A 57,383-nucleotide genomic window follows, 5' to 3' on the forward strand; every position below is an offset into this window, starting at 1 on the left:
TACTTAGTTTATCGGTTTATTCTCCGCCCTTCTCAGACAAAAGGTCAAGATAGAGGCTATGTGCGCGCAGTAAAGCAATCGAAACTGCGTCAAAAAGAAAAAGAGCGAGGAAGCAACAAAGTTGATATGCATACGTACCGAAGCTCAAATAAGCGCCCGGTATCCAAATCAACGAAACCGCTAAAGAAAAAGAAAAACAACTCACACTTGACCGTCATCGAAGGTAAAAAAGGAAAAAAGAAAAATAGAGCATTCTTTTAAAAAAACAAGGAGAAAAGCCTCCTTGTTTTTTTAATAGCACCATTTTTTCAAAAATGCCCTTGTACGCTTTTTGCCAAACGCAATCAGCTCTTCCTTCCGCTCTTCTGTGAGGGTAAATTCTGTAGCAAAAACTTGATTAACAGGTAAAAAGATAATATTTTTTTCGTGACGTTTTGAAATATGTCTCGCATCGTGCGCATCTTTCATCGTCTCAAAAAGCGCACTGAATAAACCAACGGCATTCTTAATTTTATTCCTTTCTCTCTCTTCGTCCTTCGGGCTCAGCTTCACACCAATTACCGGTCGTTTCTTAAGACTTTTATCGTCATCAAATAGAAAAATTGGAAAGTTGCTTAACACGCCCCCGTCGACTATTAAACTGCTTGGGGTAGATTTTAATTTAACCGGCTCAAAAAAATATGGAATGCTGCAGCTCATTCGAACGGCTCTTGCTACAGAAAAACGATTCGGGTCGATTTGATATTTAGGCAAATCATCTGGAAGAACAAGCATCGTACTATTGGTCAAATCTGAAGCAATGATACGCAGCGACTGATCAGGCAAATCAGCGAATGTACGAATTCCTCTGCTCCGCAATTTCTCAGCAATCCACTTTTCAAGCCTTTCTCCTTTATATAATCCCATTTTCCAATATAAAAACAGCCACTTTGTCAAGCTTGATGGTAAAAAAGACATTCTTTGATCTAAAAAAGACGATAACTCAATTTCATTCATCATTTCAACAATTTCTTCACTTGTATAACCGGCTGCTACAAATGCACAAATAATGGAACCCGCACTCGTTCCGGCTAACCGCCGAAAGATCAACCCTTTTTCTTCTAGAGCTTGTAACGCGCCAATCAGTGCAAGCCCTTTAATACCGCCACCTGAAAACACTCCGTCGACGTACACAGCCTCTCCTCCAAACTACCCACTCTACATTTGTAGTCGACTCAGCAACAAGTTATGATAAAAAGAAAAAAAGCAGTGACGCTATTGGCCGCTGCTTTTTTATTATAATTTTTGCTCTTCTTCATTTCGTTTTTGTACGTTGCGAAGATCTTGAATACGATTATGATTTTCTTCAAAGTATTGAACTAAATCCCCAATTCGATCAATGGAATTCCAGCTTAAATGATGTTCAATTCCTTCTACGTCATCATAAATATTTTTCTCATCCACGCCAATGATTCGCAATAGCTGCTCTAAAAGCTCGTGGCGATAAACAAGACGTTTTCCAATCTTCTGTCCCTTAGCTGTTAAAACAAGGCCTCGATATTTTTCATAAATTAAGTACTCATCTTTGTCTAGTTTTTGAACCATCTTTGTTACAGATGAGGGGTGAACCGCCAATGCATCAGCAATATCAGACACTCGAGCGTATCCTTTATCTTCAATTAGCATATATATTTGTTCAATATAATCTTCCATACTCGGTGTAGGCATGAAATCTCCCCCAATTAATATTATGTATTACTAATAATAAATCATAAATGTCTGTTTCTTATAGTGATATCGTGTTCATGTTTGATAATCTATGTGAAAAAAACGTGTAAATAAAGCGATGTCATAAGATAAAACTGGATAAAAGACATTCAATTAAAATCATACTACAATGCTTATTCAAATACAAGAACCGTTCGTTCCCGCTTCTTATTTATGCCCCATTTTCATACATAATAAAAGCCGACTCACTTGAGTCAGCTTTTACTAGTCAATCATGATTAAAAATTAAAGGCCGCATTTCAGCTGTGCACCACAGTTTGTACATGTGTTGCATCCGCCCATTTCCTCTACCGTTCCTTGACGGCAAACCGGACAAGTATTGCCTACTTCAGAACCGATTGTTACATCAGTTGAACGAATTTCGTTAATTGTATCAACTAACACCACGTGCGGTTTTGTTTCTTCTTTTGGCGCTTCAATTTCTTCATCAAATGTATTTTCTTCTGCTTTTAGCGTTAAGACTTGTGCATCACGGCTTCCGTCTACGTACACTGTACCGCCTTTTGCTCCGCCTTTATACAGACGCTCGTACACTTTTTGAACTTGCTCTACCGTGTAACCACGAGGAGCGTTTACTGTTTTACTAATTGAACTGTCAATCCAGCGCTGAATCACACATTGCACGTCCGCGTGAGCTTGTGGTGCAAGTTCCATAGCTGAAATGAACCATTCAGGAAGGTTGTTTGGATCTGCTTCTGGATGCTGATCTAAATACTCTTGAACGATATCAGCTTTTACTTCAATAAATTTACCTAAACGGCCGCTTCGGAAGTATGAGAATGAGAAATAAGGTTCAAGACCCGTTGATACTCCAACCATTGTTCCAGTACTGCCTGTTGGCGCTACTGTTAATAAATGAGAGTTTCGGATACCGTGCTCTTTAATGTTTTCACGAATATCTTCAGGCATTTTTTTCATGAAGCCTGTATTTGTAAATGCTTCACGTAAAGAAGCCGTTTCAGCATCTGTTTCGCCCACTAAGAACGGGAAGCTTCCTTTTTCTTTTCCAAGCTCTACAGACGCGCGGTAAGCCGTCGTGGCAATTGTTTCAAACACTTTATCTACTAACTCATTGCCTTTGTCAGAGCCGTATTCTGTTTCACAATAAATAAGAAGATCGTGAAGACCCATTACACCAAGACCAACGCGGCGTTCGCCAAGCGCTTGCTTTTGGTTCTCTTCTAAGAAATAAGGAGTTGCATCAATAACGTTATCTTGCATTCTAACGCCAGTTTCAACCGTTTGACGTAGCTTTTCAAAGTTAACAGTTTTTGTTTCTTTATCTGCCATTTGCGCTAAGTTAACAGCAGCTAAGTTACAAACAGAGAATGGTGCAAGTGGTTGTTCCAAATTTGTTATCGTAAAGGCTTTTTATCCTCTACCTCTTACGCTTCATATTTACGTAAGTTCAGCATACGTTTTCGTTACAATTATTCAGCCATTTCTTTCAAGTACTTTTTCGGAGCTTTAAAATTGTAACGTTGCGGCCTCTTGGAAGCATTATAGTCTGTTATACAGGATCAGCTTCTATGCGTTGCCCCTGACTAAACCTTTACGTTTAGCCTTCGGTTCAGATTCCCATCTCAGGGTTCCTGCTTTATTCCGCAATGTTTTACATGAGGCAAACTATTCACCACATGGATTCGTTGCAACAACGTGCTGACCATATGCTTGAGCATTTGTCATGTCATTAGCATTGTCAAAGAAGAAAATGCCTGGTTCAGCTGAGTACGTTGCACAAATATTAATTAAGTTCCATAGCTCTTTTGCACGAATAGTACGGTACGTACGAACTTTGTTTCCTTGTTTTGCCCACTCGCGCACATCGCCTACTTCGTGCCAGTTTTCATTGTAGTTAGCCATTTCTTCTTTTGAATAGCTTTCTACGTCTGGGAAGCGAAGTTCGTATTCACCGTCGTTTTCAACAGCATCCATAAAATCTTTTGTTAAGCATACAGAAATGTTTGCTCCTGTTAAAAACTCTGAGTTATGAACGCTGTACGTTCCGCCTGTTTGCAGCTTTTCTTCTGCATCTTTAATGATTTTTTCACTGAACCCACCAAGACCAGGAATTTGTTTATAGTTAATGATTCCTTGGTACATCGCTTCTTCAGACTCTGTTAGCGGCGTGAACTTCAATTTATCTTGAGCGTGCTTTTTAATCATTTCGTCATTTGTGTTTTCAATTAAGAAACGTAAAATGCGAGGGTTTTGCATTTTAGAAATAATAAACTCTACAATGTCAGGATGCCAGTCGGCAAGCATGATCATTTGGGCCCCCAATTTGTTACTCTTCGTTAAGAAGGGTACGGTCATTTCTGCCGTACTCTTACACTTTCATGTAAGATCAGACTATATCATCAAAGAAGAAAATCCCTTTGTCTCGTGCCCCATAGCGACGTTGCCGTTTGCTATGGTTTACTCCTTCCTTTGCTTCCATCATAACACCTACTTTATTCACTAAAGTTTTATTGCATTAGAACTTTTAGGAAGTTTCAATAGTCGTTGAACCTTTATCTTCGTTTCCAAAGACACTTGGCTGCTGATTGCCCAATCTTTCCTCTTTTCTAACCATCACGCTCATCGTTGCCGATCACGTTGTGGTGAAGAAAGCTCTAAGGGTGTTCCAGCAATTCACGAGATTACGTCGCCGGTTTGTTAACGACGCGACCCACCTTGCTCAACAAGATGCGTCAGTTTAGCAATATCATCCAACCATGAAACCGAACCAGATGATTTGCCGTTTACACCGCGAGCCAGCGTGTTGCGCGGGCGAAGAGTTGAACCATTCGTTCCAACACCGCCTCCACGGCTCATGATTTCCATTACTTGTTTGCGGTGTTCTGAAATACCTTCACGTGAATCTTTTACATAAGGCATTACGTAACAGTTGAAGTACGTTACGTCCGTGTCAGCACCTGCACCGTAAAGAACGCGGCCAGCTGGTACAAAGTTTAGCTGAACAAGCTCTTGATAGAACTTTTCAAACCACTCTTTGCGCTTTTCTTCTGTTTTTTCCACAGAAGCTAAGCCTGTTGCATTACGTTTTGCAATTTGCTCGTAGAAGACCTCTAGAGGCTTTTCAATGACATCTAAAGAACGAGTAATTAACCCATTTTCTGCTTCTTCAGGTGATAAAGCTCCTCTAAACTCATCTTCTACCTTGACAACAGCGGTTTTTTGCTCAAAATTAATGCTTTCCACATAGCCAAGTCCTCGTGCTGGAAATTTTGGATCTTCCTTTACAGTTAGAACAACAAAATCTCCTTCTGATAACGTTAATTTTTCCGTATCTTTAAACGCATAGCGGTCTAACATTACCAATCTTGAAACACCTTTATGAGTTAACTTCATATCCGGTGTAATCGGATGTACTTGCGGAAAGCGTTCAATATCTGAATTGAGCTTTTCAACATTCATATTCACTTTTTGATTTAACAAAACAGTCATTCTCACAACTCCTTACCTATCGAACATCTATAAATTTATTAACTCTATTTCCTTTTAAAGGAAATAGAGTTTTTCAATCAACTATCAATAACTTACCACACGGCTTGGACGAATTCAATATATAGTATTTGACACTTCTCCAAACATCTACATATAGAAGGGTGTCAAGTGAAATATTTTTTTTTTCGTAAAAAAAGTGTTTGACTTTTCTTCCCTATGTATTCTATTAGCCAAGCATTGTTTCTAAAAATTCCAATAAAAAGTGCAACTTATAAGAAGTTGCACTTTTATCTATTTACCATCCGCATTCGTTTAGCGCTTAAAGTTCCATTCATCCGATCCGTACTTTGTGCGCGCTAGTTCTTCTACATATGCTTCCTCTTCTTCAGACAGTGTATACGGTTCTAAATCGATATCAAGAGCAGAAGCAAATCCTTTATAAAACGCTTCTTTTGCTTCTTCAATAGAGATTTTGCGGCCCGCAATTGCATTGATCGCTACCGCTTTAGAACGAAATGCGCGCTGCATTCTTTCTTTCACGCGGTCATTTGGGTAATTAAACACGCTGAATAATTTATCTTCATCAATCTCTAATAGGATAGAACCGTGCTGGAGGATAACTCCTTTTTGTCTAGTTTGAGCACTTCCAGCAATTTTGCGGCCCTCTACAACTAGTTCATACCAAGAAGGAGCGTCAAAACATACAGATGAACGAGGGTTTTTTAAGCTATTTTTTTCTTCTTCTGAACGAGGAATAGCAAAATAAGCCTCGAGCCCTAACGAACGAAAACCTTCCAGTAAACCTTCTGAAATCACGCGGTATGCTTCTGTAACTGTCTTAGGCATGTTAGGATACTCTTCAGATACGATGACGCTGTAAGTAAGCTCTTCGTCATGAAGCACGCCCCTGCCGCCCGTTGGACGTCTTACAAAGCCTAATCCTAATTCTTTTACTTTATCAAAGTTAATTTCTTTTTCAGCTTTTTGAAAATAACCGATCGACAGCGTTGGAGGGTTCCATCCGTAAAAACGAATCGTAGGTGGAATTTCCCCTTTACTATGCCATTCTAATAACGCTTCATCTAACGCCATATTGTAATAAGGCGAACGGTTGTTGGAATCAATAAATCTCCACTTTGCTTTCATATACCTCATCCTCAGCTATATGTAATATAAAAAATAAATCCGTTTTTTAGTCTACCAAAAGATTGAGCTAAGGAAAAGCAAAGAGCAACACAAAACTGTGAATTCAAATGTGGTAGTTTTTTCATTTTCGGGAAGAAATCCGCTAGATTCAAGGCAAAATCGCTTTACTTCTAATTTCATTCACTTATATAATAAGAGTATGGATTTTGTCGAAGAAAGGAAGAATCAGCATGTCAGCAATTACAGCAGTACTCATTTTACTTGGAGTAATCATCATATACTCTGTCGTTATGTTCTTTGTCCAACGTCGCATTATGAAAACGTTAACTGAAGAAGAATTCCGCAGCGGCTACCGCAAGGCACAGCTAGTTGATATTCGTGAACCGAATGAATTCGAAAACGGACATATTTTAGGCGCACGAAATATTCCTCTGTCACAGTTCCGTATGCGCATTAAAGAATTTCGTTCAGATCAGCCTGTCTACATCTATTGTCAAAGCGGAATGCGCACAGGACGCGCAGCACAAATGCTTCGTCGCCACGGTGTTAAAGAAATCTATGATTTAAAAGGCGGCTTCAAAATGTGGAACGGTAAAGTGAAAAAGAAAAAATAATGGTATGTATATAGAAAAACCTCGCCTTTGGGCGAGGTTTTTTGTTAGACGTTTTGAACAGCCTGTTCTTTCTGATAGCGAAGCACTGGCTTTCTAGCTGCCAGCGTTTCGTCAAGGCGCTTCACAACCGTTGTATGAGGAGCTTCCTGTACGACTTCAGGCGTTTCTTCTGCTTCTTTTGCAATTTGAATCATCGCATCGATAAACGCATCTAGCGTTTCTTTCGACTCTGTTTCCGTTGGTTCGATCATCATGCACTCTTCTACGATAAGCGGGAAGTAGATCGTCGGCGGATGATAGCCAAAATCAAGCAGTCGTTTCGCGATATCCAATGTGCGTACGCCAAGCTTTTTCTGACGTTTTCCTGATAAAACAAATTCGTGCTTACAGTGACGGTCAAACGGCAGCTCATAGTGTTCTGCTAAACGACGCATCATATAGTTGGCATTTAGCACAGCGTTTTCCGTCACGGCTTTTAAGCCGTCTGGCCCCATTGAACGAATATACGTATAAGCGCGAACGTTGATACCGAAGTTGCCGTAAAACGGCTTTACGCGTCCAATTGACTGAGGACGGTTATAGTCAAAGTGATAGCCTTTTTCTGTTTTCACAAGCACTGGTTTAGGCAAATAAGGAATTAGATCTGCTTTTACCCCTACCGGACCAGAACCAGGACCGCCCCCTCCATGAGGACCTGTAAACGTTTTATGAAGGTTTAAATGAACCACGTCAAATCCCATATCTCCAGGGCGAGCTTTACTTAATACTGCGTTTAAATTTGCACCATCATAATAAAGTTTCCCACCTGCTGCGTGAACAATTTCAGCCATTTCTAAAATATCTTCTTCAAATAACCCTAGCGTATTTGGGTTTGTTAACATTAAAGCAGCTGTATCTTCTCCCACTACGCGGCGTAAATCCTCTAAGTCCACTAAACCATGTTCGTTTGATTTTACCGTTACCGTTTCAAATCCCGCAACTGTTGCCGAAGCCGGGTTCGTTCCGTGAGCTGAGTCTGGAACAATGACTTTTGTTCGCTGCGTCTCACCATTTGCTTCGTGATAGGCACGAATCATCATAAGCCCGGTCCACTCGCCATGAGCACCTGCTGCTGGCTGAAGTGTTACTTCATCCATTCCCGTAATTTCTGTTAAATGCTCTTGTAAATCATATAAAAGTTCGAGAGCACCTTGAACCGTTTGCTCATCTTGAAGAGGATGAATATGCGCAAACCCAGCAATGCGTGCTGCTTGTTCATTCACTTTTGGATTATATTTCATCGTACATGAACCAAGCGGATAAAACCCTGAGTCCACTCCGTGATTTCGTTTTGAAAGCGCGGTGTAATGACGCATAATATCGAGTTCTGATACTTCAGGAAGCTCAGGCGCTTCGGTACGGACATACGCTTTTCCAAGCAGTTCTTCAGCATTTACTTGCGGCACATCTAACTCCGGCAATGAATAGCCGATTCGCCCTTCTTTACTGCTTTCAAAAATAAGTGATTGATTTTGATTAAGCATGAAGATCCCCCAATTCATTTACAAGTTGGTCAATTTCCTCTTTTGTACGGAGCTCTGTAAAAGCAAGCAGCATGTGATTTTCAAGCGCTTGGTTATCACGGCTAAGATCATAACCGCCAATTATTTTTGATGCTAATAAACGATTGTTGGCTTCTGTTACCGAAACAGGAAGCTTCACGACTAATTCGTTAAAAAACGGTCCTTCATATGCTACATTTACCCCTTTTGCCTTTAACGCTTCATATGCATAATGCGTTTTTGATAAGTTTTGCAGCGCCATTTCTTTTACACCTTGCTTGCCTAAAGCTGTCATGGCAACTGATGCCGCTAAAGCATTTAACGCTTGATTTGAACAAATGTTAGACGTCGCTTTATCGCGGCGTATATGCTGTTCACGTGCTTGAAGGGTTAAAACAAACCCTCGCTTACCGTTTTCATCTACTGTTTGCCCTACTAATCGTCCTGGGATTTTTCGCATAAGCTTAGACGTAGTTGCAAAGTATCCGCAGTGGGGGCCTCCAAATTGACTTGGAATACCAAATGGCTGTGCATCTCCAATGACGATGTCCGCTCCGAATTCTCCAGGAGGCGTAAGTAAACCTAATGATAAAGGATTACTTGAAACCACAAACATGCATTTTTCTTGATGAGTCATTTCTTCAATTTCTTTTAACGGCTCGATTTGTCCATAGAAATTTGGGTATTGGACAATAACAGCTGCCACGTCACTCCCCATCTCTTTTTCCAATGCAATCATATCTGTTACTCCGTCTGCTGCAGGGATTTCTACCACTTCAATGTATTGACCCTTCGCATACGTTTTTAACACATCTTTTGACTCAGGGTGAACAGCCGCAGAGACAAGTACTTTTTTCTTTTTTGTTTGACCCGCACTGAGCATAGCGGCTTCTGCTAAAGCAGTTCCTCCGTCATACATAGAAGAATTGGCCACGTCCATCCCCGTTAACTCACAAATCATTGTTTGGAATTCAAAGATGGCCTGAAGTTCTCCTTGAGAAATTTCTGGTTGATACGGAGTATAGGCCGTATAAAATTCCGAACGAGAAATAACATGATCAACAATAACCGGCATGTAATGATCATAAACTCCTGCTCCTAAAAAAGAAGCATAGTCTTTTAAATGAGCATTTTTAGCAGCCATATTATTTAATTCTTTTAACAGCTGAGGCTCTGAAGCCGCTTTTTTAATATTGTATTCTCCTTGAAACCGAACGCGCTGCGGAATATCTGAAAATAAATCATCAACAGATGAAACACCAATTGCTGCTAACATTTGCTGCTGATCTTGTTCTGTCATTGGTAAATAGCGATGTAACATGTTAAATTCCTCCCCAAAGCTTACTTTGAACGTTTATAAAAAGGTGTTGAAACCACTTTTGCTTTTAAGCGTTTTTTTCGAACCTGCACTTCCACTTCTTGACCAAGCTCTGAATATTCTGCTGATAATAGTGCTAAACCGATGTTTTTCTTTAGTGTAGGTGACTGTGTTCCTGTTGTCACAAATCCAATTTGTTCTTCACCTGCAAATACTTCGTAACCGTGTCGTGGTATACCTTTATCAATCATCTCAATTCCCACTAACTTACGGGACGCTCCGCTTTCACGCTGTTCTTTTAACACTTCTTTTCCAATAAAGCTGTCTTTGTTCGTTTTCACTGCAAATCCAATTCGAGCTTCAATGGGCGTAATATCTTTTGAAAGCTCTTGGCCATATAAAGCCAAAGTAGCTTCAAAACGAAGCGTATCGCGAGCTCCTAACCCGCAGGGCAACACACCTTCGTCACTGCCTGCTTCTAAAATAGCCGTCCACAAGTGAGAGGCGTCAGCTGAAGAACAATAAATTTCAAAGCCATCTTCTCCGGTATATCCAGTACGTGAAACGAGAGCTTTTACATTCGCTACTTCTACATCATCAGCAAATGTAAATGGCTTTAAGGAAGATAAATTTTCGTTCGTTAAAGTTTGTAAAACTTTTTCTGCTAAAGGACCTTGTAAAGCTAGCTGCGCAGTTTCATCAGATTGATTAACGAGCGTTACATCTCCTTGTTTGTGAGACACTAGCCACTCATAGTCTTTTTGAATATTAGCAGCGTTTACGACTAGCAAATACTCTTGATCTGCTTTTTTATAAATCAGCAAATCATCTACCGTGCCTCCGTCTTCATAACACATAGCTGTATACTGTGCTTTTCCATCTACAAGGATAGAAACGTCATTCGTCATCGTGTGCTGAAGAAAAGCTAAGCTATCAGCTCCTGTTACAAGAATTTCTCCCATATGAGAGACATCAAAAAGACCTGCCTTTGTACGTACAGCTTCATGCTCTTCTTTAATAGAAGAAAATTGAACGGGAAGAGCCCATCCTCCAAAATCAATTGTTTTGGCACCATATTTTTGATAGATATCATAAAGCGGCGTTTTGTGTAATTCTGTTGTCATATTTATGTCCTCCTCTTTTTCACGTAAAACTTTTCATAACGGGGAGTTTTCAAATAGTGTGGGGATCACTATGTATCCAAACAAAAAAGGACAGAAAACCCCCTACTGTATTTAGTAGGAAGTCTCTGTCCTTTTCACCTGAAAGTTTACCTATAAACGAATAGGTTTGCCTCGTGGGTGGTCTATAAACGCATAGACACTCTCCAGAGCTGCGTCAAACAAGAGTCTTTTTGCCTGAGAGATTCACAATTTTATTGCTTGCTCCTTCGGCGCTACATTCAAGTAGTCTCTCCCCGTGTCGTCATTCGCTTCTATAAAGTTGGTAAAGTTGGGCATACTACTGAAAGATGTATCTATCTTTATTCACACAATCATTTGTAAAGTGCTAATCTATTTTCTTTTTCAAATTTTCTAAATATATTTTTATCCTACCTGATTCTTATCATTTGTTCAATAAAAATTTTTTACAAAGGAGCATTTTTATCATGAAAGTGAAATTAAACATCGATGAAACATGGGAAGCAGCCTTCTCAACTAAATTGGAGCAAGACGGCCCTTGGTCAGCATGGGATTTGTATAAACTTGCCTATGAAATAGAAGACCAAACGCTTATCTCAGAATTTGAAGGACTACAAAGCCCAAAACATCTAGCCGATTTAACGCCGCTTCCTCATCAGCTCGAAGTAGCCAAACAAGTAGTTGAAACAATGAATGGGAAAGCCATTTTAGCAGATGAAGTAGGACTGGGGAAAACGATTGAAGCAGGGTTAATTTTGAAGGAATATATGATTCGCGGACTTGTTAAAAAAGTTCTCATTTTAGTTCCAGCTTCGCTTGTTTCACAGTGGGCCATGGAATTGAATCAAAAATTTTATATTCCCGCAGTCCCTCAAAGGAAATCATATGTGTGGGATCAGTGTGACATCGTTGTGTCTTCAATTGATACAGCAAAACGTTCTCCTCATCGAGAAATTGTGCTAGAACAAGACTACGACCTCATCATCATTGATGAAGCTCATAAACTTAAAAACAACAAAACAAAAAACTATGAATTTGTGCAAAGTCTAAAAAAGAAATTTTGTCTGTTGCTAACCGCAACACCGATTCAAAATCGAATTGAAGAAATTTTTAACTTAGTCTCTCTTTTAAAGCCTGGCCATCTCGGCAATAAAGACTATTTCGAAGAATTATTTTCCGCTAAAAAACGTTCTTTGCAAAACGATGAACACTTAAAAGAGCTTGTTAACAAAGTTATGATTCGAAATCGCCGCCACGATACGGGTATCGAATGGACGAAGCGAATTGTTCAAACCATTCCTGTTGAATTCTCGCCAAAAGAACGCGAGCTATACGATGCGATTACGTCTTTTAAAGGAAACGGACTGCACCCTTCAAGCGCTTTTTCAATTTTAACTCTGCAGCGAGAGGCCTGCAGCAGCCGCGAAGCGGTATATATGACATTAAAAAACATGCTGGAACGTCAGGAAGATCAAAACAGCGCATTAACGGAACATATGATTACTCCGTTAATGGAACTACTTCAGCAAGTACCGCAAAATGCAAAAGCAGAAAAAGTGCTAGAGCTCGTTCAAAAAATTGATGACAAAGTCATTATTTTCACTGAGTACAGAGCAACTCAACTGTATTTACAGTGGTATTTAAAACAGCATGGAATTACCTCTGTACCGTTTAGAGGCGGATTTAAGCGAGGTAAAAAAGACTGGATGAAGCAGCTTTTTGAAAGCCACGCGCAAGTATTTATTGCCACTGAAGCGGGCGGAGAAGGAATCAACCTTCAGTTTTGTCATCATATCATTAACTATGATCTACCGTGGAATCCAATGCGTCTAGAACAGCGAATTGGAAGGGTCCATCGTTTAGGTCAAAAACATGATGTTCACATTTACAATTTAGCCATTCAACATACGGTCGAAGAACATATTTTAAAATTGTTATACGAAAAAATAAACCTTTTTGAACGAGTTGTTGGAGAGTTAGATGATATTTTAACAAAGCTTGATTTAAAAAATATCGAAGAGCATATTCAGGATATTTTATTTCATTCACGGAGTGAAGGAGAAATAAAAATCAAAATGGAGAACTTGACGTCTATTATTCAATACGAAGACAGCGAGGAGGATCAGCATGCAGCAAACTGACATTCATCAATTTTTAAAGCGTTACTTTCTAGCTAATAATTGTTCTATTGTCACAGAAACACCATCTTATCTAACGGTTCAATTAACGATCGAACTTGACAAAGAGTTGATGAATCGTCCATTTTATTGGCATTATGTTGAAAAGACAGGCGGAGAAGCAAATCCTGCTTCACTCACTTTCATTACAGACCCAGCGTTTGAAGATGATTCTGTTCAAGGAGAACGAATTCATTTTGGCTCACCTAGGCTGCATCAAATTTTCGCTTCTACTCAAAAGCTAGGCGGATTTATTCACTTGTATGAACAAGTTTCATCAGCTCAGCCAACAAATCAGCCTTTACATCCTTGGCTTGCGTTAAATATTAAAGTCTCGTACAAATGTGATCGTAAAAAAGACGAGCTCTTGTCGCTTGGCATTAATTTAATCAATGGACAAATCATTGAATCATTTCATGAATTAATCATTAATCAAAATTTGTCATCTAAAATCTCGGACTATTGCTTTACTCTTTCACCTTTTATTAAACCGAAAAGTGCGATTGCGCGACTCACATCATATGTGACTGACTACGTTAAAACTCAACCGACTGAATGGGCAGAAAAAGCACAGGAAAGATGGTATGAAGACTTAGCGCTTCTTGATCATTTTTATGAAACAGCGGAAGAGCTCCCAGAAATATATGTGACAGAGAAAACAGCGCTTCAAGAGCTGTACGAACCGACTATCTTATTTAAGTTTATAAACGGTGGCTTATTTTACATATCGCCCGAAACGATGTCTCGTCAATTTAATAAAACACAAGCCGGTTAAAAAAAGATGAGCATATGATATGCTCATCTTTCTTTTTCTTTCGGTACCACAGCATAAACGACAGCGGAATCATTCCAAACCATCTGTTTGCAAAAGGTGCTCGCTCTTCTTTTTTTTGAATCTTTTTCGTTTTCCTCTCTTCTTTTGGCTGATCCATATATTGTACAAATTGCTGAGTCATATATTTTACATAATCATTCGTTTTCATATAATCATCTCCTCAGCACTATTATATCCGGAGAGAAAGAGACTTAATCCGTCCACTTCACAATGTGCTGATCCTTTTTTTGAATATATGCCGTTTCCGTCAATGCTCTTCCTTGCAATGTTTGACATTTTATTTTTAAGATGATCATCTGTTCATCTTCACTTACTACTTCGTATGAAACCGTACCAGTTTCTAATACTAAAGATGCAGATGGAGATTTATTATGTTCTTTTATTTCTTTTTTTACATGTACCACCGCGTTTTCTAAAAGATGCTGCAGACGATTTTTCTGCTCTACTTCTTGATAAAATGAACTTTTCGTCACAAAATAAGTGGTTTGCTGAGCTACTAACAGAAGAAAAAGCGCACAAAATGCCAAAACGACCGGGAGAATAAATCCTTGCTCATTATGTTTCATGAGCAAGCATCAAAAACGTTGTAATGGTTTCTTCTCTAACTTTGTTAACACCGTCTGTTGAACGAATCAACAGCCTTTCTTTTTGCTGTTCATACATAATATTCTTAATGTGCTGCAGCACCACTTCATGACCACTTTCATCCACTCGTCTTCTTATCTTGTCGTCGTAGCGTTCATAAGTGATGATCTGATTATTTTCCATTTTCAACGTAAGCGTAGTCGCATGAATTCCCACTTCTTTTGCTTCTCGATATTCTATAGCAAGTTGATTCACAAAAATTTCCCACTCCATTTCATTCATACTAAAGTCCGGATTATATGTTTGCTTAGCTAGCGGAATGATAATGGGGAAAAATGAAACAATAATTAAAAAAAGAGTAAAACTGACTAACATCTCTACAAGCGTAAAGCCTTTTTCCCTTTTCACTTCAACATCACATCACACTTCTTTTTCATTTTCTCAGCGGAATCTGTCCATTCTACACAAAGCTTTTGAGCACTTTCTCCGTACCACTTCAGATAAAACGCAACGTTTTCTTTTACGATTTTTTCTCGCCGTTTATATCCTGCTTCATATTTATATTTCAATAGCTCTTCGTGCAAGATAGCATCAGCTTGATACGAAACATATTGCTTCTTTTCTGCTTCCTTCATCTGAACATACAAAGGAATAATTGTACCGGTTAGGAGTAAAAGCATGCTAAATGAAACAAGCATTTCTAACAAGGTGTAGCCCTGCTGACCCTTACATCTTGTCCACATAAAAACGCCCTCTGCCTATTTGAAAAGTAACTTTATATTTAAATTTTTGATTGCTGATAAAAATGGTCTTTGCCTGAGAAATATTGCCGTTTTTGTTGTATTGTATCGTGGAATTGCCGCTTCCAAATGTGATATGAATGGTGGAGTCATAGGCGCGCTTATAAAGAACGGCACGAGAATCAGAAATAATATATTCTGTTCCCTTCGGTGCGAAGTTAATTTTAATTGGAGATTCTCGGTTCATGGCTGTCTGCTGCACATAAAACGTGTCGCTTTGCAGCTGTCGCAAGAATAGTGTGATTTTGTAATATTCCACAAGCGGTCGAATGGCTACGATAATGGAAAACATCATCACTTGCACAATAAATAAAACCATCAGCATCTCAATGAGGGTAAATCCTTTTTGCTTAAGAAGAACCACTAGCTGTAACCTTTCCGGTACCGTCAATTTGAATAGCTTGCCCATTTGGACACACGGTGCCTTCTTTTAAGTAGCCTCCTGCTTCAAGCTCTTCTAGACTCGGTTTTTCGCCATTTTCAAGTTCGTATACTTGTACCTCAGCCTCTACGGTTTTGACAAGAGCTGAGCAGCCTTTATTGTTAATAACCGTATTATGCTTTAATACATTTGGAATCATTATGAGCAAAAGCACGGTAATAACGAGCATAACAATGAGCATTTCAATAAGGGTAAATCCTTTATCACCTTTTAGAATCATATTCTTTCACCTTTCTACAAGCTCGACATCACTTCTAACATCGGAAGCATAACGGACATATACATAAGCAGAATGACAATTCCGATGAATAAGAATGTAAGCGGCTGTACATATTTTAAAATACGAAAAATAAACTGTTCCATTCTTTCCATCATAAATAGACTGTAATCATACAGTTCTTGAGAAAGCTCACCGTTTTGCTGGCCATGAACAATAACATGAGCCAAGTCTTTTTCATAATGAGATTTACCTGAAATGATATGATCTAATCGCATTCCTGAGGAAAGTTGATCTGTAAAAGCAAAAGCTTCCACTTGAAAAAATGGATGATGCTCTTGCTTTTGAAAAAGAGCAAAGCATTCATAAATAGATAAACCACCATTTAGTAAATTGCTCATATGAACAGAAAAAAAGTACGAGTTAAATAGCCGTGTGAACGTTCGGATAACGGGAACTCTCATAAAGAGCTGCATCTGAACTACTGGAGGCAATTTTTTAATGTAAATCACATAAAACAAATACAGGATGATTGGCATACTGATGACTGCAGGTAACACAAAAGGAAAGAACGACATCGCCTGCATAAATAGAAGGATAAACGAAGACTGCTTGTTTCCAAAGGATAAGTACAGAGCTTCAAACTGTGGAAGTAAAACCGTACTTAAAACAAATAAAATGGAAAGAATAAACAGCAGTAGCAATACGGGATATTGGACAAGCTTTTGAAATTTTTTACGATGCCTTACTTTTTCTTCAATCATTGAGCTACTTTCTTTTAAAGCAAATTGAAGGTTTCCATGCTGTTCTGCAAAATATAAATAGCTTAAAATATCACGGTGAAACTGAAGTTTAACAAAAGCATCGTGCAAAGATTCTCCTCGTTTTAACTGCTCAAGACATTTTTCAATATCCGTTTTTTCTTTGTTAGATACTTGAAACGTCAAAAACGAAAGAGCTTGAGAAAGAGTGTAGCCTTTTTCCAAAAGCTTAGAGACCTGCTTAAGAATTTTCGCTTGCTGAGCAAGAGACCATCTTTTTTGTCTATTTGTCTTTACACCCATCCGTCTAGCGAATGCGGATATAAATAACCTAGCGCAATTCCTTTTAGAATAACATCTCGGAGCGTCTTATAATCATAATCCGCATTTTCTCCTTTCACTTCTCTCATCACCGCGCTAAGCTCCTTGCCATAAAGCAATTCGTATATGCTGGACTGACGATGCTTCCTCATCTTTTTACAAGCTGGGTGGCATTTTCCGGAACACAGCGGACAGCGAATTTCTACAAGGCGCTGTGCAGCTACTGCTACAAGAGTCTGTTCCATTTCTTGAAAGCTAACACCAAACTCAAGCAGCCTGTACAAAGATCCTTTTGTATCTTTAGTATGCATCGTTGTCAAAACCAAGTGTCCGGTAAGCGCTGCTCTCACAGCAATTTTGGCAGTCTCACTATCTCTTATTTCTCCCACCATGATAATATCTGGGTCATGGCGCAATATAGCTTTTAAACCAGTCGTGTACGTAATCCCCGCCCGTTCATTTACCTGTACTTGAAGCACGGTTTCACTCGGTTTTTCAATAGGATCTTCTAGTGTAATAACATTTCGATTAAAAAGATGCTTTACTTCGTGTAAAAGAGTATATAGAGTAGTGGTTTTACCCGATCCTGTAGGACCGGTAAAAATAATTAATCCATGAGAGAATTTCAAGAGAGAAATAAGCTTTTTAGTATGTTCAGGAAAAAGCGATAAATGTTTGAGAGATGTAGATTGTTGATGAGGCAAAAGCCGAATAACAAGACTTTCATCATGAGAAGTAGGAAGAGTTGATAAACGCAAATTTACTTGATAGTGATCAATGGAAGTGGTCAGTGCACCATTTTGAGGTTTTCTGCGCTCGCCAATATCCATTCCCCCTAAAAATTTAAAATGTGAAATGAGCCGTTCAGACATTTCCTTCGAAATAACCCTCTTTAAAATAAGCTCTTGGTCAATTCGTAGCTGAATCACAGCATCTTTCTTTCGGGGCACAATATGCACATCAGAACTTCGGCACTCACATGCATCTCGTATAATGTAAGTTGCAAACTGTTCAATTTCGGTCAAACGATCATCACTCCTTTATTTGTGATAAAGATGATTGGTAAAACATCTAGAAACAGTAATTTCGACCTTTTTCGAGATTTTCCTCCTTCTTTTTTCATTTTTTATAATTTTTTTAGTATACGCTTCTTTGCTTCGCTTCAGTCCTTGTACACAATGTACAACTTCTGTACACCTCTAAACGACTACATAAAAAAAGACAACGTGATGTAAAACTCTACGCTGTCGTTTTATTCGTTATTTACTGAATTGAGCTTCTTCATCATGTACGCTTACACAACTAGAGAAGCAAGACTTGTTTTTTTCTTGACTAAATTTTTAAGAGCAGATTCGTTATAGCCTACTACAAGCTTTTTGCCATCTGTTAAAATTGGTCGGCGAAGTAAACGAGGATGTTCAATTAATAGATTGACTACTTCAGATAGAGTCATGCTATCCACATCAACATTTAACTTTTTATATTCTTGACTTCTTTTAGCAAGAAGTTCATCCATCCCTTCTGTTGTCATAGAAAGAAGTTCAAGCATTTCTTTATGAGTAGGTGTTTCTCTAAATAAATGACGCTCTTTAAAATTTACATCTTCCTTCACTAGCCACTTTTTCGTTTTACGACAAGATGTACAGCTCGGATACGTATAAAATTTAATTTCTTCCATATGAAACCCTCCCGTTTTTTAGTTATAGATTGTTTATATACATTGTACACGTTTTGTATAACTTTTGTATAGTATTTTGCACATGTTTTGTATAACTTTTTTTCTTCTGTCGTATTTCAAGGAAAAGATAGCGTTTTCAGGAAAGAAAGGATGTATTATAATGGAAAAGTATCGATATAGTTTTATAAGTGCTTTCTAGTGCTTACACAGCGATGACATTCATCATGACACTAACTAAGTTTGATAAAGGAGGAAATGGACGTGGAACGAATGTACCGTGTAATGGGGTTCTGGACAGCAATTTTCACTGTAATGTTTTACCTCGGTCACATGCATAAGACTTCTTTACTCTTTTTAGCTCAAACAGGCTTTTTTGTAATTCTTAGTTATTTAAAGCTGTCTGAAAGAATGTACATTTACGTTTTCGGAGCATATTTGACCGTCTTTTTTGTGGGGTTCACGTACTGGTCAACTTTTATGATGACACCAGGACAGTAAAGAGAAAAGCGATGGGCTTCCATCGCTTTTTGTATTCTTAAAAACCATTTAGGAAAGGATTTTGATCCATTTCGTGTCCCACAGTTGTTTCAGGTCCGTGACCGCTTAGTACAAGCGTATCTTCTGGAAGGGACAGCAATTTCAATTCGATGCTTTCTAACAGCTGAGCTTGATTGCCTCCAGGTAAATCTGTGCGTCCGATGCCGCCTGCAAAAAGCGCGTCACCAGATACTACAAAGTTACCCGATTTGAAATAATATGAAACGCTGCCAGGAGAATGGCCAGGCGTTTCGTACACCTCAAATTGGAATGAGCCAATTGTTAAATTGCCTTCGACTGAAATAATATCGGTTGCATCTGGAGCCGTAATTTCTCCTAGGTCAAAAAATTTTGAACCGTTTAAATCACTATTATGAAGCCATTCTTTTTCATTTTTATGTACATAAAGCGGGCTAGAGTAGTGATTCATCACTTCATCTACTCCTCCAATGTGATCAAAATGAGCGTGTGTCAGCAAAATAGCCAACGGTTTATACGTTTGTTTTTCTAGAAATTCAACGAGCTGTTTTCCCTGAGCTCCCGGGTCAAAAACTAAACACTCTTTTTTTTCGTTAGCAACGACATAACAATTCGTTTGAATAGGTCCTAGCGGTATACGATGATAGTTCATAATGTATCCTCCTTGTAAAATTTATTTCCGTTATATGCATTATCATACACACATCATCTTATAAATGAAAGTAAGGACCTTTCTAAGCTAACAAGGCGAAAGAAAGATTGGTTTTCATCTCGACAAACGGTTAGAAAAGTTTTACAATTAAAGGGATAAGCTAATGATAGCGCTTTAATTTTAAGTTGCCTAAAGGAGGTTTCTTCGAGTGGGTCTTATGATTATTTTTGCACTAACAACATTGCTAGGCGTATTTGCAGCTATTTCATCTTTTAGAAATAAAAACATATTAGGCATTGGTTTTTCGGTACTAACATTCGGGGTATTCGGATGGTTTACCGTGATGACCATTATACATCACGGTTATCCGGCGGTACATCATTAAAAAAGCCACGCAAAGCATATGCTTTGCGTGGCTTTTCAAATAGATAGATATTCCATTGCCGCAACTAAGATAGCTTTGGTCGGATTATATACGCGTGATATTTCAGATAAAGGCAGCGGATTAATTCCTTTTCCCAGTTCTAAGGTGAACCCTAGCTTTTTCTTTTCTAAAATAAACCAATCCTTAAATCCAGCGTGACTATCAATCGTTTTGACTGCTTTATAACCGCTTACTCTTTCAAAATAACTGGCTATTTCCTCCGCTTCCTTCGGCTCTTCATTCATATACCCCCAGTAAAATTCTTCTCCTTGGGTATGTAAAGCTATCACACAATCAAAATCATGACGCTCAACAAGTTTTACCATTGCCTGCGCTTCAGGTTCAGACAGAGATTCATAGCCTGGAAAGTCCCGATAATGCGGAGCTTTAGGTTCTTTGCGCTTTTTTTCAATTTCCCAATAAGCCGGAAACTGATTGTTTAAGTCTACCCCTCGGATATTTGCTTTCCAGCTTTGAAAATCAGGAAAGTCTCTTCCTATTTTAGAAAGAAAAGACGCATAAGGTTCACTTACAGGAGGACCTTTTAAGACCAGATCTACTCCGTCTGGATTAACAATTGGAACTGTAGAAAGCGTAACTTGATTAAAAAGAGCTCTTGCTTCCTGCCCGTTCAACGCCTGATCATAATGAAGAGCAGCTAAATAATCTTCAACAAACTGTAGAAGAACATTTGTCGTAATCCATTCATTGGCATGAAAAGACGCATTAATATGAACCTTTCTTTCTCCGTTTCCAATTAAAATATGAGGAATCGGCTTTCCGAGCACGCTGCACCCTATCCATTCAAGAGAACCATAGGGGTAGTATGTTAAAAGTGTTTGGATATCTCGTATTGTTCGCGTGTAATCGTAGGGCTTTTGGATATCTACAATTTGCATAATCTTCACTCCTTTACACTATGTATATGTAAAGATTGAAAAGATGCATGATAAAAAAGCGCTTTGACATTTAGTCAAAGCGCTTTTTTATCTCAGTTAGATGCTTGCTTATTATTCAAAATAAGATTTAACTAACCAAGCTCCTCCAATAATTCCCGCATCGTTTCCTAAAGTAGCGATTGCTAATTCAGCACCTTGCGCTACGCGAGGAAATGCAAAACGTTTGAAATAATCTCTTACCGGTGCAAGTAATACCTCGCCTGCACGAGACACACCGCCGCCTAGAACGATTTTCTCAGGGTTTAATGCATTAGCAGAGTTTGCTAGTGCTAGACCTAAATGAAAGGCAACTTTATCTACAACATGCATCGCTAATTCATCTTTTGAACGAGCTGCATCAAATACATCTTTAGATGTAACTTGTCCATTTTGTTCTAACACTGTGCGAAGCTCACTTGGTTTGTCCGTTTCCGTTAATTCTTCCATTGTTAAACGTACAATTCCAGTTGCTGAAGCGATTGTTTCTAAACAGCCGGTTTTGCCGCAGTTACACGGTGCTCCGCCTTCAGGAATAGAAGTAATGTGCCCGATCTCACCAGCGGCTCCATTTACGCCTTGTACAATTTCACCATTTGCAATGACGCCACCGCCAACGCCTGTGCCAAGCGTAACGCAAAGTAAATCTTTTGCTCCGTCTCCAGCACCCTTCCACATTTCTCCAATCGCTGCAATGTTTGCATCATTGTCTACTACAACAGGAAGAGAAGTTTCTACTTCCAAGATATCTTTGATAGGGAATTTTTCCCAACCTAAATTGACAGCTACTTCAATCGAACCGTTTGCAAAGTTGACAGGCCCCGGTGCACCAATACCAATGCCTACTAACCTTGATTTTACTTCTCCAAGATCGTTTAACTTTTTATCAATTGCTTTTGCAATATCTGTTGGAATTTTACGGCCTTGCTCGCTCACATCCGTATTAATTTCCCATTTGTGAATGATTTCTCCATAATGATTAATAAAGGCCATTTTTATTGTTGTACCGCCTAAATCAACTCCAACTAACCATTTGTCATCCATGTTCATTCATCCTTTTTCTCTTTTTGTTGTTTTAACTCTCGACGAAGCAAAAGAATTGCCATTTGGTAATCACGTACATCAATCAAGTTAGACTGATATAACTCTTTTACTTCCGCTTCCATCAGCTCTAAATCAGCAATACGATCGCCCACGTATATAAAAATGCCGAAGGACTTTAATAATTGTTGTACATCATATAACGTATTCATTCTGTCACCTTTATCCTATTTTCTAGGTGATATGATTCATTTATTTTGAGATAACTCAACAGTCATTCAGTCATAAACAGCGGCCGTATTTAACGCCCACTGCTAGGTCTACATATTAATATTCTAGTAAACGTTCTCACAATAGTAAAGTATAAAATATTAAATTCGTCATTCAACAGTTTTAATTTTCTAGCTCTTGCTTCAGCTTTTCGTATTTTTCATTTTGCGGTTCAAGCGCAATTGCTTTATCGATATTTTGTGTGGCCGCTGGAATATCATTCAGTTTCATATTCACCAGAGCTAAATTGTAATACGCCTCATGAAAAGTTGAATCATACTTTATAGCCTGATTCAATTGCTGTTTAGCTGCTTTATAATTTTCAAGATAAAATTCTGCGCGAGCACTGACGAAATACACGTTACTATTTCCTGTTCCTTTTTCAACAAAAAGCTTAATGGCATCTTTTGCTTCTTCATACTGCTTCTGCTGAAGATACGTAGCCGCTACGCTGAGTGCATAGGGTTCATCTTGATAAACAGAACGCTCATGATATCCATAAAAAAGCAGACTTCCTACTAGTAAAAGCGTGCAAATGAAAGCCGGAATCTGAATATACAGCTTTTTTTGTTTCGGTAAACTGACGATGCTTGCAGCTAAAAATCCGCCAACCAAACCGCCAATATGCCCTGCATTATCGACGTTCGGCGCAACAAATCCAAAAATCAAGTTAATTACAATAATGACAATGAAACTCGACCCCATTGTTCGAAAAAAGAAGCGTGGATTTGTTCTTGCTATAAACAGTAAAGCTCCAAAGCAGCCGAAAATAGCCCCTGAGGCTCCTGCGGAAATAGACGTATTCCATATAAAACTTCCTAGAGATCCTGCAAACCCGGCAAATATATAAATAAAGACAAAACGCCCGCTGCCATATATCCTCTCTACAAGCGTTCCTAAATAATACAAGGCTACACTATTCATAAGCAAATGCAGAAGTCCTATATGCAAAATTATAGGGGTAAAAAAACGCCACCATTCGCCTTCCATAATTAAGGGGTTGTATTTAGCTCCGTATTGAATCAGAGTGAGCGTATTTTGTGTACTGCTCTTCCACTCCAGAAATAGAAACATTAAGATTTGCAGCGCTAAAAATATATATGTAAAAATAGGCTTCCCGTATCCAGCTATTTGCTGTTCTTCGCTTTGTTTTTTCTGTACAAAAAGCACAATTTTATGTTTCCACTGTTCTATGCGCTCGGCTTCTTCTTCGGAAGAGAAATTGTCTGCGCTTTCCAATGTAAGATCTAGCCGTTCGAATAGAGGTTCATAAGCGCTTGCTTTCTCTGCCGTTAGTTGTTCAACGTAACTATTCACTTTAGAGGGACTTGGCGCACTTTCTAAGGACTGCTCAGTATAAAACGGATCAAAATCAGCAAAGTAAATCGTGTTAAGAGTAAGCGTTGATTTACCGCTCTGCTTTCGCACATTCTCAGCTCTTTGTAATGCATATAACACATCTTTTTGCTGTTCAACGGCTGATTTAAAATTCCGGCGGACTATGCGGACAATTGACTTATCTTTGCGATGCGAAGATTGAAACCATAGCTCTGAAGCATCAGCTTTCATCGAAATCAACTCATATGAAGAATGGCCAAGCAAATGCTGTGCCAGCTGCAAATAATAAAAATCTTGCCTAGACAAATAGTCACCTCCTCACACTCTCTATATGTAAAGATGGCAGAAACCCAGGAAAAAAGCAACGATTTTCCCTTTTTCTTTTTCTATAAAAAAACACCTTACAGGTCTGTAAGGTGTTTTTTATGTATCTTTCGCTCTTAGCGGAAGACCTGCTTCATTAAACGATCCCGAACAAACGGCAAATTAAAAAATGAACGAACAGCTAGACTGCGGATAAACGAATTTCCAAACAGGGAATTTAAAACACGGTATCTCATTTGATAGCCTAGCGTTCCAACGACTAAAAGCGTAAGTACTAATACAATATGTCTCATTTTCAAGCCTCCTTACGTTTACTTTGCTCCTATGACGAACATTTTATGCTCTTATATAGGTAAAAACAGGATAAGGATTCCGCCTGTAAAAGCAGCAAGCAAAATAGCGGCAAGGTTCACAACATCATTGTTAAAGAAAATGATTCCTTTCTCTTTTATCGTTGGTTTACGACAATGCTCTTTCCGTTCTGTTTCAATACCGCAGCTTTGACAACGAAAGCGAACTTGCACACTTGCTCCAAGAAGAGTGTCTATAGCGTTTCCGATGAAACCAAAGCAACCGACTAGCAATATACCACTCAGCGATACATAGGGAAAAGCAAAATAACAAGCGGCAGCAATAAGAAAAGCTCCCGCTGCTCCCGCTGCTGTGCCTAAGAGCGATACGGCTCCTGAGGTACCGGCTTCTACTCTCTTTAACGTCCAAATGTAAAACGGCGGCCTCTTACTAAGAGAGCCTATTTCAGATGCCCATGTGTCAGCATTAGCAGCTGAAATACTGATCATAAACATCCACATGCAAACAGGCGAAGCTGTTGCAGCATATAACAAACTGCAAGCAGCGGCTACACCCCCGTTAGCAAGGACTTGAATATAATCTCGTCTGTCGTGCTTTTCTAGCTTTTCTTCTAATCCACGCTTTTTTTCTTTCTTGTACTTACTACACAACGTAGAAGTGCTAAAAAATAAGAGTAAGAGTAAAAAACCTTGAAGTGAAAAACCGATATAAACGCTCGCTCCTACGATAAAAGACATGCAGGCTCCCGATACAGTCAGTGCTTTTGCCCAGTAGCCTGCTCCTGCCATGAGTAATATCACAATGATCATGGCAACATCAAACGGATTCACAGCAAATAAGCTCCTTCTCTGTCAAAATATATTGAACAGGAACATCATGAGATTCATATGGAACCTCCGAAACGACTTGACAATCAAATGCAAGGCTTAGCTTCTGTCCGGTATAGTCTGTTAAATAACGATCGTAATAGCCGCCTCCGTAGCCGATACGATATCCATTTTTGCTATATACCACGCCAGGAACAAGGAGTAAATCAATTGAAGATTTTGAGACCAGAACCGTTTCTTCAATAATGGGTTCGGCTAACCCGTAGTAAACTACTTCAAGCTGTGAAAAATTCGTAATCTCGTAGAAAATCATTTGAGATGTTGTGGGGTTGCATTTTGGAACAGCTACTTTCTTTCCATCTTTCCAAGCACGTTCAATGATGGGCTTTGTATTAACTTCTTTATTTCTTGAAACCGTAACTGCAATCACTCTAGCTTCTTTCCATAAACAAGTTTCATACAGTTCATTTGCTATGCTTGTTGAATGTGACTCGTGCTGCTCTTCAGAAATTAAATTAAGAACGCGCTTCATCTCTTTGCGCAGATGAGATTTCATTTTAATTCCCCCTATAAAAAAAACAGCAGGATTGTACTCCTACTGCTTACTTTGTTTCACGATGAAGTGTAACTTTTTTAAGTCTTGGGCTGTATTTTTTTAACTCAAGACGATCTGGGTTATTACGCTTGTTTTTAGTTGTAATATAATTACGGTCACCAGTTTCAGTGCAAGCTAATGTAACGTTTACGCGCATCTATTTTCCCTCCAAACATTATAAACATAAATCAGACTTTAATATAATATCATTTTTCGAAAGGAAATGCCAGTCTGTTTTTTTGAAGAAAGTCATTTAATTTCATTTCTTCACTTTTTCTTTCCTCTTAGAGCCCTGAGCTCCCTCTCCGCTACGCCTTATATATAGATGAAGTTTCTTGAAATAAGCGGAACTCCTTTTATGAGAGGCGTACTTCCTTTCTTTTAAATAAAAGCCATTATTTACACTCTTTGATACTCTTGTATTTTTTCTACAAAATATGCCGACAGCTTCTTGGCAGTCTGAGTGTTTAACGCCTCTGAATAAATATTTAATACAGGCAAGTGACCATCGGGCAAAATAAGCGTCCATTCATGGGGATCATGGTAAATCTTTAAGCCATCAATGACATACACTTGTTTACCGATTGCTTCTTCTAATAGTTTCTTCATCACTTGTTCTTGAATTTCTAGCGGACATGAAATATAGCGCCAGTTCATATAGGCATGGGGGACATATTGAATCATTTCAGAAATTCTACGCTGTTGCACCATAATTAATTCGATCAGCTGACATAAAGCGTACATGGCATCTAACTGAAATTGAACGGGCCCCAAAAGACTAAGCAAGTCACGTTTTTTTGCTTTTGTCCTCATAAATGATTGATTGAGAGATTGAGCAAATGTTTCTAGTGTGGATGAATAGTGTATAGGAATAGGAACGAATGCTACTTTTTTTGTCATGTATACGCTATAAATATAAAGCGACATAATTTCTGAGTCATTTACGCTGCAGCCTTTTTCATCATATAGAGCAAATGTTTCTCCATCTTCTTTAATCTGAATACAAAAAGACAGCTTATTTCGTTTAATTATTCGTTTGATTTCTTCTGTTTTCTCCCATTTGTTTAAAAATAAAACGTGGACACGAAGACGCTTACATAATAATTCGACAACTTCCTGTATAAACGGCGAACAAATTACGCCAATCCGCGTACTGTCTTCTAATAAAACATGCTGATTAATTGATTTTACTAAAGCATCACAATATTCTCCCCTGATATTTCCTATGCTTGTTTCTTTAAGTGAAACAGAAGTTGTTATGTTTGCTTGTTTAGCTTGAAGGTACATCCGCTCAATCTTTTTTTCAATAAGCTGATTAACTAATTGCCCTTTCTTGTCATATATTTCTAAAAAGAGGCCGCTGTTTTTGCTATCCACACCAATGTAAATACCAATCCTCGCTTGTGAAGTCATCATGTAATATCGAAATACCGGAAGAGCTTCTTTTTTAATATCATACACAGCTGAATGATTACTCCGTAAAAAAGAAAAGCATTCTTTGCGAAGTTGAATGGCTTCTCCTTCATCATCGCTTGCTAGACAGAACGCCCCTTGGTGTTTGCATACAAGTAATAACGCATTGTATAGTCTTTCTCGATCAACAGATGAATGTACATACAGGCGACCGTTTTTGAAGATAGAAACATCTGGTTTTACAGAAAGTTGAGGTAGCAATTGATTTTCAGCTACTGTATCTTGGACATACGTAGTCATTGCTTGAACATTTACATAGGGACCTATCGTAGCGTTGTATAAAAACGATTCTGCCCCCACCGTTACGTTTTGAAGCAAAATCGTTTTATCGACTGCAGCATGTGCTTCTATGATACTATTGGTTCCGATAATCGTGTAAGGACCAATTGAAGCACCTTTTCTAATCACCACATTTTCTCCTACGTAAACCGGATCGTAAATAGTCACCCCTTCTTCTATAAGCACATCATCTGAGACAATACTTTCCTGTCTATTGCCAAACCACTTCCTCCACAAATCATAGTGTGCTTGACGATAATGGTGGATTTGCCCAATATCAATCCAATAATCTTCCGTTACAAAACTGCACACAGTATGATTATATTCCAAAAGCAGCGGGATAATGTCAAAGCTAAAATCTGTAGGACCATAAGAATTCACGTAATCAAGAACGGATTTTTTGATCACATACACTCCCGTATTAATCAATCGGCTATTGGCCTGTTCGTAGGTCGGTTTCTCTACAAATCCCATGACTCGATGCCCTTCATCTATCGTCACCACTCCATAACCCCGCACGTCGTTTACTTCTTTTGTAACAATGGTCATTTCGCTTTTTTGTTCATAATGAAAATGAATAACGTCTTGAAGATTAATTTCTGTTAAGGCATCTCCACTAATAATAATACAGTCTTCCTCAATAAAGGCCTCTGCTCGCTTAATTCCGCCAGCTGTTCCAAGAGGCTCTTTTTCGATAAAATAAGTAAGCGTCACTCCCCACTGAGAGCCATCCCCAAAGTATTCAATAATTTGTTCATGCCTATACTGCAGCGTAATCCCAATCTCTGTAATTCCATGTTTCTTAAGCAGTTCAATGCTATATTCCATCACAGGTTTATCATAAAGCGGCAGCATAGGCTTTGGAATCGTATAGGTCAAGGGCTGCAGTCTTGTTCCTTTACCGCCAGCAAGTATAATGGCTTTCAATTTTTTGCCTCCCTCCTTTTTTTATCCTGGCAAATGTGATGTTGAAACAGCTTACTTGTATCAATAGCGATTTTTTCCCAGCTAAACATAGTTGTTGCTTTTCTATACCCATTTTCGCTGATTTTTGCAGCCGTTTTTTCATTTTTTAACAAAAATTCTATGCAGTTGATTAATTCGAGCGTATCTCCTCGGGCAAACGTCAGGCCCGTGTCGAAATGTGAAACAATATCGCTTAGACCTCCTGTATCGGCAACAATAGTTGGCTTCTTGGCTACCATCCCCTCTAAAGCCACAATTCCAAAAGGTTCATATAGACTTGGAAAAACAACCATTTTGCAAGCTTGAAGAAGCTGATTTCGTTCGTTATCGGTAATGTATCCAATAAAATACACGTATTTGTCTAATTGCTTTTCACTTACCTGTGTTCGAAACTCATGAAGTAAAGGCCCTTTTCCTGCTACAACGAATTGAACATCTATTTGTTTTTTCTTAAATAGTTCCGCTGCTTCAATAAATAGCTGAAATCCTTTTTCATATACAATTCGTCCAATTGAAAAAATAATAGGGGCCTTTCTAAAATTATATTTCTTTTGTAAACTTTCTTTTAACCGCTCATTTACTGCGTCAACTACCAGCTGCTTGTCAATTCCATTTGGAAATATAGCAATTTTATCTTGCTCTACGTGAAATAAAGTGATTAATTCTTTCTTCATATAGTCGCTGCAGACAATGATTGAGCTTGATTGTCGAATCAGCTCCTCTTCTTGCAAGTGAATTTTCTGCTGCATGTCATTATGAATACCATTATTGCGCCCATGTTCTGTCGCATGAATGGTCGTAATTAGCGGTCTATCCGTTTTATCTGCTAAACATTTTGCAGCGGATGCAACAAGCCAGTCATGAGCATGAATAACGTCAAAAGACAGCTTGTAGCCTAACTGCAGTCCTCTAAGAGCCATAGCCACATTCAAACTGTTTACCCATGTCAAAAAGTCCGGATGATGAGGCTGCAGGCTTTTAACTCGGTAAACGTGAACACCGTATAAACGCTCATATTCCGGCAGCCCCTCTACATACGTCGTTAATACACTAACATGATGGCCAGCTCTAGCTAGCGCTCTGGATAAATCAAATACATGTCGTGCAAGTCCTCCGATAACTAGAGGAGGGAATTCCCATGCAAGCATTAAAATGGAGAGACCGCCTTTATATTGATTTAGTGATAAAGCCGCCGGCTCTATCTCTTTTGTAGGGTATAAAAAAGAACTTCCTGAAAGAAAACTGTTTTCGCTATCCATCCTTGGATTCTCTTCGTGACAAAGAAAATCAAACAGTTTTACTTGTCTTTCGTATTCATCTTTGACTTTTTCAAAATTATAAAGCCAATCGCTGCTACTTAAAAGGAGCCACTGTCGGTAGATAGCATTTACCACGCTAGGATGTTTAGACTCGATAACATCTAGCATCGCCTCTGACTTCTGTACGGTTGAAATAAACAATTGATTGTTCTCACTGACAAATTCGGCGCTTTTTGTTGCACCGTAGAGTGCAAGAGTTTCGTTTTGATGAAACTCTATATCCCTCGCGTAATCTAAAGGATATTGAAATATACCACTTACTGCTTGCATTCGCTGAAAGCCAAGCGTGTCCTTAGCCTTCAAATCCAAAACAGCGCTCGCTTTATTCATTGTTCCTTCCTCAACTTGTTTTCCTTGCTTAGGATATGGAAACAAGATAATGCCAGCAGGCGACTTTTTTAGTTCATCTGTTGATGACTTCACAAAGGTATAGCGCATTTGATGAGATTTTAGGAGCATATCTACTTGATGAGTATACTCTCCTTGCTGTATAAAAAAACCGACGGGCTTTTTTTCAAAAAACTGTTGAAAAACACGTATTGCTTCTGTAATTTGGAGATTTAATGTTTGTTCGGTTTTAAGGGTGGAAACAAACGCGTTCGTTACGGTAGTAGGGATACATTCCATCATGTCATGCTGAAAGAAATATTTGCAGGCTGAGAACAAGCTCCCGTTCCACTTTTTTAAAAAAGTGAGTGCTCTCTGATGCTGCCGGCTTGAAAACTGGTGTAAATATTGAGCGTAACGAGTGTTAAACTCCTCGTCGTTTAATGCGTTCAAAAACACACAAGACATCACAGCTGTTGCACCTATCAATTTCTTAGACTCAATTTGATCTAAAAAAGGGATGAGCTCGTTCGTTACTTGTTCAAACAGGGGATACTCACTCTCTGTTTGAAGTACATGTAGCAACGGACAATGCATATAAGTTAAAAGAATACAGTCATCACTATTCATATTGCTTCTTCACCTGCTCCAAATCATTTGAATATAAGGAATATGTGCTAAATTCATTTTGAACACCCTGGTGAACTTTTACAGGTTCGTACATCCAGCCTAACGAAGTTACATTCACTTGTTCATTTTGTTCTTTCATCAAATAAACTGAATTTGAACGAAGAAGGGAAAAAAAACTTCCTTCTTTATCTTGAATACCAATATCTATTACATACGTGCGCTCACTTTCCAAGCTGTTCATAAACATGAAGTCTTGCTTAGGAGTAAGCCCCTCCATATAATAGCGGTTTGATTCATGGCCGTTAAAATGAAGACCTGTTATATCATACGTACACATAGCTAAATTCAATTCTTCCCACCGTGTCGAAAACATACTTTCTACCATCTCTCGAATATGCTCAGAAAACGACCAGTGAACATAAATACGGGATGAGTCAAGCTGAGTAGCTATACACACATTTAAGTTTTGAATAAGATTAGCAGCCACTGTTTTATCACTTCGTTTCTTAGAATGTTTTTTCTACACATAAATGCCGTATAAACTTATTAACATCTTACCATTCAGAAAAAGTTGCCACAATAAACGCAATTTGTCGATTTGTGTTAAAAATTCAGGTTAACATAGTAATTATAATTTACTAACAAAAAAACCTCTTCGTTTATTAGAAGAGGTTTTTCTACTATTCGTTTAAGTCGTAGCGCTTGCCTTTTACAAGGTAAAATACGCTTTCTGCTACATTAGTGGTATGATCAGCCATACGCTCTAAATAGCGGGCTACAAATAAAAGCTGCGTAATTTGATTCATAGCCTCCTGCTTTTCTTTAGCAAGACTTAAAAGTTCTTTGATTGTTATTCCGTAAAGCTCATCCACTTGATCGTCCATTTCCGCTACTTTTTTAGCCAACACAAGATCTTCCTCATGATAAGCTTTTAACGAAAGGCTCAACATTTCAATTGAAATATCGTGCATTTTCTTTACATGTTCTAACGGCTTAATTAATTCCTCATTTCCAATTCGTATAGCCGATTTTGCTACGTTAACTGCAAAATCTGCCATACGCTCAACATCCGAAGCAATTTTAATTGCCACAATGATACGTCTTAAATCGATAGCCACCGGCTGCTGCTTTGCAATCAGTAGGATAGCTAGGTCATTAATTTCTTCTTCTAAATCATCAACGTATGAATCGCCGTCGATAATTTCTAGCGCCAGCTCAACGTTACTTGTTTGCAATGCTTCAATTGATTTTGATAGCGCCTCATGCGTTAAGCGCCCTATTTCTAATAATTTTTCACGTAATATCTTTAAATCACCATGAAACTTTTCGCGTACAACCACTCATCCCATCTCCTTGTATGTCTTAACCGAAACGACCTGTAATATAATCTTCTGTGCGTTTATCAGATGGCATTGAGAAGATTTTATCTGTTTCTGCGTACTCTACCACTTCTCCATTTAAGAAAAATGCTGTTTTATCTGAAATACGTGCCGCTTGTTGCATGTTATGTGTAACAATAATAATGCTGAAGTCTTTCTTTAATTCTTGTACTAACTCTTCTACTTTTAATGTCGAAATTGGATCGAGGGCAGAAGTAGGCTCATCCATTAAAATAACGTCGGGTTCAATAGCCAAGCAGCGCGCAATACAGATACGCTGCTGTTGTCCACCTGACAACCCATTCGCATTTTGATTCAAACGATCTTTAACTTCGTCCCAAATAGCTGCTCCTCGTAAACTTTTTTCAACAATTTCATCTAGTTTTTTCTTGTTGCGAACGCCATGAATTCTTGGACCGTACGCAATATTATCATAAATAGATTTTGGGAACGGATTTGGCTTTTGGAAAACCATTCCTACTTGCGTGCGCAGCTCTTCCACATGGTACGATTTATCAAAAATATTTTTCCCTCTATACTCAATTTCACCTGATGTACGAACAATTGGAGTCATTTCTACCATACGATTTAACGTTTTAATATATGTTGATTTTCCGCACCCTGATGGACCGATGATCGCGGTAACTTCGTTAGCATGAATGTCTAAATCAATATTTTTTAAGGCATGTGTGTCGCCATACCATAAATTCAAACCTTTTGTTTTATATACAATTTCTTTTGTTTGCGGAGTATTCACTTTTTCTTTGTTAGTCAATTCCATTGTTATTGCCATTGGATAATCCTCCTTCATCGTCTTTAACCGTTTTGAGCACAATAAAAGTCTCTCTATGTCTATTTAATATCTATTGTTTACTATCAGTGTAAATAAATACGAGAAGCCGAAACGCTTCCCCTTATTTTGATCATTTCTATTAATCCTTACACTTACAGAATAATAGCCGACTATTAATTGTGTTTTAACTCAATGTAAAGCTTTTGTAAATGAAGGTATATCTGCGTGTTTTTCAGGTAAAAAACTAGTTCTTACGACCCTTAAATTCAATAAAAAACCATATATGTAAAGATTTCCGATAAAAAAAGAAGAGGTAGAGACATAACTAAATTAATTCAATGTAAAGATGGGTAAATTGGATAAATAAGGTATTACGAACTACTTCCGACACCACTATTGATTTCCGTGCAAGGCTTCGCTTTCCACGGGCGGCCGGTGAGCCTCCTCGTCGCTTTCGCCTTTCCCTCCAAACAACCGCTAGAAGCACCTACATACATGAAATCTACGTTCACCCTACCAATAAAAAAATCCGAACGAAGCTGATTCTTAATCAACTTCGTTCGGATCTTACTTCAACTAATATGCTTTTTTCCCAGCCTCTTTAATTGGCGTCGTTTGCAATGACAGCCTGTTGATTCTCTTCTTGATCTTTTACTTCTTGTTCACCTTTTTTCTTTAAATCAAAATAAGTATCGAGCGCAGAACGAGCAAGCTCTTTTGTAATGGTATTTGGTGCACTTGGCACAAATGCCGATGGTACCACGACAGCTACTGCAATTTCAGGATCATTTGCCGGAGCAAAGGCCACAAAGTTCGAATTATTAACTTTAATCGGATCCCCTCCGCTTGGGTTTTTCTCATAGGCTTGTGCCGTTCCTGATTTACCAGCAGGATTATAGTTCGCCGTATGGAAAGCTGCATACCCTGTACCGCCTTGTTCTTGCGTAACGCGCTTAAAGCCATTTTGAACATCTTTAATGTATTCTTCTTTCATCGTGATACGATTTAACACATCAGGTTCAAATGAATGCTGCGTACCGCCAATTTCATCGGTTTTAATCGTTGGTTTTCGGATTTCTTTTACTAGCTGCGGCTTGATGCGATAGCCTCCATTAGCTATTGCAGAAGTATATTGAACAAGCTGCAGCGGCGTGTACGTATCATACTGACCAATTCCTAAATCAAGCGCCGTACCTGGAACATCGCTTCCGCCTTGGACACCTGTTGATTCGTTATCAAGGTCTATGCCTGTTGATACACCTAAGCCGAACTGACTGTAGTAAGAACGCAGTTCGCTGAATGTATCGGGTTTAATCGGTAAAGTCATGTTTTTATGATACTGTAACCCAGCCATAGCCATTACCGTTTTAAACATAAATACGTTAGATGAATATTTTAACGCAGATGAATACGTTAAGGGCCCTAACCCTTCAGCCTCAGCTGATTTCTTAACCGGTGTTCCTTTAATTTTTAACGGTTCATCAACGAACACTGTGTTTGGCTTAATAGCTCCTGAATCTAAGCCGGCTAGAACCGTTGCTCCTTTTACAACAGAGCCCATTGTATAAGATGTTGAAATATTGCCTAATGCAAAATCTTCTATTTTAGGCGCTCCAGTCTTCTTATCAACGGTGTATTTTTTACCTGCCATTGTTAAGATTTCTCCTGTGTGAGGATCCATCATAATCACAAAAGCACGGTCTAAAAATTGCGTTCCCTTCATTTGCTTTTTGGCTAAAAGCTGCTCCGTAATTTGTTTTTCTACCGCTTTTTGAAGCTCCATATCAATAGTTAAAACCAAATCACTGCCTCGTTCACCTTTAGACACTTGAATTGTATCAAGGAGATTTCCTTTATTATCTGTTACATATTGGACTTTTTCTTTTTGACCGCTGAGCTGAGCTTCGTATTGCTTCTCTAAATAGCTCGTCCCAACTTGGTCATTTCGGCTATAGCCTCTTGACAAGTAATATTGCACTTTATCTTTAGGCAGTCCCTCGTTGGCAGATGATACATTTCCAAGCAAAGTACGGAGAGTACTGTTTTCTGGGTATGAGCGATCCCAATACGTCGTTGTATCAACACCTGGAAGTTCATCTAAGTGCTCACTTACAACGGCATACTCTTCATTTGTCACACCGCTTTTAACAATTTGGGGCGTGTTAGAATAACCTGCCTCCATTTGGCGCTTAATGGCAAGAACTTCTAAATCGCTCTTTAAACTTTCTAAATCTTTTTTAGAAATGCGGTCTAACTGACGTTGATACAGTTCGTCATCAGTCATTTCACCATCTTGAACTTTTTTGCGATCAGCTTGCGTAATTTTCTGCTCCGCTTCTTTAGGGTGAAGCATAATCCAATAATCCTTCATGTCGCGTTCTGTAATTTTTACCGCGTTTTTAGCATCTTTATTCTTTCTATTTTCTGGAACATCAATCACATTTGTAGTGTAAGGAACATCGATCATAGTGGCTAACTTTTTAGCGATGCGCAGCCTTTCTTCAGCTGTATTTCCTTGAAAACGAGTATATGTAATCGTATTTAAAGAGGTATTATCTACAATTACGCGGTTATAACGATCGTACATTTTCCCTCGAGGAACAGGCGTACTGACTGTAACGTCCTGAGTTTTTTCGACTTCTCGTTCGTAATTCTCACCGTAAACAATTTGAACAAGTCCTAACCGCAAAATTAATACGGAAAATAGGGCAAATACGGTCAAGAAAAGTAAGTTCACACGAAAAGGCACGTGACTTTTTCTTCTTTTTTTCTTTTTCATACCAACACCTACACTTTATAAAACATATATACCATAACACCATAAAATCAGATATTTAGCAAATAAATAGACACCTGACAGGTGCCTATTTACACAACGTATTTATTTTAAAAGAAAAGCGAGACATTTTCCATAGTGCAAATGAAGGAGCTCACAATACTCTAAGCTGGAGACTCTCCATCTCCTTCATTTAATACTGGAGGAGTAACAGTCGTTTCTTTTTTGTGCAGAGGCTGCGAGATATGTCTCACACAAAAATAAATGATCGTATGCCCTGCTCCAACAATAGCTAATAAAATAGGAATACTTTTTGCTTCATCAAAAAATAGTACAGCTATTAAAAATAAAGATATGGAAACGACGCGTCCAATATTCAGAAATACTTCTCTAACAACAATGTATTCAATTCTTTTTGAAACAACGTCTTTTGCTCGTCCAATCACATCGTATGTTAGAGAAATGAATGGAACCAACAAAATAGGATAAGCAATGGCAATACAAACGGCATATATAATTAACTTTGGATACGATAAGTTAAAGATAAGCAAAAAGACTGCTCCATAGAGAAGGAGGCCCCCTGTGAAGATAAATCGAAGACGATTTTTTTGCTTAATAAATCTTGAGGCAACATAGTAGCCTACAAACGCAACCGCTGAATTCACCAGTCCATATGTTCCTAATGCTAATTCACTTCCCGTCGTAATAAATACCATGACGGATACAACAAAAATGAACGTACCTTCACGCAACCCTTGAAAGAAATGAGCCTGCAATATTCGATTCCAGTCTTTATTGACTTTTCGTTCAGCCCATACTTCTTTAAATTTGTATACTCCTTCCGCTGCGCGTCTTGTAATAAAAAAACTAAGCACAACGGCACCGATAAACAATAGCAACGATACACCAAACACAATTTTATACCCAAGTGATTCATACAAAGCGGAAATAACGAAGCCCGCTCCTAAAGGACCAATCATCCCTGCAAAAGAGTTTAAGATCCCTAAAAATCCATTAAAAAAGTCTCTTGTATCAGGTTCTGTAATTTCAAAAGTTAGCACATTAAAAGCTAGCCAATAAAAGCCATACCCTATACCCAGCAGTCCACCAAGCAATACTAAATACTCGGCTGCGTTAGCTCCACTGACTAATACAGCGATATAAAAAACAGCTAAAAAAGATACACCTAACCTTAAAACCACAACCCGGTCAATTCGTTTGGCCCATTTACCTGCTAAAATAAACGTAAGCGGCTGAAGCACCACTACCGCTAAATTATAAATAGCGAGATCTGAAAATTCGCCTGATTGCTTCCACAGATAAATGTTAACAAACGAATTGGAAATTGAAATAGCCAAGGCATAAAGACCGCCTATAATTAAAAGCAAAAGTAAATCTTTACTAACTTCTACATCTCCAACTACTTTTTTTAATAAAGGCATATCAAAAAACTCCTTTTCTCTTCTACACCTAGTGTGTGAAAAAGAAAAGGAGATATGTAAAAGAATTGGAAAACAAAAAAGCCAGTAAAGGTAATAATTACTTTACTGGCTCTTAAATACGTCTTCAGCTTATTTTGCAGCGTCGTAACGTTTAGCAACTTCGTCCCATTTTACAACATTAAAGAATGCTGAAATGTAATCTGGACGGCGGTTTTGGTAATTTAGGTAGTAAGCGTGCTCCCAAACGTCTAGACCAAGAATTGGCGTTTTGCCTTCCATTAATGGGCTATCTTGGTTTGGTGTGCTTGTTACTTCTAATTGGCCGTTGTTTACAACTAACCAAGCCCAGCCAGAACCGAAGCGAGTTTTAGCTGCATTTGCAAATTCTTCTTTGAATTGATCAAAGCTTCCGAATTTGCTAGCGATAGCGTCTGCTAATTCACCAGTTGGAGCACCGCCGCCGTTAGGGCAAAGGATTGTCCAAAATAATGAGTGGTTCGCATGACCGCCACCGTTATTGCGTACTGCTGTACGGATATCTTCAGGAACAGCATCTAAGTTTGAAATTAACTCTTCAATACTTTTGCTTTCTAAGTCCGCTTTGCCTTCAACAGCAGCGTTTAGGTTTGTAACGTATGTGTTGTGATGTTTTGTGTGGTGAATATTCATTGTTTCTTTGTCGATATGTGGTTCCAGTGCATCGTATGCATAAGGTAGTTCTGGTAATTTGTAAGCCATGAATAATTCCTCCTTCAAAATATGTAAGCATTTTGGCGCAAAAGCACCATATACGTTTAGATTAGCAAATTTACCCTACTGTTTCAAATAAAAAGTACCTAATCCATGATTTATATTTACCTAATTCCCATTCGCTATTCTTTTAAACATAAAAAAAGCTTCTTTTTCTCAAAAGAAGCTTTGAATAAACAATAGTATGGCGGAGGAAGAGGGATTCGAACCCCCGCGGGCTTTAACACCCCTGTCGGTTTTCAAGACCGATCCCTTCAGCCGGACTTGGGTATTCCTCCAACCCTATAAATGGTGGACCCTGCAGGACTCGAACCTGCGACCGGACGGTTATGAGCCGTCTGCTCTAACCAGCTGAGCTAAGGGTCCCCATGGCTCCACAGGTAGGACTCGAACCTACGACCGATCGGTTAACAGCCGATAGCTCTACCACTGAGCTACTGTGGAACAATATGAATTATGTATGTCACAAATGTAAATTGGAAAATAGCGGCGGAGGGGATCGAACCCCCGACCTCACGGGTATGAACCGTACGCTCTAGCCAGCTGAGCTACACCGCCATGGCTCCACAGGTAGGACTCGAACCTACGACCGATCGGTTAACAGCCGATAGCTCTACCACTGAGCTACTGTGGAACAATATAACATTTACTAGCGACATTAAAAATTTAACATGTTTCTAGCCTAAAGTCAATATATTATTTTAAAACAGCGTATAAAAAATAGGCAATCATCAGCAGTTGAATAAATCCTTTTGAAATAGCGCCACTAAAAAAGCCAATAACCGAACCTACTCCAATTTTTACTGCGTTGCTAATGGTGGTCCGATGAACAATAAGTTCTCCTACAATCGCTCCGATAAACGGCCCTAAAATAATTCCAAATCCCGGAATGACAAACGGACCCACAAGCAGCCCAACTGTACTTCCCCAAACACCTGCTTTAGTGCCTCCGAATTTTTTCACACCAATAATATTAGCTATATAGTCTGCTAAAAAAAGTGCGACAACTAACAATCCTTGTATCACCCAAAACAACCAGCTATAGGAGCTAAAATCATAAAATAAACCGTATATAACAAATCCTAGAGCTACAAATAGCACGCTTGGGATGATGGGATAAACCAACCCAACAAACGATACAACAAAGCTAATGATAATTAATGCCCAACATAAAATAGCCATGCCTGCACCTATCCTTTTTATTATTACTATTTATCATACAATAACCAATCCTATAAAGAAAGACCTAGCATAAGCAAGGTCTTTCTTTATTTTACCTTTGAACATGTCTTTAGATAGCGATCTCCGAGTACCGCTTCCGCAATATTAACAGCATGATCCCCAATTCGTTCTAAGTTGCTAATAATATCGACAAAAACAATAGCAGCAGAACCTGTACATACATTTTCATTTAGACGTAAAATGTGTTTCTTACGAAGCAGACGCTCCATTGCATCAATCTGCTCTTCTTTTTGAATGACCTGGACTGCTTTTTCTCTATCTACTTTTTCTAAAGCAAAAACAGCTTCTTTAACTGTTAAAATAGTCAATTCGAACATGTCAGCTAAGTCGGTATTAGCTTCTTTTGTCATTTTCACCTTATTTGTAATTTGATAATCAACAAGTTCAATGATATTTTCAAAATGATCGCCAATACGCTCAATATCTCGCGCAGTATCTAGAAGCACAGAATGCTCTTCGCTTTCAGCTTCTGACATGGAAGAGCGAGATAATAACACTAAATAATTCGTGATTTTTTTATCTAAATTGTTAATGGCATTTTCAATTTGCATAGTAGCATCAGAATGTTTAAGATGGCGCGTCTTCAAATAACTATTAGCTTCTTCTAGTCCAATCGTCGCGAATTCTCCCATACGAATAAGCTCTGCTTTTGCCTGCCCAAGAGCAATTGAAGAAGACTGTTCAATAAAAATAGGATCAAGATGCTTAGGTTTAAAGTCTATAGCAGCATCTTCACCAGGAATCAGCTTTGTAACAATTAAAGCAAGCAGACCGATAAGAGGGAACTGAATAATGGTATTGGTTGTGTTAAAGAGACCATGAGCAAATGCAATCGTCATTTCTGGATTTAAGCCCATTGCCTCTCTCAAGTACTCCACAAGACGAGTGAATAACGGCAAGACAATTAAAAAAATAGTTGTACCAATTAAGTTGAACATGACGTGCGTTAAAGCAGCCCTTCTTGCTGCCACACTTGCCCCGATTGAAGCTAAAATAGCGGTAATAGTCGTACCGATGTTGTCTCCAAATAATACAGGTAGCGCGGCATGTATATCAATAGCACCCTGTCCAAAAAGTTCTTGTAGAATTCCAATAGTAGCGCTAGAGCTTTGAACGATCACCGTAAATAAAGTGCCAATTACAACTCCTAAAATCGGATTATCACTCATGCTTACAGTTAAGTCATGAAACTGTTGAAGTGAGCGAAGCGGCTTCATCCCGCTTCCCATAAGCTCTAGACCAAAGAATAACATTCCGAACCCAAAAGCGATTTGACCAAAATTTTGAACAGGTTTACTTTTAAAGAAAAAGAGTAAAATCGCTCCCACTGCGAGAATAGGAAGAGCGTAGCTCGAAATGTCAATTCCGATTATAAAAGCTGTAACTGTCGTACCGATATTTGCGCCCATAATAACCCCTATAGCTTGGCGCAAAGTCATAAAACCGGCACTTACCAGGCCTACCGTAATAACAGTAGTTCCTGAGCTGCTCTGAATAAGAACGGTAACCAGAATACCTGCTAGAACTCCCATAAACGGATTAGTTGTGAATCTATCTAAAATATCGCGCAATCTATCTCCTGCTGATTTTTGCAACCCATCTCCCATGAACTTAATCCCGAATAAAAAGATTCCGAGTCCACCGATAAATTCAAAAATCATTTTTTGAACATCTAGTTCCAAACATCTCAACTCCTTGATTTTTTTCTAACGACATAGAGAAGTCCCCACTATTATTAACGAATCTTAAAAGCACTGTAAACGCTTTTGCACTAATGTTTACAATAACTTAACAGTATATTTACATTGTAATTGGAAACGATTTCTAGAAACTATTGTAAACCTTGAATTTCCGCTATAAAATAGAATATAGTTAGAATTTTTTAATAAAAGGAGGGGTTACAATAATCATGTTAAAAAAGATGGCATGGAGTCTTACTTCCTTTCAAAAAATGAGGTCTCTTCGCTTTGAGCATACAAATAAAACCATTGGCTTCATATTGTTTTTAACACTTATTTCTTTGCTGCCTACATTTTTCTTTATGGCTTTGACGATTGTAAACGGCTATCACATCGCTACAACAGAGCTTCCAAAATCGGTTTCTTCTTTTTATATTTCCAATTCACAGCTTACGTCAAGTGACCCTTTCACTAAAAAAGTAAATGGCACTGCTTTTATCTTAAATTCTTCACAATCTATTGAACAGTTTCATTCTCCTGCTCATGCGATTGGCTTTCTAAAAGATGGAATTTATATCACTGCTAATTCACAAACACAAACGTATTCATATGATTTATTAAATTGGCATCATAAAAATAAAAATGAACTGTTAAACTTGCTGCACGAACAAAAATTTTCTTTATACATACTTGTCCCTATCGCTATGCTTTTACTGTACGTATTAACATCTGGACTAAACTTCCTTGCTATTACCTGCCTTGCTTACCTTGGAAAACTGATTGGACTCATTACTAAAAAGCAGCTCCCTTTCAAACAGCTATGGGCACTGAGCGCTTATAGTACGGTAGCCTTCACGCTGCTTTATACGCTTTTTGAAGCTTTTTCTTTGTCTCTAGCAACACATAGCTCTCTTTACTGGATAGGAACGTTCTTCATTTACTTATTGCTCGTCACAAGGGTTCCTATAAGAAAAAAGATAAAACCTAATAAAGCGATTGAAACATAACGAAATGAATCCCATCAACCGCTAGAAGCACCTACATACATAAAATCTATGTTTACCCTGCCAATAAAAAGCTCCGAACGAATTTGATTCTTGATCAAGAATCAAATTCGTTCGGAGCTTCTTCAACTAACATACTTTTGTTTCAGCCTCTTGATTTCTGTACAACTTTTCTTCTCCCCATTGCAGAAGAAAAAATTTTCAACTGATACAAAACCCACAAACCTCCTGCTGCGAGCAGAATAAAGCTATAAATAAACATCAGCCTTTCAGCATGCATCCACACTTCAAAAACAACCGGTCCCAACGCTACTCCTAAAAATCTCACCGTTCCATAAATGGATACAATGAACCCTCTTTCTTCATCTGAAGCCGCTGAAGTAATCATCATATTAATACACGGAAGAACAAATCCTAAGCCGCCAAAGGCGACTGTCAAACAAAACATCAGAATAGGAAGCGTGTAAATAAGCGTTAATATTCCAAACATCACGAATAAAAGAATCATTCCTACTACCATTAATTTTTTCATGAGCTCTACATCCGTTTTAATGCGCTGACCCGTCCAATAAGAAACGAACGTCATCGCCCCAAGAGGAAATAAAAAAGCGGTTCCTTTAAAAAAACCGTCTATATGATACGTTTCCTCTATTAAGAAAGATAGATAATATAAAATGCCAAATAATAAAAACAACCCCAATCCCCCCACAAAAAATAAAGGAAAAAGCGATTTTCTTTTATTATAGACAATCCCAATAGCTCTCTTTAAATATTCTTGAACAGATACTGATTCCGAACCTGTTTTTGCTTCTCTCACATATATGGCTATACCTACTAAAGCAGCACCTGCAGCTAAAGGATACACAAAAAATGCGGCATACCATACGAAGAGTGCCGCCGTTGCTCCAATTATAGGTGCAACCACTTTTCCTGCTCCGTTATACACTTCTAAAAGCCCGAGGACTTTTGCCCTTTTTTCACCTATAAATACATCTCCAGTTAATGCCATTGCCAACGTTGTAGTACCAGCAGCGCCAATCCCTTGAATCACTCTTCCAGCCATCAATACAGCAAAGCTTCCAGAAGAGAACGAAGCGCTACTAGCAGCGATAAAACTACCGATTATCATCACGATGAGCGAATACATAATTAATTTTTTACGCCCATATCGGTCTGATAAAATTCCTACCGCAGGAATACATAATGCAGCTGGAATCGAAAATACACTCAGTATCAAACTGGTTTGGACTCCACTTAAGTGAAGCGACTTTTGAATGCTCGGTAGCAGGGGAATGAGCATGGAATTCCCCAATACCATGATTAAAGGCAATAAGCCTAATGAAACAATCATTAATTTTTCCTTCAAATTTCTTTCTCCAATCATATTTAAGTAAGACAAGCATAGGCTTTACACATAAGCAAAAGAATGAAGGAGGAGCATAATGAAAAAGCTATGTGCATTAGCCGCTTTCGCTTTTATCGGATATATTTGTCATTATGATATTAAATACGGAACCATCCCTACTGCTACTGAAGCAGTTCAAGTCAGCAAAGCGCAGCCTGCAGAAACAAAAGCCGCCAGCTCTTCTTCCCCCTATACAAAAATAAAAATTAAGCCAGGCGATACAGTTTTGTCCGTCATTGAAGAACTTACAAAAAAATCGTTACCGGTTTCTATGAACCAAATGATTACAGACTTTAAAAAGTTAAATAACGGTACAGCACCTGAGGATATTCAAATTGGAAAAACGTATAAGTTCCCTATTTACAAGTAATGACAGCATTCTTCTTGTCAAGATGGGATAGTCATTGTTAAAATAGCTAAGGTAGTACTTTCTACTAGTTATTTTGTTCATAAAGAGTTATTCTATTAATGAATTCAAATTCTTGATTTCATTTTGAAGGAGAGATTATCACGTGAGTGAAATTATACATCGTACAAAAACACGCCCGGTTAAAGTTGGAGATTTAACAATCGGAGGCAGCAACGAGTTAGTTATTCAAAGTATGACAACCACTAAGACACATGATGTTGAAGCAACGGTTGCAGAAATTAAACGTTTAGAAGAAGCAGGATGCCAAGTTGTTCGTGTTGCTTGTCCAGACGAGCGCGCAGCAGATGCAATCCCTGAAATTAAAAAACGCATTAACATTCCATTAGTTGTAGATATTCATTTTGACTATCGCTTAGCGTTAAAAGCAATTGAAGGCGGAGCGGATAAAATCCGTATCAACCCAGGTAATATTGGACGCCGTGAAAAAGTGGAAGCTGTTGTAAATGCTGCAAAAGCTAAAAATATTCCAATTCGTATTGGAGTTAACGCCGGTTCACTTGAAAAACGTATTTTAGATAAATACGGCTATCCGACAGCAGATGGCATGGTAGAAAGTGCACTTCATCACATTAAAATTTTAGAAGACCTTGATTTCCATGACATCATCGTTTCAATGAAAGCATCGGATGTTAACTTGGCAATTGAAGCTTATGAAAAAGCTGCTCAAGCATTTGACTACCCTCTTCACTTAGGAATTACAGAATCCGGTACATTATTTGCAGGAACTGTAAAAAGCGCAGCAGGTCTTGGCGCTATTTTATCTAAAGGAATTGGAAATACATTACGTATTTCTTTAAGTGCGGATCCTGTAGAAGAAGTAAAAGTTGCGCGTGAATTGCTAAAATCATTCGGTTTAGCTTCCAATGCTGCAACCCTTATTTCTTGTCCAACTTGCGGACGCATTGAAATTGATTTAATTAGCATTGCTAATGAAGTTGAAGAGTATATTTCAACTGTAAAAGCACCGATTAAAGTAGCGGTACTTGGCTGCGCTGTAAACGGTCCTGGTGAAGCTCGTGAAGCTGATATCGGGATTGCAGGAGCACGCGGTGAGGGTCTTTTATTCCGCAAAGGTGAAATCGTACGCAAAGTTCCTGAAGAAACAATGGTTGAGGAACTAAAAAAAGAAATTGATAAAATTGCTGCTGAATATCACGCAAAGCAAGAAGCTGAAAAAGCTGCAGCTAAATCATAATAAAAAAAGCGAGGCGCATATGCGCCTCGCTTTTTTTATGAAAAGAACGGTAATATAAACGTACCGACAATAATCGATACAACTCCGATCCCTATTGCCCATGCTCCTAGCGTAAGTGCTCCTTTTCTGCGTGCGATAAACCCTAGAATAATCCCAGCGGCACCAAGAATAATTGGTAAAAAGAATAGTGAAAGAATTGAAAGCACGAGTGCGAAACGACCGTATCCCGTTCCTTCTCCTCGTTCAGCGACTTCATGATTGCGATTGCGATCCACATCTATTACTTCACGCTCTGCATGAGGCTCTCCTACTCGGTAAGGAACACCTACTTCAGCTGCAGTTTCTTCCATGAAATCAGCTTCATATACATCTTTTCTACGCCTTTGTTCTTCATTCTCCATGCTTAATCCCTCGCTTTCGTAAATAAGGAGCATTTATAGTATCTGAATGCGAGGGAAAATTATAAGTGTCAATCTTATACAGCTGTTCATTCTCTTACAAGAAACAAATATAGACGCAATCACTAGGCCGTGCAGTGATCATTACGTCTTGCCAAAAGCGTATAAAAAGTATTACTGTTTCTCTTTGAGCTTTATGTTACACTAGACAAGAATAATTAAGCACCTAGGTAGAATAAACGTATTAAAGGAGTGCACGTAGTTGACGAAAAAGTTTGGAATTGACATTGATGGAACTGTTACTTCTCCTGAAACTTTTGTTCCTCATTTAAATAAAGCCTTTAACTTAAATTTAACACTTGAAGATATTACAGAGTATGATTTCAGCCCTTTTGTAAATGTATCACCTACAGAACTGGGGAAATGGTTTAAAGCAAATGAACGGTCTATTTACGAAACCTCTCCACTTGCAGACGATGCAAAAGCGGTTTTGCAAAAATGGCATCAAAAGCACGAATTATTCTTTATTAGTGCAAGGCACGATAAGCTATTGGACGTCACAGAAGAATGGTTTCAAAAAAATGAACTATCGTTTCATCACATTGAGTTAGTAGGCTCTCATTTTAAAGTTGAGACAGCAAAACGATATGATGTTGACATCTTTTTTGAAGACAAACATGATAATGCCTGTGAAATCAGTGAAGAATGCAATATTCCCGTTATCTTATTTGATACTCCTTATAATCGCTTACCTGTTCCAAAAGGAGTGGTTCGCGTATACAATTGGCTAGAAGCAGATCAGTGGGTAGCCAACTGGTTAAAAGAACAGCAAAAATAAAAAAAGAGAGGTGCTTAACGCCCTCTCTTTTTTATTGATTACATTCGATACATTGACCGTAAATCTCAAATTTATGGCCTGTAATATTATATCCTCTCAAATCCTCGTTTACGTGTTCCATCGGACAAGCTTCAATTTCTTTTGTTTTCCCACAGTCTAAACAAATGAAGTGGTGATGATGATGAGCAGTTGCACATTTAAATCGAAAGTGCTTTTCGCTCGAAAGCTCCGTCGTTTCAAGTACACCTAATTCCACAAATAATGATAAATTACGGTATATTGTATCAAAGCTCAGGCCAGGATAATCAGGCTTCATATATTCTAATACATCTTTTGCTGTTAAATACTTGTTTGACTTCGAAAACAAAGAAAGCATTTCTTCACGTTTTCCTGTATGTTTATATCCTTGATCTTTTAATAAATGAATGGCTTCAGTTAAATTCATTTTTGTTTCCCCTTCCGTCCTTTATTAATCATAATAGATATGATTAAAATAACAACAGCAATGACAACAATTGTACCGCCTGGTGCTAAATCCAAGTAGTACGCTGAAAATAATCCGCCTAAAACAGATATTTCACCAAAAATTACCGAAAGCAGAATCGTTTGTTTAAAGCCTCTAGCTAAGCGAATGCTTGCTGCTACAGGAAGAGTCATAAGAGATGACACTAATAAGATACCGACGATACGCATCGATACAGCAATGACAAGAGCAACCATCACAATAAATAAAAAGTGCATCCACTTCGATTTAATCCCAGAAGCAGAAGCGTGCTCCTCGTCAAAAGATAAAATAAACAATTCTTTATATAAGAAAAAGACAATAGCTATGACAAATACGGCTATGACAACAACTGTCCAGAGATCCGAACGACTCACCGCACTTACGCTTCCAAACAAATAATTCATTAAATCATTATTAAAACCGTCCGCTAGCGAGATACAAATTGCACTAATACCAATTCCGCCCGATAAAATAATCGGAATGGCCAGCTCTTGGTAATGCTTATAGACGCTTCGAAGTTTTTCAATAAAAAGAGCGCCTGTAACGGAAGATACCATCCCTAAATAGACGGGGTTCACTCCTTGCATAAACCCTATTTTCTGACTAAGAAGCAAGCTCGCAGAAATCCCCGCTAGCGTCACATGACTTAACGCGTCTGCAATTAAAGAAAGACGTCTTACTACGATGAACGTGCCCAATAAAGGAGCTAAGACGCCAATAATCATACCGGTTAAAAATGCATTTCGTAAAAACTCAAATTGAAATAAACTGCTTATCATACGTGCTGCCCTCCATGATGATGATCATGGGTTAACACATGAACATTATGACCATAAAACATAGATACGTCATGTTCACAAAGCTGTTCGAATTCTTTGGCATTCCCATGAAAGTGTAGAAATTTATTTAAACAAGCAACGTGGGTTACTTTTTCTGAGACAGTGCCAATATCGTGAGTAACAAGCACAAGCGTAATTCCTTTTTCCTTATTTAACTGTTCAAGAAGCTCATAAAAAGTGTACACATTTTGTGCATCTACTCCGACTGTTGGCTCATCTAAAATTAACAGCTCGGGTTCACTTACAAGTGCGCGCGCAATAAAAATTCGCTGCTGCTGACCACCGGATAGTTCTCCTATGTTTCGATTTAAAAATTCGCTCATCCCCACTGCTTCTACCGCCTCTTTTACTTTTTGTTTATGAGCAGCATTCATAAAGCGAAACAAACCTAATTTTGAAGTAAGACCCGTGGAAACCACTTCAAAAACGGTAGCAGGAAAGCCGCTGTTGAAACTATTCGCTTTTTGCGATACATATCCAATTTTACTTCGTTCTTTAAACCTTCTCTGATCTTTTCCAAATAAACGAATTGCACCTTGAGATGGTTTTTGCAAACCAAGCAAACACTTGATTAGCGTTGATTTCCCAGAACCATTTGGACCAACGAGACCCAAAAAAGCTCCTTTTGGAATTGAAAAACTTATATCTTCTAATACATTCACTCCATCATATTGAAATGATAAATGATCAATTTCAATGATATCAGGTGTATTCATATGCGCCTCACCATTCTTTTTTTATATTTCTCCATACAAAAGAGGGCACGGTTTCTATCGTATACTCCGTTACCCATTTACTTTCTCAGAATCATTACGATTTAGTCATTAATGTAGTATACAGGATTGTCTTTTATTTGTAAACTAAGCCGTTTCACTCCTTGGCTTTCTTGCCTCCGTAAATTTATCCGACTCAAAACGTTGTTTTATTACACAATATAGTCACATCTTTCTTTTTTATTCATAAACTGTATATGACGAGGAGGTAATCATATGAAAATTGTACAGCAGATTGTCAATAAGAAAGTAAACAACATTACCCCGAAAGAGCTTTTAAAGTATAGCAAACAATACAACATCCCCATTACAGATCAGCAGGCACACACGCTTGTATCTGTCATTAGACAGCAGCCCGTAAATATTTATAACCTTGAAGAGCGCCGAAATTTAATCAAACAAATTGCTCAAGTAACAGATCGTGAAACTGCCAGACGAGTGAACGAATTATTTCAGCAGTTGATGTAAAAGAAGAGGTCATGTCTATAGACATGACCTCTTTCAATCACATATGAAATTACATAAGCTTTTGTTTTAACTCTGAATCAAAGCTTTGTGCACGAATCATATCAATTTCCAATTTATATGGCGCTTTTTTATTTTTCTTATCTTCTCCTACATAAGGAGTTTCTAGAATTTTAGGAACTTCTTTAAACGCTGGGTGATGAACAATATAATTCAGTGCACCAAATCCGATTTCACCAAACCCAATGTTTTCATGACGGTCTTTTCGAGCACCGCATACATTTTTACTATCATTGATGTGAAGCACTTTAATTCGCTGTATTCCTACGGTTTTGTCAAATTCATTTAATACACCGTCAAAGTCTTGAACGATATCGTAACCAGCATCATGTACGTGACATGTGTCAAAACAAACAGAGAGCTTTTCATTGTGCGTCACACCATCAATAATTTGGGCGATTTCTTCAAAGCTTCTTCCACACTCTGTTCCTTTTCCAGCCATTGTCTCAAGCGCAATTTGAACTTCTTGATCAGCTGTCAACACTTCGTTTAGACCGTTGATAATTTGCTGAATACCAGCATCTGCTCCGGCCCCCACATGAGCCCCTGGATGAAGAACAATTTGCTTTGCGCCAAGAGCATGGGTGCGCTGAATTTCAGACGTTAAGAAATCTACTCCAAGCTCAAATGTTTCGGGCTTTGTTGTATTCCCTAAATTAATGATATAAGGAGCATGTACAACAATATCTTTCATTCCATGCTCTTTCATATGCAAAAGACCAGCTTCAATATTAAGCTCTTCAATCTTTTTGCGACGAGTATTTTGTGGAGCGCCTGTATAGATCATAAACGTATTTGCTCCATAAGAAGCTGCCTCTTCACTTGCTCCTAAAAGCATCTTTTTGCCGCTCATCGATACGTGAGAACCAATTTTCAACATTCTTTTTTACACCTCTAACCTATTGCGATTAACGATTGTTGCGTCTTTCACTACGCTTTTTCTTTTGCACGTACTTTGTAATTTCACGAGCACGTTTTTTCTTATAGCCAGGCTTTACTTTCTTAGGCTTTTGAATAAAGCGATGTGCCTCTTCTCCCACTTCATCCGCTTTCTTCACACGCTTTTTACGGCGGTTACGGTCATCGATGGAAACCCATTCTTGCTTTTGAAGATCTTTGTTTACAAACTCGATTCCCATTTTCTCTAGCTTATTTACTGCATCTTCATCTTCCACATCGAAGATTGTAGCAGCAATTCCAGAATGACCAGCACGAGCTGTACGGCCTACGCGGTGAATGTAGAAATCTAGATCTGAAGGAAGCTCAAAGTTAATAACGTGTGAAATCCCTTCAATATCAATACCGCGAGCTGCTAAATCTGTCGCTACTACGTATTGAAATTCTAAATTATTAATTTGCTTCATCATTTTCTTACGGTCACGAGGAGATAAGTCTCCGTGAATTCTTCCTACTTTTAAGCCTTTAGACAGTAGGTCATCTGCTACTTCGTCCGCCATTTTCTTTGTATTTGTAAAGACGATAGCTAAATAAGGATTATACGAAATAAGCATATCGTGCAGCAGCTTAAACTTGTTACGATGACGTAGTGGAACTAATACATGCTCTAATTTAGCCGCTGCTGCTTGCTTCGGCGAAACATGCGTAAATTTTGGATTTTCCATGTATTTTTTTAAGAATGGCTTTAATTTTTCAGGAATCGTTGCTGAAAAAACAAGCATCTGTAATTTTTCAGGCATGTTGCTTGCCAAACGGTCCACATCTTCTAAAAATCCCATATCAAGCATTAAATCAGCTTCGTCTACTACTAACGCCTTAGTTGTATACACAACTAACGCTTTTTCATTTACTAAATCAAACAAACGAGCCGGTGTTCCTACAACCACTTGAGGCTGTTTCTTTAATTTGTCGATTGTACGCTGCTTATCTGTACCGCCGATAAAACATTTTGCTGAAATTTCTTCTCCTTCAGCACTGTGTTTTGTTAGCTTTAATACTTCTTGATAAATTTGAGAAGCAAGCTCACGAGTTGGAGCGGTAATCACAACTTGTACTTCTTCTTTTTTAGGGTCTACCTTTTCAAGTAAAGGCAATAAATAAGCGTGTGTTTTGCCTGTCCCTGTTTGGGACTGACCAATTACACTTTCCCCTTTTAAAACAGAAGGAATTAATCGCTCCTGAATCTCTGTAGGCTGATAAAAACCTAATTGTTTAATTGCTTCTATTAAAAATGGTTGAAACTCAAAACGTTCAAAGTTTGTTTTTTCCATAATAGTCTCCTTTTTTACATTCACGTTCATCTTTTAAGGCACAATATATGATTATAATCGATTTTTCCTTCTGTGACTACTTCTCATTCATATTACTAAAACTTATTACCTGTTTCAAAAACATTTTATCGCGAGTTGCATACGATAGTAAAAGAAAATCTACTTTACTAAAGGAGGTGCGTCCTTTGCTACAGCGAAGACCACCATTTCCACCCGGTATGCAAAGAAGAATGATGCCAGGAATGCCACCGCAAAACGGCTTTGGGCAACAACCTGGTAACTTTGGCCAATTTAATCCATTACAGCAGTTCCGTAACTTTGCCCAGCAAACAAATGCTCAACAATCATTTTACCCGAATCAGCAAGGCCTGAACCGTGGAGGAGGTAACTTCTTAACTCGCCTATTCCGAAGAGGCGGGAATAGAAACATCCCCTTTCAACAAGCAGCTGCCGCTGCTCCTCGAGGTTCTTTGTTTTCTGGCCTTTCAGGAGCCCAAGGTGCTGCAGGAGCGACTAACTCTTCTTCCCTGCTTGGAGGTTTGCAAGGATTAACGAACCCTGCTAACTTGAGCTCCATGATGGGGAATGTTCAGCGAGTATTAAAAGCTGCGGAAACGATGGGACCTATGATTCAACAATACGGACCTCTTGTCAAAAATGCTCCTTCTCTATGGAAAATCTATCAGGCCTTGCGCTCAAGTGATGACACAGATGAAGTACTCGAAGCAGAAGGAACAGAGGTTTCTGAAACTGATGAAAGTAAAGACAGTAAGGTTTTATCAGCAGGCGCAGAAAGCACGGATTCATCCGATGATGAGCTGGATTTCTTCGAAGAAGAAATTGAACTTTCCTCTAGAGATCAGGTGTCTAAACCAAAACTTTATATTTGATAAATCTGCTGATTCCTTAAGGAAATACAGTGAGTTAAAAAAGAATATCTTTGTATTCTTCCTTCCTCTTTTATATAATAGAAGCGAGTTGAATTGCTCGTCAGGATTATGATGAGGAGGAAATTGAAATGAAAGTTATTAAAATTGCACCGCGCGGCTATTGTTATGGTGTAGTAGACGCAATGGTCATTGCACGAAACGCCGCTTTAGATAAATCATTGCCTCGACCAATCTATATCTTAGGAATGATTGTTCATAATAAACACGTTACAGATGCGTTTGAAGAGGACGGCATTATCACACTGGACGGTGCTAATCGCCTAGAAATCTTAGACCAGATAAATGAAGGAACCGTTATTTTTACTGCGCACGGAGTATCTCCAGAAGTAAAAGAACGAGCAAAAGAAAAAGGCTTAACAACAATCGATGCTACATGTCCGGATGTTACAAAAACCCATGACCTTATTCGCCAAAAAGAAAAAGAAGGTTATGACGTTATTTATATTGGAAAACGAAATCACCCTGAGCCAGAAGGTGCACTTGGTATCGCACCAGATATCGTTCATTTAATTGAAAAAGCAGAAGACGTAGCCGATTTAAATATTCAACGTGAGAAAATCATTGTAACAAACCAGACAACAATGAGTCAGTGGGACGTTGCAGAAGTAATGGAAAAGGTAAAAGAAAAATATCCGCACGCTGAAGTTCACAAGGAAATTTGTTTAGCTACACAAGTTCGCCAAGAAGCTGTAGCCGAGCAAGCAGGTGAAGCAGATGTTACAATCGTAGTAGGAGATCCTAAAAGTAACAATTCAAACCGTTTAGCTCAAGTATCAATGGAGATTGCCGGCACTGAGGCATATCGTATTGGTGACATCTCAGAGCTTCAGATCGAATGGTTGATGAACGCGAAAACCGTAGCTGTTACGGCAGGCGCATCTACCCCTACTCCAATTACAAAAGAGGTCATCAATTTTCTAGATCAGTTCGATCCGGAAGATGAAACAACATGGACACGTGAAAAAAGCGTACCTCTTTCAAAAATTTTACCAAAAGTTCGAACAAAAAAATCGTCTTAATAGATGCAAAAGAAGGTGTTGACATTCGTCAACACCTTCTTTGTTACATAAACGTAAATGGGTTTGTGTCTACTTTTGAATCAAATACTTCACACTCAAAGTTTTTCGCATTAAAAAGACTGTTTAATACACGCGTTACACCTTGTCTCATGACTTTTTCAACATGATGACCAGGATCTACAACGTTTAATCCCATTGCCATTGCATCATGCGCAACATGGAAGTACAAATCACCTGTTACATAGGCATCTACTCCGCTAAATTTTGCGTTTGTAATATATTTGTTTCCGTCTCCGCCAAGAACAGCTACTTTTTTCACAGTGGCATCCATAGACCCTACTACTCTGACACCATCTACATCCAATGCTTGTTTAACGTGATCGGCAAACTGTTTTAACGTCATCTCTTCTTTTAACTTACCAATTCGTCCAAGTCCAAGCGTTTCGCCCGTTTGTTCCACTGGATAAATGTCATAGGCTACTTCTTCGTAAGGATGAGCACTGAGCAGGGCACGAATAATTTTATTTTGTTGACCTGCTTCAAAAATAGTTTCAACCTTTATTTCATTGACACGTTCTAGCTCTCCTTTTGAGCCAATGTATGGATTGGCTTCTGAAGAAGGTTTAAATGTGCCTTCGCCTTCTGTTGAAAACGTACAGTCACTGTAAAGGCCAACATGTCCAGCTCCCGCATCACAAATAGCTGTGCGCACTGCTTCAGCATGATTTGAAGGAACAAATACAGCAAGCTTTTTCAGCTCAATAGACGTTGTTGGAACCAGCACTTTTGTCTCTTGTAGCCCCAATGCTTCGGCCAATAAGTCATTTACTCCGCCTTTAGCTATATCTAAGTTTGTATGAGCAGCATATACGGCAATATCATGTTTGATGCATTTCTCTAAAATACGCCCTTCAGGACGATCTGTAACCACTTGTTTTAGAGGTCTAAAAATAGGAGGATGATGAGCAATAATCAAATCCACTTGTTTTTCAATCGCTTCGTCTACAACGGTTTCAAGAACATCTAACGTTACCATTACTTTTTTTACAGGCTTGTTTAACGTTCCAATCTGCAAACCAATTTTATCTCCTTCAACCGCTAAATGCTTGGGAGAAAATGATTCAAATGCTTCAATTACTTGAAATCCGTTAGGGATTTTACTCATTTTAACGCCTCCTCAATTAATGAGATGTCTTGGGTAAGTTTTTGAAGTTTTACTTTGCTTTCCTCTGATTGAGCCTGCTCCATTTGGCTGACAATTTGTTGAAGATGATTTAGTTCATACGTCCACTTTGCAATAAAAGCAGAAGAGCGCTTTTCTTTTAAAATAGGGCCCATTAACACACCGGCTTCCACTTCACCCTTATAAGGAGCTAAGGCGTTTCCAGGTTCAGCGACGATGACTTCATACATACGACCGTCTTCTTCGATGATTTTTTCATCAATGATTTCCCAGTTATGTTGAATCAACCAGCTGCGAATATGATGTGAACCAATATTCGGCTGAAGCACAAGTCTTTTGACGCCTTCTAATTTCGCCTTTCCTTCTTCTAAAATCATCGTAATAAGCGTTCCACCCATTCCGCAGATTGTAATACAGTCTACTTCATTCGGTGATATTACTTCTAGGCCATTTCCTTTTCGAACGTCAATAACGTCCGTTAAGCTTGTTTTTTTCACCTGCTGAATAGCAGATTGAAGAGGACCTTCTGTAATTTCTCCTGCTACGGCACCGCTAATATATCCATTTAAATAAGCAAAACACGGCAAGTACGCATGATCTGAGCCAATGTCTGCTATCTTTGCTCCCAAAGGAATCGACTTTACTACTTCTTCAAGTCTTGTTGATAAGTTTAATTCATTCATTTTGTCACCTATTCTCTATGTGATTACTGTTCATTATTTTAACATAGATAGCTGCATGATTCCTATTTCTCTTCATGTTTTCATTCTAGCCGAATGCGTATAAAAAAATCATAAAAAAAAAGCCTGCTTTATAAATGAGCGGCTTTCCAGAAAATCATGTTTCTGAACTCTATTTAATTTCTGATACCCATTTAGCCATTTCCTTCGCTTTTTCCGGAGGAACCAGCCCGGCCGGCATGTTTCCTTTACCGTTCACAACAATATCTGCAATTTCGTCTTGAGAAACTTTTTTCCCAATTCCTTTTAACGAAGGACCTACTCCACCTTGATACTGATCACCGTGACAACCAATACAAGTTTTTTGATAAATTTCTTCTGGTTTAGCTGAAGCCTGCTGTTCCGCGCCACCGCCTTCTTTTTCAGCCGCGATTTCTTTTGCATTGTTCAATCCGTTGAACGAAAGCGTTAACATTAAAGCAATCCCAATTACCGCAATTAATAAAAATGGTATTAGCGGATTTCGCTTCACTCACTATACCCCCTTTATGTATTCCCATCCCTAGAAATAACAAAATAGTATAAGCACTTTTATTTTACTTGAAAATGCTCATAAGTGAAAGGGTTTTATTTACATAATTAACTAATTTCTTATTACTTATCTTAACAGCCAATTTGCCTTGCGATAACCGAGCGCTGAATTTCTGAAGTTCCTTCTCCAATTTCTAAAAGCTTGGCATCTCGTAAATACCGCTCCACGTGATACTCCTTCATGTAGCCGTATCCTCCATGAATCTGAACAGCTTGACTGGCTACTTCCATACAAATTTCAGAAGCATACAGTTTACACATAGCAGCTTCTTTCGTAAATGGCTTTCCTTGGTCTTTTAACCACGCTGCTTTATACACCATATTTCTTGCTAACTCAATTTTCATCGCCATATCAGCTAATTTAAACTGAATCGCTTGAAACGATGAAATAGCTTTCCCAAATTGCTTTCTTTCCTGCGCATATGACAGTGCTTTTTCATAAGCCGCTTGAGCGATTCCAACGGCCATTGCGCCAATTCCAATTCTTCCTCCGTCGAGCGTCATTAGAAATTGTTTAAAACCTTCTCCTCTTACACCGAGTAAATTCTCTTCAGGCACTTCAACATCCTCTAAAACGAGTTCAGTTGTATTTGAAGCATGTAGACCCATTTTCTCGTAATTGTCTATTACAGTAAAACCTCGAGCTTCTGTAGGCACGATAATAGCTGAAATTTCTTTTTTACCTTCTGTGCGATTTGTAACAGCCGTTAAAGCTAAAAACTTTGCATAGCTGGCATTCGTAATATAGCATTTACTTCCATTAATCCTAAATGTTCCATCCTTCAACACTGCTTCGGTCTCCGTTCCCCCCGCGTCACTTCCTGCGTTCGGTTCGGTTAAACCAAACGCTCCAAAAGATTCCCCAGAGCATAAAGCAGGTAGGTACTGTTCTTTTTGCTCCTTTGTTCCGAATAAATAAATAGGTGCCCCCCCGAGCGAAACATGAGCTGAGTATGTAATTCCTGTAGAGCCACAAGCTTTACTTAATTCCTCTACGACAATAGCAAAACTAACCGTATCTGCTCCTCCGCCTCCATACTCTTCAGGAAAAGGAAGCCCCATTACACCAAGCTCACTTAACTTTTTAAAAACATCAAGCGGAAATTGCTTACTTCGATCGCGCTCTAGTGCATTCGGTGCTACTTCCGCTTCTGAAAACTCTCTGAGCGTCCGTTGAATCATCTTTTGTTCATTGGTTAATTCAAAATTCATTTTTATTCCCCCTAAAAAAATGTATACGCTTACATTATTTAATTATAATTCATTTTTGTAAATTTTCTCAACTTTTAAAACGTTTTAATTTTTTCATGTTATAATAGAGAAGTACTAGTCAAAGCATGAATAAAATGATAGCGATTCCATTTTTCGGATGTTTAAAAGGAAGTTGAACAGCTTATGCTCTGGAACAAAAGAATATAAAGGAGCATTTGCAAAACGAAGGACAATTCAGTAAAATATATGAAAGAAGAAAAGTTGGTAAAAAAATCAATATACTTCTTCAAAATGCGTTTTTATGAAATTTATTCCATAAAAAATAGATAGCCCCTTTCCTCTAGGAAAGAAGCTATCTCATAAGCGTTATTTACGCTTTTATCTATTCTAAGAAATCTTTTAAACGTTTGCTTCGGCTAGGATGACGAAGCTTACGAAGCGCTTTAGCTTCAATTTGACGAATACGCTCACGCGTTACGCCAAATACTTTTCCTACTTCTTCAAGCGTACGCGTACGTCCATCGT

General features: G+C 38.5%; 59 protein-coding genes, 5 tRNA genes, 3 pseudogenes and 1 riboswitch (2 of these 68 cut by a window edge). Of the genes and pseudogenes, 13 read left to right on the plus strand and 54 right to left on the minus strand.

The annotated features are described in order from the left end of the window. A protein-coding gene (locus ACO1DI_RS07025) for an SA1362 family protein (protein WP_013059160.1) crosses the window boundary here: on the plus strand, positions 1–261 show its 3' portion. Its footprint begins 138 nt before the window's first position; only the last 261 of its 399 coding nucleotides appear in the window; its start codon lies off the left edge, out of view; the stop codon is at positions 259–261. Positions 262–291: 30 nt separating this feature from the next. On the opposite strand, the gene ACO1DI_RS07030 is transcribed toward ACO1DI_RS07025, so the two are convergent. The 6 genes and pseudogenes from ACO1DI_RS07030 to ACO1DI_RS07055 all read right to left on the minus strand — a co-directional run bounded on the left by ACO1DI_RS07030 (position 292) and on the right by ACO1DI_RS07055 (position 6,363). Next, positions 292–1,173 carry a patatin-like phospholipase family protein gene (locus ACO1DI_RS07030; protein ID WP_016765549.1) on the minus strand — a complete coding sequence of 294 codons (882 nt, stop codon included), beginning with the start codon at positions 1,171–1,173 and terminating at the stop codon, positions 292–294. A gap of 102 nt (positions 1,174–1,275) precedes the next feature. Then, complete coding sequence (gene mntR / locus ACO1DI_RS07035) at positions 1,276–1,707, minus strand: transcriptional regulator MntR (protein ID WP_013085004.1); 432 nt, start codon at positions 1,705–1,707, stop codon at positions 1,276–1,278. A gap of 285 nt (positions 1,708–1,992) precedes the next feature. After that, a pseudogene (locus ACO1DI_RS07040) lies at positions 1,993–3,114 on the minus strand (hypothetical protein); the annotation flags it as partial. 282 nt (positions 3,115–3,396) lie between these two features. Continuing rightward, positions 3,397–4,050, minus strand: a pseudogene (locus tag ACO1DI_RS07045) (ribonucleoside-diphosphate reductase); the annotation flags it as partial. A 378-nt stretch (positions 4,051–4,428) separates the two neighbouring features. Beyond that, positions 4,429–5,217: pseudogene (locus tag ACO1DI_RS07050) on the minus strand (ribonucleotide reductase N-terminal alpha domain-containing protein); the annotation flags it as partial. A 312-nt stretch (positions 5,218–5,529) separates the two neighbouring features. Continuing rightward, positions 5,530–6,363, minus strand: coding sequence for a lipoate--protein ligase family protein (locus tag ACO1DI_RS07055; protein WP_013085005.1), 834 nt, complete (start codon positions 6,361–6,363; stop codon positions 5,530–5,532). A 230-nt stretch (positions 6,364–6,593) separates the two neighbouring features. Here ACO1DI_RS07055 and ACO1DI_RS07060 point away from each other — a divergent pair, with 230 nt between their 5' ends. Then, positions 6,594–6,977: a rhodanese-like domain-containing protein gene (locus ACO1DI_RS07060; protein WP_014458235.1), complete on the plus strand. Its 384-nt coding sequence runs from the start codon at positions 6,594–6,596 to the stop codon at positions 6,975–6,977. Between the two features lie 44 nt (positions 6,978–7,021). Here ACO1DI_RS07060 and gcvPB read toward each other — a convergent pair whose 3' ends face one another. The 3 genes from gcvPB to gcvT are packed head-to-tail and all read right to left on the minus strand — an operon-like array spanning position 7,022 to position 10,960. Then, the gene (gene gcvPB / locus ACO1DI_RS07065) at positions 7,022–8,500 is read right to left on the minus strand and encodes an aminomethyl-transferring glycine dehydrogenase subunit GcvPB (RefSeq protein ID WP_182420448.1); all 1,479 of its coding nucleotides are present in this window, start codon (positions 8,498–8,500) and stop codon (positions 7,022–7,024) included. After that, entirely contained in the window at positions 8,493–9,839 is a 1,347-nt protein-coding gene (gene gcvPA / locus ACO1DI_RS07070; RefSeq protein WP_182420449.1) for an aminomethyl-transferring glycine dehydrogenase subunit GcvPA, read from the minus strand. Before gcvPA ends, gcvPB begins: the two co-directional genes overlap by 8 nt. Positions 9,840–9,859: 20 nt before the next feature. Then, positions 9,860–10,960, minus strand: coding sequence for a glycine cleavage system aminomethyltransferase GcvT (gcvT, locus tag ACO1DI_RS07075; RefSeq protein WP_182420450.1), 1,101 nt, complete (start codon positions 10,958–10,960; stop codon positions 9,860–9,862). A 212-nt stretch (positions 10,961–11,172) separates the two neighbouring features. Continuing rightward, a riboswitch (glycine riboswitch) is annotated at positions 11,173–11,265 on the minus strand. A gap of 180 nt (positions 11,266–11,445) precedes the next feature. On the opposite strand from gcvT, the gene ACO1DI_RS07080 reads away from it, so the two are divergent. Further along, a complete protein-coding gene (locus tag ACO1DI_RS07080) occupies positions 11,446–13,119 on the plus strand; it encodes a DEAD/DEAH box helicase (RefSeq protein WP_014458233.1) in 1,674 nt (557 codons plus the stop codon). Continuing rightward, on the plus strand, positions 13,106–13,930 hold the full coding sequence (locus ACO1DI_RS07085) for a YqhG family protein (RefSeq protein WP_014458232.1): 825 nt from the start codon (positions 13,106–13,108) through the stop codon (positions 13,928–13,930). Before ACO1DI_RS07080 ends, ACO1DI_RS07085 begins: the two co-directional genes overlap by 14 nt. Here ACO1DI_RS07085 and ACO1DI_RS07090 read toward each other — a convergent pair. The 9 genes from ACO1DI_RS07090 to ACO1DI_RS07130 all read right to left on the minus strand — a co-directional run bounded on the left by ACO1DI_RS07090 (position 13,908) and on the right by ACO1DI_RS07130 (position 18,794). After that, entirely contained in the window at positions 13,908–14,138 is a 231-nt protein-coding gene (locus tag ACO1DI_RS07090) for a YqzE family protein (RefSeq protein ID WP_372779895.1), read from the minus strand. The two genes, ACO1DI_RS07085 and ACO1DI_RS07090, sit on opposite strands and share 23 nt — an antisense overlap. A 43-nt stretch (positions 14,139–14,181) precedes the next feature. Continuing rightward, entirely contained in the window at positions 14,182–14,556 is a 375-nt protein-coding gene (gene comGG / locus ACO1DI_RS07095) for a competence type IV pilus minor pilin ComGG (RefSeq protein WP_013059171.1), read from the minus strand. Continuing rightward, the gene (gene comGF / locus ACO1DI_RS07100) at positions 14,546–14,983 is read right to left on the minus strand and encodes a competence type IV pilus minor pilin ComGF (protein ID WP_014458231.1); all 438 of its coding nucleotides are present in this window, start codon (positions 14,981–14,983) and stop codon (positions 14,546–14,548) included. Before comGF ends, comGG begins: the two co-directional genes overlap by 11 nt. Then, the gene (locus ACO1DI_RS07105) at positions 14,980–15,318 is read right to left on the minus strand and encodes a type II secretion system protein (RefSeq protein WP_028411610.1); all 339 of its coding nucleotides are present in this window, start codon (positions 15,316–15,318) and stop codon (positions 14,980–14,982) included. Before ACO1DI_RS07105 ends, comGF begins: the two co-directional genes overlap by 4 nt. Next, positions 15,302–15,784, minus strand: a complete 483-nt coding sequence (gene comGD / locus ACO1DI_RS07110; RefSeq protein ID WP_226554895.1) for a competence type IV pilus minor pilin ComGD — start codon at positions 15,782–15,784, stop codon at positions 15,302–15,304. The genes ACO1DI_RS07105 and comGD overlap by 17 nt, the downstream gene beginning before the upstream one ends. Continuing rightward, positions 15,726–16,037 (minus strand): competence type IV pilus major pilin ComGC, encoded by a 312-nt coding sequence (comGC, locus tag ACO1DI_RS07115; RefSeq protein ID WP_013059175.1) that lies wholly within the window; start codon positions 16,035–16,037, stop codon positions 15,726–15,728. Before comGC ends, comGD begins: the two co-directional genes overlap by 59 nt. A gap of 14 nt (positions 16,038–16,051) precedes the next feature. Continuing rightward, a complete protein-coding gene (comGB, locus tag ACO1DI_RS07120) occupies positions 16,052–17,098 on the minus strand; it encodes a competence type IV pilus assembly protein ComGB (protein WP_014458228.1) in 1,047 nt (348 codons plus the stop codon). Then, positions 17,089–18,141, minus strand: a complete 1,053-nt coding sequence (comGA, locus tag ACO1DI_RS07125) for a competence type IV pilus ATPase ComGA (protein WP_423145180.1) — start codon at positions 18,139–18,141, stop codon at positions 17,089–17,091. The genes comGB and comGA overlap by 10 nt, the downstream gene beginning before the upstream one ends. A 269-nt stretch (positions 18,142–18,410) precedes the next feature. Then, positions 18,411–18,794, minus strand: a complete 384-nt coding sequence (locus tag ACO1DI_RS07130; protein WP_013059178.1) for a Spx/MgsR family RNA polymerase-binding regulatory protein — start codon at positions 18,792–18,794, stop codon at positions 18,411–18,413. Between the two features lie 261 nt (positions 18,795–19,055). Between ACO1DI_RS07130 and ACO1DI_RS07135 the strand changes: the two genes are divergently transcribed. After that, on the plus strand, positions 19,056–19,292 hold the full coding sequence (locus ACO1DI_RS07135) for a DUF2626 domain-containing protein (RefSeq protein ID WP_013059179.1): 237 nt from the start codon (positions 19,056–19,058) through the stop codon (positions 19,290–19,292). A 37-nt stretch (positions 19,293–19,329) separates the two neighbouring features. Here ACO1DI_RS07135 and ACO1DI_RS07140 read toward each other — a convergent pair whose 3' ends face one another. Further along, positions 19,330–19,962 (minus strand): MBL fold metallo-hydrolase, encoded by a 633-nt coding sequence (locus ACO1DI_RS07140; RefSeq protein WP_423145181.1) that lies wholly within the window; start codon positions 19,960–19,962, stop codon positions 19,330–19,332. 208 nt (positions 19,963–20,170) lie between these two features. Between ACO1DI_RS07140 and ACO1DI_RS07145 the strand changes: the two genes are divergently transcribed. Next, complete coding sequence (locus tag ACO1DI_RS07145; RefSeq protein ID WP_013059181.1) at positions 20,171–20,347, plus strand: DUF2759 domain-containing protein; 177 nt, start codon at positions 20,171–20,173, stop codon at positions 20,345–20,347. 35 nt (positions 20,348–20,382) lie between these two features. Here the strand turns inward: ACO1DI_RS07145 and ACO1DI_RS07150 are convergent, their stop codons facing one another. The 23 genes from ACO1DI_RS07150 to ACO1DI_RS07260 all read right to left on the minus strand — a co-directional run bounded on the left by ACO1DI_RS07150 (position 20,383) and on the right by ACO1DI_RS07260 (position 41,086). Next, a complete protein-coding gene (locus ACO1DI_RS07150) occupies positions 20,383–21,285 on the minus strand; it encodes a M14 family metallopeptidase (protein ID WP_208732871.1) in 903 nt (300 codons plus the stop codon). A 111-nt stretch (positions 21,286–21,396) separates the two neighbouring features. Further along, complete coding sequence (locus ACO1DI_RS07155; RefSeq protein WP_013059183.1) at positions 21,397–22,365, minus strand: ROK family glucokinase; 969 nt, start codon at positions 22,363–22,365, stop codon at positions 21,397–21,399. 2 nt (positions 22,366–22,367) lie between these two features. Next, a complete protein-coding gene (locus ACO1DI_RS07160; protein WP_013059184.1) occupies positions 22,368–22,574 on the minus strand; it encodes a YqgQ family protein in 207 nt (68 codons plus the stop codon). Positions 22,575–22,755: 181 nt separating this feature from the next. Continuing rightward, entirely contained in the window at positions 22,756–24,276 is a 1,521-nt protein-coding gene (locus ACO1DI_RS07165; RefSeq protein ID WP_328575421.1) for a rhomboid family intramembrane serine protease, read from the minus strand. 134 nt (positions 24,277–24,410) lie between these two features. After that, the gene (locus tag ACO1DI_RS07170; RefSeq protein ID WP_013059186.1) at positions 24,411–24,587 is read right to left on the minus strand and encodes a hypothetical protein; all 177 of its coding nucleotides are present in this window, start codon (positions 24,585–24,587) and stop codon (positions 24,411–24,413) included. A 51-nt stretch (positions 24,588–24,638) separates the two neighbouring features. Further along, positions 24,639–25,436 (minus strand): DUF92 domain-containing protein, encoded by a 798-nt coding sequence (locus ACO1DI_RS07175; RefSeq protein WP_182420455.1) that lies wholly within the window; start codon positions 25,434–25,436, stop codon positions 24,639–24,641. Then, on the minus strand, positions 25,423–25,989 hold the full coding sequence (locus ACO1DI_RS07180) for a 5-formyltetrahydrofolate cyclo-ligase (RefSeq protein WP_014458219.1): 567 nt from the start codon (positions 25,987–25,989) through the stop codon (positions 25,423–25,425). The genes ACO1DI_RS07175 and ACO1DI_RS07180 overlap by 14 nt, the downstream gene beginning before the upstream one ends. Before the next feature lie 46 nt (positions 25,990–26,035). Next, entirely contained in the window at positions 26,036–26,185 is a 150-nt protein-coding gene (gene rpmG / locus ACO1DI_RS07185) for a 50S ribosomal protein L33 (RefSeq protein ID WP_013059189.1), read from the minus strand. Between the two features lie 242 nt (positions 26,186–26,427). Then, positions 26,428–28,707, minus strand: a complete 2,280-nt coding sequence (locus ACO1DI_RS07190) for a sugar phosphate nucleotidyltransferase (RefSeq protein WP_406866560.1) — start codon at positions 28,705–28,707, stop codon at positions 26,428–26,430. After that, positions 28,704–31,022, minus strand: a complete 2,319-nt coding sequence (locus ACO1DI_RS07195; RefSeq protein ID WP_226554891.1) for a glycosyltransferase — start codon at positions 31,020–31,022, stop codon at positions 28,704–28,706. The genes ACO1DI_RS07190 and ACO1DI_RS07195 overlap by 4 nt, the downstream gene beginning before the upstream one ends. Beyond that, positions 31,015–31,509, minus strand: a complete 495-nt coding sequence (locus ACO1DI_RS07200; RefSeq protein WP_014458216.1) for a DUF4912 domain-containing protein — start codon at positions 31,507–31,509, stop codon at positions 31,015–31,017. The genes ACO1DI_RS07195 and ACO1DI_RS07200 overlap by 8 nt, the downstream gene beginning before the upstream one ends. Positions 31,510–31,702: 193 nt before the next feature. Then, on the minus strand, positions 31,703–32,362 hold the full coding sequence (gene phoU / locus ACO1DI_RS07205) for a phosphate signaling complex protein PhoU (protein ID WP_013059193.1): 660 nt from the start codon (positions 32,360–32,362) through the stop codon (positions 31,703–31,705). Positions 32,363–32,384: 22 nt separating this feature from the next. Further along, a complete protein-coding gene (pstB, locus tag ACO1DI_RS07210; protein ID WP_042992419.1) occupies positions 32,385–33,182 on the minus strand; it encodes a phosphate ABC transporter ATP-binding protein PstB in 798 nt (265 codons plus the stop codon). A 613-nt stretch (positions 33,183–33,795) separates the two neighbouring features. Continuing rightward, the gene (locus ACO1DI_RS07215; protein ID WP_423145182.1) at positions 33,796–35,973 is read right to left on the minus strand and encodes a peptidoglycan D,D-transpeptidase FtsI family protein; all 2,178 of its coding nucleotides are present in this window, start codon (positions 35,971–35,973) and stop codon (positions 33,796–33,798) included. A gap of 161 nt (positions 35,974–36,134) precedes the next feature. Then, positions 36,135–37,412, minus strand: coding sequence for an MFS transporter (locus ACO1DI_RS07220; RefSeq protein WP_013059197.1), 1,278 nt, complete (start codon positions 37,410–37,412; stop codon positions 36,135–36,137). Between the two features lie 129 nt (positions 37,413–37,541). Further along, a complete protein-coding gene (gene sodA / locus ACO1DI_RS07225) occupies positions 37,542–38,150 on the minus strand; it encodes a superoxide dismutase SodA (RefSeq protein ID WP_014458213.1) in 609 nt (202 codons plus the stop codon). Between the two features lie 197 nt (positions 38,151–38,347). After that, a tRNA-Ser gene (locus tag ACO1DI_RS07230) sits at positions 38,348–38,440 on the minus strand. 11 nt (positions 38,441–38,451) lie between these two features. Further along, a tRNA-Ile gene (locus ACO1DI_RS07235) sits at positions 38,452–38,528 on the minus strand. A gap of 3 nt (positions 38,529–38,531) precedes the next feature. Next, positions 38,532–38,606 (minus strand) — tRNA-Asn (locus ACO1DI_RS07240). Positions 38,607–38,646: 40 nt separating this feature from the next. Next, positions 38,647–38,720, minus strand: a tRNA-Met gene (locus ACO1DI_RS07245). 1 nt (position 38,721) lies between these two features. After that, positions 38,722–38,796 (minus strand) — tRNA-Asn (locus ACO1DI_RS07250). Positions 38,797–38,858: 62 nt separating this feature from the next. After that, positions 38,859–39,344 (minus strand): DUF456 domain-containing protein, encoded by a 486-nt coding sequence (locus ACO1DI_RS07255; protein ID WP_013059199.1) that lies wholly within the window; start codon positions 39,342–39,344, stop codon positions 38,859–38,861. Positions 39,345–39,430: 86 nt separating this feature from the next. Further along, positions 39,431–41,086: a Na/Pi cotransporter family protein gene (locus ACO1DI_RS07260; RefSeq protein WP_423145183.1), complete on the minus strand. Its 1,656-nt coding sequence runs from the start codon at positions 41,084–41,086 to the stop codon at positions 39,431–39,433. 227 nt (positions 41,087–41,313) lie between these two features. Here ACO1DI_RS07260 and ACO1DI_RS07265 point away from each other — a divergent pair, with 227 nt between their 5' ends. Beyond that, on the plus strand, positions 41,314–42,090 hold the full coding sequence (locus ACO1DI_RS07265; RefSeq protein ID WP_223260329.1) for a DUF1189 domain-containing protein: 777 nt from the start codon (positions 41,314–41,316) through the stop codon (positions 42,088–42,090). 142 nt (positions 42,091–42,232) lie between these two features. Here ACO1DI_RS07265 and ACO1DI_RS07270 read toward each other — a convergent pair whose 3' ends face one another. Further along, positions 42,233–43,453, minus strand: coding sequence for an MFS transporter (locus ACO1DI_RS07270; protein WP_423145184.1), 1,221 nt, complete (start codon positions 43,451–43,453; stop codon positions 42,233–42,235). 76 nt (positions 43,454–43,529) lie between these two features. On the opposite strand from ACO1DI_RS07270, the gene ACO1DI_RS07275 reads away from it, so the two are divergent. Beyond that, the gene (locus ACO1DI_RS07275; protein ID WP_116742538.1) at positions 43,530–43,862 is read left to right on the plus strand and encodes a hypothetical protein; all 333 of its coding nucleotides are present in this window, start codon (positions 43,530–43,532) and stop codon (positions 43,860–43,862) included. A 151-nt stretch (positions 43,863–44,013) separates the two neighbouring features. After that, on the plus strand, positions 44,014–45,117 hold the full coding sequence (gene ispG / locus ACO1DI_RS07280) for a flavodoxin-dependent (E)-4-hydroxy-3-methylbut-2-enyl-diphosphate synthase (protein WP_201763664.1): 1,104 nt from the start codon (positions 44,014–44,016) through the stop codon (positions 45,115–45,117). A gap of 35 nt (positions 45,118–45,152) precedes the next feature. Here the strand turns inward: ispG and ACO1DI_RS07285 are convergent, their stop codons facing one another. Then, positions 45,153–45,518 (minus strand): hypothetical protein, encoded by a 366-nt coding sequence (locus ACO1DI_RS07285; protein ID WP_014458207.1) that lies wholly within the window; start codon positions 45,516–45,518, stop codon positions 45,153–45,155. Between the two features lie 259 nt (positions 45,519–45,777). On the opposite strand from ACO1DI_RS07285, the gene ACO1DI_RS07290 reads away from it, so the two are divergent. Then, positions 45,778–46,353 carry a 5' nucleotidase, NT5C type gene (locus tag ACO1DI_RS07290; protein ID WP_423145185.1) on the plus strand — a complete coding sequence of 192 codons (576 nt, stop codon included), beginning with the start codon at positions 45,778–45,780 and terminating at the stop codon, positions 46,351–46,353. Positions 46,354–46,384: 31 nt separating this feature from the next. Here the strand turns inward: ACO1DI_RS07290 and ACO1DI_RS07295 are convergent, their stop codons facing one another. Genes ACO1DI_RS07295 through ACO1DI_RS07305 form a run of 3 tightly spaced genes read right to left on the minus strand, consistent with a single transcriptional unit; the run spans position 46,385 to position 48,413 of the window. After that, complete coding sequence (locus tag ACO1DI_RS07295; RefSeq protein WP_014458205.1) at positions 46,385–46,798, minus strand: Fur family transcriptional regulator; 414 nt, start codon at positions 46,796–46,798, stop codon at positions 46,385–46,387. Next, the gene (locus tag ACO1DI_RS07300; RefSeq protein WP_013059208.1) at positions 46,795–47,637 is read right to left on the minus strand and encodes a metal ABC transporter permease; all 843 of its coding nucleotides are present in this window, start codon (positions 47,635–47,637) and stop codon (positions 46,795–46,797) included. The genes ACO1DI_RS07295 and ACO1DI_RS07300 overlap by 4 nt, the downstream gene beginning before the upstream one ends. After that, entirely contained in the window at positions 47,634–48,413 is a 780-nt protein-coding gene (locus ACO1DI_RS07305) for a metal ABC transporter ATP-binding protein (protein WP_014458204.1), read from the minus strand. Before ACO1DI_RS07305 ends, ACO1DI_RS07300 begins: the two co-directional genes overlap by 4 nt. 273 nt (positions 48,414–48,686) lie before the next feature. On the opposite strand from ACO1DI_RS07305, the gene ACO1DI_RS07310 reads away from it, so the two are divergent. Next, positions 48,687–48,938, plus strand: a complete 252-nt coding sequence (locus ACO1DI_RS07310) for a DUF2624 domain-containing protein (protein ID WP_013059210.1) — start codon at positions 48,687–48,689, stop codon at positions 48,936–48,938. Positions 48,939–48,987: 49 nt separating this feature from the next. Here the strand turns inward: ACO1DI_RS07310 and ACO1DI_RS07315 are convergent, their stop codons facing one another. Both ACO1DI_RS07315 and ACO1DI_RS07320 read right to left on the minus strand, forming a co-directional pair. Next, entirely contained in the window at positions 48,988–49,875 is an 888-nt protein-coding gene (locus ACO1DI_RS07315) for a deoxyribonuclease IV (RefSeq protein ID WP_115654924.1), read from the minus strand. A 28-nt stretch (positions 49,876–49,903) separates the two neighbouring features. Continuing rightward, complete coding sequence (locus ACO1DI_RS07320; protein WP_013059212.1) at positions 49,904–51,223, minus strand: DEAD/DEAH box helicase; 1,320 nt, start codon at positions 51,221–51,223, stop codon at positions 49,904–49,906. A gap of 176 nt (positions 51,224–51,399) precedes the next feature. On the opposite strand from ACO1DI_RS07320, the gene ACO1DI_RS07325 reads away from it, so the two are divergent. Then, entirely contained in the window at positions 51,400–52,113 is a 714-nt protein-coding gene (locus ACO1DI_RS07325; protein ID WP_423145186.1) for a YqfQ family protein, read from the plus strand. Positions 52,114–52,241: 128 nt separating this feature from the next. Further along, positions 52,242–53,192 (plus strand): 4-hydroxy-3-methylbut-2-enyl diphosphate reductase, encoded by a 951-nt coding sequence (locus tag ACO1DI_RS07330; protein ID WP_014458200.1) that lies wholly within the window; start codon positions 52,242–52,244, stop codon positions 53,190–53,192. Between the two features lie 43 nt (positions 53,193–53,235). Here the strand turns inward: ACO1DI_RS07330 and ACO1DI_RS07335 are convergent, their stop codons facing one another. The 5 genes from ACO1DI_RS07335 to rpoD form a co-directional block, all read right to left on the minus strand. Further along, complete coding sequence (locus ACO1DI_RS07335) at positions 53,236–54,357, minus strand: Nif3-like dinuclear metal center hexameric protein (protein WP_423145187.1); 1,122 nt, start codon at positions 54,355–54,357, stop codon at positions 53,236–53,238. Then, a complete protein-coding gene (locus ACO1DI_RS07340) occupies positions 54,354–55,058 on the minus strand; it encodes a tRNA (adenine(22)-N(1))-methyltransferase (RefSeq protein WP_423145188.1) in 705 nt (234 codons plus the stop codon). Before ACO1DI_RS07340 ends, ACO1DI_RS07335 begins: the two co-directional genes overlap by 4 nt. Before the next feature lie 169 nt (positions 55,059–55,227). Then, positions 55,228–55,587, minus strand: coding sequence for a cytochrome c550 (gene cccA, locus ACO1DI_RS07345; protein WP_013085044.1), 360 nt, complete (start codon positions 55,585–55,587; stop codon positions 55,228–55,230). Positions 55,588–55,718: 131 nt separating this feature from the next. After that, complete coding sequence (locus ACO1DI_RS07350) at positions 55,719–56,858, minus strand: acyl-CoA dehydrogenase family protein (protein ID WP_013059218.1); 1,140 nt, start codon at positions 56,856–56,858, stop codon at positions 55,719–55,721. A gap of 382 nt (positions 56,859–57,240) precedes the next feature. After that, on the minus strand, positions 57,241–57,383 hold the 3' portion of the coding sequence (gene rpoD, locus ACO1DI_RS07355) for an RNA polymerase sigma factor RpoD (RefSeq protein ID WP_014458197.1). Its footprint extends 991 nt past the window's final position; only the last 143 of its 1,134 coding nucleotides appear in the window; its start codon lies beyond the right edge, outside the window — the gene reads right to left on this strand; its stop codon occupies positions 57,241–57,243.

The sequence above is a fragment of the Priestia sp. 40 genome, assembly GCF_049368575.1.
Classification (GTDB): Bacteria; Bacillota; Bacilli; order Bacillales; family Bacillaceae_H; genus Priestia; species Priestia zanthoxyli.

What these genes read in the sequence shown, in the direction of transcription:
- mntR (WP_013085004.1), bottom strand. Translation starts at nt 1,707, where the DNA reads ATGCCTACACCGAGTATGGAAGATTATATTGAACAAATATATATGCTA.
- ACO1DI_RS07055 (WP_013085005.1), bottom strand. Translation starts at nt 6,363, where the DNA reads ATGAAAGCAAAGTGGAGATTTATTGATTCCAACAACCGTTCGCCTTAT.
- ACO1DI_RS07060 (WP_014458235.1), top strand. Translation starts at nt 6,594, where the DNA reads ATGTCAGCAATTACAGCAGTACTCATTTTACTTGGAGTAATCATCATA.
- gcvPB (WP_182420448.1), bottom strand. Translation starts at nt 8,500, where the DNA reads ATGCTTAATCAAAATCAATCACTTATTTTTGAAAGCAGTAAAGAAGGG.
- gcvPA (WP_182420449.1), bottom strand. Translation starts at nt 9,839, where the DNA reads ATGTTACATCGCTATTTACCAATGACAGAACAAGATCAGCAGCAAATG.
- gcvT (WP_182420450.1), bottom strand. Translation starts at nt 10,960, where the DNA reads ATGACAACAGAATTACACAAAACGCCGCTTTATGATATCTATCAAAAA.
- ACO1DI_RS07080 (WP_014458233.1), top strand. Translation starts at nt 11,446, where the DNA reads ATGAAAGTGAAATTAAACATCGATGAAACATGGGAAGCAGCCTTCTCA.
- ACO1DI_RS07085 (WP_014458232.1), top strand. Translation starts at nt 13,106, where the DNA reads ATGCAGCAAACTGACATTCATCAATTTTTAAAGCGTTACTTTCTAGCT.
- ACO1DI_RS07090 (WP_372779895.1), bottom strand. Translation starts at nt 14,138, where the DNA reads ATGAAAACGAATGATTATGTAAAATATATGACTCAGCAATTTGTACAA.
- comGG (WP_013059171.1), bottom strand. Translation starts at nt 14,556, where the DNA reads ATGAAACATAATGAGCAAGGATTTATTCTCCCGGTCGTTTTGGCATTT.
- ACO1DI_RS07105 (WP_028411610.1), bottom strand. Translation starts at nt 15,318, where the DNA reads ATGTGGACAAGATGTAAGGGTCAGCAGGGCTACACCTTGTTAGAAATG.
- comGD (WP_226554895.1), bottom strand. Translation starts at nt 15,784, where the DNA reads ATGGGCAAGCTATTCAAATTGACGGTACCGGAAAGGTTACAGCTAGTG.
- comGC (WP_013059175.1), bottom strand. Translation starts at nt 16,037, where the DNA reads ATGATTCTAAAAGGTGATAAAGGATTTACCCTTATTGAAATGCTCATT.
- comGB (WP_014458228.1), bottom strand. Translation starts at nt 17,098, where the DNA reads ATGGGTGTAAAGACAAATAGACAAAAAAGATGGTCTCTTGCTCAGCAA.
- ACO1DI_RS07130 (WP_013059178.1), bottom strand. Translation starts at nt 18,794, where the DNA reads ATGGAAGAAATTAAATTTTATACGTATCCGAGCTGTACATCTTGTCGT.
- ACO1DI_RS07140 (WP_423145181.1), bottom strand. Translation starts at nt 19,962, where the DNA reads ATGAACTATCATCGTATACCGCTAGGACCTATTCAAACGAATTGTTAT.
- ACO1DI_RS07150 (WP_208732871.1), bottom strand. Translation starts at nt 21,285, where the DNA reads ATGCAAATTGTAGATATCCAAAAGCCCTACGATTACACGCGAACAATA.
- ACO1DI_RS07155 (WP_013059183.1), bottom strand. Translation starts at nt 22,365, where the DNA reads ATGGATGACAAATGGTTAGTTGGAGTTGATTTAGGCGGTACAACAATA.
- ACO1DI_RS07160 (WP_013059184.1), bottom strand. Translation starts at nt 22,574, where the DNA reads ATGAATACGTTATATGATGTACAACAATTATTAAAGTCCTTCGGCATT.
- ACO1DI_RS07170 (WP_013059186.1), bottom strand. Translation starts at nt 24,587, where the DNA reads ATGAGACATATTGTATTAGTACTTACGCTTTTAGTCGTTGGAACGCTA.
- ACO1DI_RS07180 (WP_014458219.1), bottom strand. Translation starts at nt 25,989, where the DNA reads ATGAAATCTCATCTGCGCAAAGAGATGAAGCGCGTTCTTAATTTAATT.
- rpmG (WP_013059189.1), bottom strand. Translation starts at nt 26,185, where the DNA reads ATGCGCGTAAACGTTACATTAGCTTGCACTGAAACTGGTGACCGTAAT.
- ACO1DI_RS07195 (WP_226554891.1), bottom strand. Translation starts at nt 31,022, where the DNA reads ATGAATAGTGATGACTGTATTCTTTTAACTTATATGCATTGTCCGTTG.
- pstB (WP_042992419.1), bottom strand. Translation starts at nt 33,182, where the DNA reads ATGGAATTGACTAACAAAGAAAAAGTGAATACTCCGCAAACAAAAGAA.
- ACO1DI_RS07215 (WP_423145182.1), bottom strand. Translation starts at nt 35,973, where the DNA reads ATGAAAAAGAAAAAAAGAAGAAAAAGTCACGTGCCTTTTCGTGTGAAC.
- ACO1DI_RS07220 (WP_013059197.1), bottom strand. Translation starts at nt 37,412, where the DNA reads ATGCCTTTATTAAAAAAAGTAGTTGGAGATGTAGAAGTTAGTAAAGAT.
- sodA (WP_014458213.1), bottom strand. Translation starts at nt 38,150, where the DNA reads ATGGCTTACAAATTACCAGAACTACCTTATGCATACGATGCACTGGAA.
- ACO1DI_RS07255 (WP_013059199.1), bottom strand. Translation starts at nt 39,344, where the DNA reads ATGGCTATTTTATGTTGGGCATTAATTATCATTAGCTTTGTTGTATCG.
- ACO1DI_RS07265 (WP_223260329.1), top strand. Translation starts at nt 41,314, where the DNA reads ATGTTAAAAAAGATGGCATGGAGTCTTACTTCCTTTCAAAAAATGAGG.
- ACO1DI_RS07275 (WP_116742538.1), top strand. Translation starts at nt 43,530, where the DNA reads ATGAAAAAGCTATGTGCATTAGCCGCTTTCGCTTTTATCGGATATATT.
- ACO1DI_RS07285 (WP_014458207.1), bottom strand. Translation starts at nt 45,518, where the DNA reads ATGGAGAATGAAGAACAAAGGCGTAGAAAAGATGTATATGAAGCTGAT.
- ACO1DI_RS07295 (WP_014458205.1), bottom strand. Translation starts at nt 46,798, where the DNA reads ATGAATTTAACTGAAGCCATTCATTTATTAAAAGATCAAGGATATAAA.
- ACO1DI_RS07300 (WP_013059208.1), bottom strand. Translation starts at nt 47,637, where the DNA reads ATGATAAGCAGTTTATTTCAATTTGAGTTTTTACGAAATGCATTTTTA.
- ACO1DI_RS07305 (WP_014458204.1), bottom strand. Translation starts at nt 48,413, where the DNA reads ATGAATACACCTGATATCATTGAAATTGATCATTTATCATTTCAATAT.
- ACO1DI_RS07310 (WP_013059210.1), top strand. Translation starts at nt 48,687, where the DNA reads ATGAAAATTGTACAGCAGATTGTCAATAAGAAAGTAAACAACATTACC.
- ACO1DI_RS07315 (WP_115654924.1), bottom strand. Translation starts at nt 49,875, where the DNA reads ATGTTGAAAATTGGTTCTCACGTATCGATGAGCGGCAAAAAGATGCTT.
- ACO1DI_RS07320 (WP_013059212.1), bottom strand. Translation starts at nt 51,223, where the DNA reads ATGGAAAAAACAAACTTTGAACGTTTTGAGTTTCAACCATTTTTAATA.
- ACO1DI_RS07330 (WP_014458200.1), top strand. Translation starts at nt 52,242, where the DNA reads ATGAAAGTTATTAAAATTGCACCGCGCGGCTATTGTTATGGTGTAGTA.
- ACO1DI_RS07335 (WP_423145187.1), bottom strand. Translation starts at nt 54,357, where the DNA reads ATGAGTAAAATCCCTAACGGATTTCAAGTAATTGAAGCATTTGAATCA.
- ACO1DI_RS07340 (WP_423145188.1), bottom strand. Translation starts at nt 55,058, where the DNA reads ATGAATGAATTAAACTTATCAACAAGACTTGAAGAAGTAGTAAAGTCG.
- ACO1DI_RS07350 (WP_013059218.1), bottom strand. Translation starts at nt 56,858, where the DNA reads ATGAATTTTGAATTAACCAATGAACAAAAGATGATTCAACGGACGCTC.